Consider the following 51780-nt stretch of genomic DNA (forward strand, 5'->3'; position numbering starts at 1 on the left):
AGGTGTCGCCGCCAGGCGCATCCGATTCCAGGCAATGCAGCAATTGCACGCCGGGGGTGGGATCGCGATAGGGATTGTCGGAATGAACGCCGAGACCGATCGGCGTATAGGCGAGATTGGTCGGATTGGCGACCGATTTCACGTCGAAGAGCGCGCCGTAATTGGTGACGCGGACGAAGCCCAAATGATTGCCGATCTCCAGCACCGTGCCGGGTGCCGTCGGGCTGTTGCGGATGAGGCCGAAACCATGAGCGTGATAAGCCTCGAGGAAGGCAAGCTCGGCCTGCGGGTCGTCCAGCATCCGGCGCCAATCGCCAACTGGCTTGGAATTGCCCAAGGAATTGTTCCAGAGCTTGATCGGGCGCTTGCGCGCGCGCCGCGCCGCGGGCGAGAGGTCGTGATCGGAGAGCCAATGGCCGGCGAAGATCGAGACATGGCCGCCGGGCATCCAGGTGATGTGGACACTTTTATCGTCCTGAAGATGCGCATCGGCGATCGCAATCTCCGCCGGAAGGTCTGTGATCTCGTAGAGGCGCTGGCCGTTGCCGGGATGGCGGCATTCGGCGCAGCGGCAATTGTCGCGCAGCCAGATCGCCGGAAAGGCGGATTCGCCGCCCTTTTCCCAGGTGACGGCGAGGATTGCGCCGGTGGATGACAGGCTGCGGATCATGAGGGCCTCGCGTTTGGGCTGGGTTGCGATGACTTGATCTTGATCATCATTGCCGCCTGCGACAAATGAGCCTAACTTGGCTTATCGTTAAGTCCGACTTAAAGATAGATCCGCCCCGCCGATGCGCCCGAACCCGCCCCCTTTTGCCTGGCTGCGCGCCTTCGAGGCGACGGCGCGACATTTGTCCATGACCCGGGCGGCGGAGGAATTGCGCATCAGCGCCTCGGCCATCAGCCAGCAGATCGCGGCCCTCGAGGCCTATTTCGGCCGTCCCCTGTTCCGCCGCGCCAACCGCCGCCTGACCTTGACCGCGAGCGGCACGCTCATTGCGCCGAAGCTCAGCGCCGGCCTCACCCTCATTCACGAGGCGATCGACGACGCCCTTCCCGCCAAACGCCGGCAGGGATTGCTGGTGCGCGTCACCACCTCGTTCGGCAGCCAATGGCTGATGCACCGGCTGGATTCCTTCCGCCGGCAGCACCCGGCCATTGCCGTGCAGGTGACAGCGACTACCGAACCGATCGAGAGCGAGAAATCCGGCGCCGAGATCGAGATCCGCTATGGCAAGGGCGCGTGGCCCAATCTGGTGGCAGCGCGGCTGGTCGACGAAGAGATCTTCCCCGTTTGCAGCCCGGCCCTGACGGCACGGCTCAAACGGCCGAAGGATCTGATACGTCACGACCTCATCGATGTGCCTGGGTATGAAGTCGGCTGGTCGGATTGGCTGGATGCGGCGGGCGTCGAATTCGACTGGATGAAACGGCGCCTCGCCGTCGATCAATCGGTGATGGCGATCCAGTTGGCCCTCGACGGCAAGGGCGTTGCCCTGGGCCGCTCGCCGCTCATTCAGCGCGAGCTCCAGGACGGGCGCCTGGTGGCACCCTTCCCCTTGAGGATCGAGACCGGCGGTGGTTATTGGATCGTTCACAGAAAGCGCCCCAGCGAAGGACGGAAGATCATGGCCTTCAAGGAATGGCTGCTGGCACAGGCCGAGGCCGCGCCGGCAGCCAAATCGCTTACCAAGGCAAAGAATAAGTCTTCACGTTCGTGAAGCACTTCATCGCCTCGATCACACCTTCCTTGTAGCCGAGACCGGAATCCTTGATACCGCCAAAGGGGGACATCTCGATGCGGTAGCCCGGCACTTCGCGGATATTGACCGTGCCGACCTCAAGCTCCTTCACGAAGCGCGTGACATAGTCGAGGCGGTTGGTGCACACCCCGGAAGAGAGACCATAGGCGGTCGAATTCGAAACGCGGATCGCCTCGTCGATATCCTTGACGCGGATGACCGGCGAAACCGGGCCGAAGGTCTCGATACGAACGAGATCGCAATCGAAGGGAACGTGATCGACCACGGTCGGCGAGTAGAGCGCGCCTTTCCGGATATTGCCGTAGAGCAGTTTGGCGCCATGTGCCACCGCATCATTGACCTTGTCCTCGCAATACTTGGCCGAGGCTTCGTCGATGACCGTTCCCATATCGGTTTCGGGATCCATCGGGTCGCCGTATTTGATCTTCTTCGTCTTTTCGAGGAGCAATTCGACGAAGCGGTCGGCCACCTTCTCGACCACGATCATGCGCTTCACTGCCGTGCAGCGCTGACCGGAATTCTTGTAGGAACCGGCGACCGCGAGAGTCGCCGCCTCTTCAAGATCGGCATCTTCCATGACGATCAGCGGGTCGTTGCCGCCGAGTTCGAGCACGGCGCGACGATAGCCCATATGGGCCGAGATATACTTGCCGACCGAGACGCCGCCGGTGAAGGTGATGAGATCGATATTGGGGTCAGTCAGGAGCGCATCCGCGATCTCGCGCGGGTCGCCCGTCACAACCTGGAACATTTCCTTCGGCAAACCGGCTTCATAGAGCACGTCGGCGAGGATGAGAGCCGTGAGCGGCGTCTTTTCCGAAGGCTTCAACACCATGCGGTTATTGGTGGCAATCGAGGGCGCCACCTTGTGCGCCACCTGATTGAGCGGATGGTTGAACGGGGTGATCGCCGAGATGGCATTCAAGAGCGGATCGCGCTGGGTGTAGATGCGGCGCTTCTTGCCATGGGGCGTGATATCGCAGGAGAAGATCTCGCCATCATCCTTGAGGACGATGCTGGAGGCGAGATGGAACACGTCATAGGCGCGGCCCACTTCGTAGGTCGAATCCTTCAAGCACAGGCCGGATTCCGCGGTGATGAGTTCCGCGATTTCCTGGCGGCGGCTGACCAGAATGTCCGCCGTCTTGCGCAAGATCTGGCTGCGCTCGGCACGGCTCAGACTGGCCTTGTAGTTCTTGGCTGTCTTGAAGGCGCTGGCGATATCGTCCAGGCTCGCTTTCGGACAGGTGCCGATCACTTCGTTGGTATAGGGATTGAAAACCTCGAAATGCCGGTCGCCGGCAGTCGAGCTGTTCACAATCCGCATCTTCTCTTTGCGCGAAATACCCATGGCGCGTTTCCTCGATTGATTTTCTTAAATGGCTTTCTTTTGCGGCTGCGCCGCGGGGATGGCGTAATTGCAGGCAAGATCGAAGGCGCTGAAATTGCGCAGGCGATAGCCCGCCGGCAGTGCCTTCAATTGCCGGTTCACGATCACCGGCACCTGCTGCTCGGTGAGGCCACCATGGGAACGCAGCGGCACGGTGAGGCCCGAGAGATCGTGCTTCGATTCCGAGGTGCCGATGGCGAAGTTTTTCGCCGAGACGGCGATGACGTCGCCAAGGCGATCTTCCGGCAATTCGAAGCGGCGGCAGCCTTCCTGGCGGTCGACCACCAATTCCATGCCCGGGAGCTTGGCCATGCGCGCGATCAGCTCGGCATGGTTCACGTCATCGGGCAGATAAATGGTGGCGAAGGAACCGAGCGCACCGTGATGCACGACATAGGGGTCGGTGATGGGGAGGATGACGCGGGCCTTGCCCACGCCGATCCACTGGTCGAGCAGATCCTGGAGATAGAGCACCTGCGGCTTGCCGTCGGCGCCGTGTTTGTCGTTCATGCCGTGATCGGCGGTGAAGACGATGGTGCAGCCCATGGCTTCAAGCTCGCCGAGATAACCATCCATCATCCGGTAGAAATCATTGGCGACCGGGGTGCCCGGCGCATGCTTGTGCTGGATGTAATCGGTGGTCGAGAGATACATGATGTCCGGGCGTTCGGCCTGCATGAGCTTCACGCCGGCGGCGAAGACGAATTCCGAGAGATCGGCGCTGTAGACCGAGGGCAGTGGCAGGCCGACAAAGGCAAGCGCGTTGTCGATGCCATGTTCGGCCCTGGTGGTCTCGTTGGCTTTCTCGGCGGAAAAGCAGATGCCGGTCATCCCCTTGCCGAGCAGTTTCCGGAGCTTGTCCTTGGCGGTCACCACGGCGACCTTGGCGCCTTCCTTGGCGAAGGCGGCGAGAATGGTTTCGGCGCGCAGGAATTTTGGATCGTTCATCATCACCTCCTGCCCGCTTTCGCGGTCATAGAGGTAATTGCCGCAGATGCCGTGCACCGAGGGCGGCGCGCCGGTGACGATGGAAAGGTTGTTCGGGTTGGTGAAGCTCGGCACCACGCAATCGCCGATGAGATTGGCACCCTGGGCGATGGCGCTCTTCAGCCAGGGCATCACCCCGGCCTGCACCGCCTGCTTGAGGTAATCCGGTTCGCAGCCATCGACGCAGACGACGACGATGGGCTCCTGCGGGGCGGCATAGGTTTTGCCGTTGACGGAAACCGATTTCATCTTGCTCTCCTTATTCGGCAGCTTTGCGCCCAGTTATTATTCCGCGGCTTTGCGCGCTGGCGCACCGCTTGCCACATTCATTTCCTTCATCACCGCGGCGACCGCCGCGAGGAAGGCCTTCATTTCGGTTTCGCCGAGACGGCCGATGCAGCCGATGCGGAAGGAATCCGCCACCGTGAGCTTGCCGGGATAGATCACGAAATTCCGCTCGCGCAGCTTGTCGTAGAAGACCTGGAACTGGAAATTGGGGTCCACCGGCATGTGGAAAGTGACGATAATCGGCGCCTGGAGATGATCCGGCAGCAGGGTCTGGAAGCCGAAGCCGCGCATGCCGTCGACCAGGATCTTGCAATTGCTGCGATAGCGCCCACCGCGGCCGGCAACGCCACCCTCGGCCTCATGCTCGTTCAGGGCCTGGTCGAAGGCGACGATGCAATGGATCGGCGGGGTGAAACGGTATTGCTTTGTCTTCTCGATCACCTGCCACTGGTCGTGGAGGTCGAGCACCAAAGCATGGGCATTGCCCTGGGTCTTTTGCAGGGCGTCGATGCGGCACAGCACGAAGCCGAGACCGGGGACGCCTTCGATGCATTTGTTCGAGGAGGCGGCGATTGCATCGCAGGGAATCTTGCGGCTGTCGAGTTCAATGGCGCCGAAGGCCGACATGGCATCGATCAACAGGCGCTTGCCGGCGGCGGCCACGACCTCGGCCACCTCGGCGATCGGGTTGAGGACGCCGGAGGTCGTCTCGCAATGGACCACGGCGACATGGGTGATGGCCGGATCGCGGGCGAGCGCGATCTTGACCAGGGCCGGATCGACCGGCATGTCCTCGGCCCATTCCAACGTCGCACAGGCGCGCTTGGCGACGCCGCAGATCTTTTCCATCCGCTTGCCGTAGGCGCCGTTGATGAGGATGAGAAGCTTGTCCTTCGGTCCGATGAAGGTGCCGATCATGGCCTCAACCGCGAAGGTGCCGCTGCCCTGCATGGGAACCGTGGTGAAGACGCCCTCGCCGCCGATCAGGCCGACCAGACGCTGGCGCATGCGATCGTTGATGGCGATGAAGCCGGCATCGCGCGAACCCCAATCATGGAGCATCGCCTGCTTCACCGTCATGGAGGTGGTGAGCGGGCCGGGGGTGAGCAGCCAGGGATCCTGAGTCCCTCGAATGTCAGCCATGACGAAAATCCTTTGCGGCAGAAAGTCTTAGGGTTGGCCAAGCGTGAGCCTAACCCGATTTTGATTGCAGGATGATGCCAGCACCGCGTAGCATAAGTCCAATCGCTATATACGATGCGAAATATAGATGACCTCGATAAGTCACTCCTCCCTCCGGGCCTTTCACGCGGTCGCCACGGAAGGCAGCTTTACCAAGGCTGCCCGCGCCCTCAACGTCACCCAGCCCACCCTTTCGGGCCAGGTGAAGGCGTTGGAGGAGCAATTCGGCGTGCGCCTGTTCGACCGGCGGAAGCGCAAGATCGAGCTCACCGATATCGGCCGCAATCTCCTCGACATCACTTGGCGCATGTTCGGCCTGGAGGCGGAGGCGGAACAGGTACTGACCGCCGCCAAGGGATTGAAGCGCGGACATCTGCGGATCGGGGCCGACGCGCCCTACCATTCGATCCCGTTCCTGGCGGTCTTCAACCGTCGCTATCCCAATGTCCGCCTTTCGATGTCGATCGGCAATTCCATGGGCCTCAAGGCCGATCTCATGGACCAGCGCTTCGACGTGGTGATCGCCGCGGATATCGGCGGCGATCCCAGGCTCTATGCCTTTCCGTTCCAGGAAGACCACCTCATTGCCTTCGTCGACCGGGCGCATCCCTGGGCCAGGAAAAGGAAGATCAAGCTGGAGGATCTGGCGGGACACCGCCTCGTGCTGCGCGAACCGGCCTCGACCACGCGGCGCGCCTTTGACAACGCCACCACCAAGGAAGGCATCAAGGTGGGCGAAATCCTGGAGATCGGCAGCCGCGAGGCGATCCGCGAGGCGGTCGCGGCGGGGCTCGGCATCGGCATCGTCGCCCGATCGGAATTCGGCGACGACCTCCGGCTGAAGGGCCTGGAATTCGAAGGGCCGCGCATCAAATCGACCGAATTCGTCGCCTGCCTGATGGACCGGCGCGCCAATCCGCTGGTGAAGGCTTTCCTCGACATCGCCAAGGAAACACCGGGAGAGCGCAATGTGGTCAGCTAGGCTCGGCCGCGCGCTGCTCGCGGCGGTGATACTGGCCGGCGCCGGCCCTGCCCTTGCCCAGGAATCCGCGCGCTGGGAGCGCGGCGAGGAAGGCGCCGTAACCTTTGCCGACCTCGCCATCGAACGTTACAGCCGCTTCACAATCTTCTGCCGCGTGACAGCGACCGGTTCCGTCGCCGGCCTGGCTTTGACCTCACCCTATTTCCAGACCCAGGTCATCAACGAGGAGGGCTATAGCCTGACCTTGGTGATCGACGGTGCCCGCGACAGCGTGCATATGGTGGCGCGCGACATCGAATTGTGGTTCGAGGCGAAGGATCTCAACCAGCAGAACCAGCTCCGGCGCCTGTTCGACGGCCTCGTCAACGCGCAACGGATCGATCTGGCCATCTCGACGCTGGGTTGGCGCGACAGCCGCAGGATCGAGAACAGCGCGGAACTCGCCGGCCTCATGGACAAGTGCCTGTAGCCGCAGCCATGCGCGCCGATCCCACCCCCTCCCACATCGCCATAGATTGACGCCCGAGGGGTGCGCCCCATAGGCTGCGGCGCCTCATCGGGAGTAAACACATCATGAAATTCCTGCGCGCCAATGCGCCGCGCCTGCCCATCGACCAGATCGCCGCTTTCGCCGCCGAGCAATACGGCCTCGTCGGCGAGGTTACCGCCCTCTATAGCGAGCGCGACCAGAATGTCCGTTTACGGGAGAAGAGCGGCGCGGCCTGGGTGCTGAAGGTGGCGAGCGCCGAGGAAGATCCCGGCATCATCGCCTGCCAGATCGAGACCATGCAGCATATCGCCAGGGTCGATCCCGGCCTCCCCGTGCCGCGCGTGCGCCTTGCCAAGGACGGCACGGCGACCAGGCACATCACGGCACCAGACGGCACGCAGCATGTTTTCTATGTGCTTTCCTATCTCGACGGCGAGATCGCCGAACGCTCCGCCATCGACCACAAGCTCCATGCCAGGATCGGCGAGATGCTGGCGCGGCTGGGGCGTGCCATGCGCGGGCTGTTCCATCCGGCGGCGGGCCAGCGCGACTTGCTGTGGGATGTGCGCATGCTGGACCGGCTGCTGCCCCATGCCGAATTGTTCGGCGCCGGCTGGCAGCGCGACCTGGTCATCGGCATCGGCACACATTTCGTCAACGAGGTCAGGCCGAAACTGGCGCCCTTACGCGCACAGCTCATCCATGGCGACGTGCATGAGCACAATCTGATCCTGTCGCCCGATGGCGGGATCGCCGGGATCATCGATTTTGGCGACATGTTCCACGGACCGCTGGTGATCGACATCGCCGACGCCCTGGGCGATTTCCTGACCGATGCCAAGACCATCGAGGGCACGATCCGCGCCATGGTCGGGGCCTATAACAAGGTGACGCCGCTGGAGGAAGACGAAGCCGATCTGATCTTCGATCTCACGTCGGCGCGCATGATCCTCACCCCGCTCATCAATGCCTTCCGCGCCGCGCAGACGCCGGACGAGCCCAATTACATGGCGCAATATGGCGACGCACCCCTGCGCGTGCTGGAAGCCCTGCAGAAGATCGGCCGCGACAAGGTCACGAATCTCGTGCGCGAGACCTGCGGCCTGCCGCGCCGAGCCACCTCCCTGCCCTCTATCGAGAACCTCATCGCGCGCCGGAAAAAGCTGATGGGCTCGAGGCTCTATGTCTTCTACGATCCGCCTTTGCATATGGTGAAGGGCGAAGGTGTGTGGCTGACCGCCGCCGATGGGAAACGCTACCTCGATTGCTACAACAACGTGCCGCATGTGGGGCATTGCCATCCGCATGTGGTGGCGGCCCTCACCCGGCAGATCAAGACGCTCAACACCAATACCCGCTATCTCGGCGAACAGGTGCTGGAATACAGCGAGCGGCTGACGGCCACCCTGCCCGGCAAGCTCAGCGTCTGCGCCTTCGTCAATTCCGGCTCGGAGGCCAATGACATCGCCTGGCGCATGGCGACGACCTATACGCGCGCAGCCGGTGGGATCACCATGGATTTCGCCTATCACGGCATCACCGAGGCGATCGATGCCTTCTCGCCCAGCGGCAATCACGCCAACAAGGTGCCGCCGCATATGCGCACCCTGACGCCGCCCGACGGCTATCGCGGGCAATATCGTCACGGCACCAACGATATGGGGCGGCTCTATGCGGCCGATGCCGACAAGGCCATCGCCTCGCTGGCGGAAGCGGGCATGAAGCCGGCGGCCTTCATGATCGATTCCGCCCTGATGACCAATGGCGTGCTGGAACCGGTGCCGGGCTATGTCGCCGAGGTCTTCAGGAAAGTGCGCGCGGCGGGGGGCTTGTGCATCGGCGACGAGGTGCAATCAGGCTTCGGCCGCATGGGCACCCATATGTGGGGCCACCAGCATCATGAGGTGGTGCCGGACATCGTCACCATCGGCAAGCCCGCCGGGAATGGCCATCCTCTGGGTGTCGTCATCACGACGCCCGAGATCATGGAAGCTTTCTTGAAGGAATATTCCTTCTTCTCGACCTTCGGTGGCAACAACGTCTCCTGTGCTGCCGGGCTGGCGGTCCTCGACGTGATCGAGCGCGAAGGCCTCATCGAGAATTCGCGCGTGGTCGGCGATTACTTCAAGGCCGCCTTGAAGGGACTGATGGCGAAGCACGACCTCATCGGCGACGTGCGCGGCACCGGTCTCGCACTGGGCGTCGAGCTGGTCACCGACCGCAAGACCCTGGCGCCCGCAGCGACGCAGACCAAGCGCCTCACCAACCTCATGCGCGACGAAGGTGTCCTCATCGGCAGCGAAGGCATCCTCGGTAACGTGCTGAAAATCCGCCCGCCGATCGTGTTCTCGAAGGAGAACGTCGATTTCGCGGTGGCGGCGTTGGATCGGGCGTTGGGGAAGATCTAAGGTCGCCGGGACTGTTTTCCCTTGATTGTCATGGCCCGCGAAGGCGGGCCATCCACGAGTTTGTCGGCAACTGATGAAAGCAACTCGTGGATCCCCCGCCTTCGCGGGGGATGACGACGGGAGTGGTCCGCGTGGGCACCCGCTCAAGACCGCGAGTTCACCGAATATCGAGCGGCGGGAGACCTTTGATGAGGTCGTCCAATGCCTTCATCTGCGCAAGGAATCCCGGCAGCTTGTCGAGCGGCAGGGCGCAGGGGCCGTCGCATTTGGCGTTGTCGGGGTCGGGGTGGGCTTCGATGAAGAGGCCGGCGATGCCCACGGCAAGGCCGGCGCGGGCGAGTTCGGCGACTTGGGCGCGGCGGCCGCCGGAGGCGGCACCCAGGGGATCGCGCATCTGCAAAGCGTGGGTCGCATCGAAGATGACTGGGAGATTGCCGGAGACCGACTTCATGGTGCGGAAGCCGAGCATGTCGACGACGAGGTTGTCGTAGCCGAAGCAGGAGCCGCGCTCGCAGAGCAGGATCTGCTCGTTGCCGCATTCGCGGATCTTCTCGACGATGTTCTTCATCTGCGGCGGCGAGAGGAATTGCGGCTTCTTGATGTTGATGACAGCGCCGGTCTTTGCCATCGCCTCGACGAGATCGGTCTGGCGGGCAAGGAAGGCCGGGATCTGGATGATGTCGGCAACGGCGGCGACGGGTGCCGCCTGCGCGATCTCATGCACGTCGGTCAGCACCGGCACGCCGAATTTCGCTTTGATGTCGGAGAGAAGCCTCAGCCCCTCCTCCATGCCAGGTCCGCGGAAGGAATGGATCGAGGAGCGGTTGGCCTTGTCGTAGGAGGCCTTGAAGATATAGGGGATGCCGAGCTTGGCGGTGGCCTCGGTGAAGGCCTCGGCGACGCGGAAAGCCGTGTCGCGATCCTCGAGCACGTTCATGCCGCCGATCATCACCATCGGCTTGTCGTTGGCGATGTCGATCTTGCCGATTCGGATCGTGGTCATAAGGAGCGCTCCGTTAGACGAGGCGCGATTGATGGACCGCGGCCTCGATGAACGAGGTGAACAAGGGATGCGGCTCAAAGAGACGCGATTTCAGCTCCGGGTGGAACTGCACGCCGACGAACCAAGGATGATCGGGGATCTCGACGATCTCCGGCAGCACACCATCCGGCGACATGCCGGAGAATTTGAGGCCGACCTTCTCCAGCCGGTCCTTGTAATTGTGATTCACTTCGTAGCGGTGGCGGTGCCGTTCATGGATCACCGCCTTGTCCCCGTAAATGTGGGAGACGAGCGAGCCGGGCGTCAGCTGGCATTCATAGGCGCCCAATCGCATGGTGCCGCCGAGATCGCTGTCCTTGGCGCGCTTTTCCAGCACATTGCCGCGGACCCATTCGGTCATCAGGCCCACGACGGGTTCTTCCGAGGGGCCAAATTCGGTGGAGCTGGCCTTGGTGACGCCGGCCAGATGCCGCGCCGCTTCGATCACCGCCATCTGCATGCCGAAGCAGATGCCGAAATAGGGAATCTTGCGCTCGCGGGCAAAACGCGCCGCCTGAATCTTGCCTTCCGAGCCGCGCTCGCCGAAGCCGCCGGGGACCAGGATGCCGTGGACGCCCTCGAGATGCTGGACCGCGTCTTCGCGCTCAAACACTTCGCTGTCGATCCAGTCGAGATTGACCTTGGCGTGGTTGGCGATACCGCCATGGCGCAAGGCCTCGGCCAGGGATTTGTAGGCGTCGAGCAAGGAGGTGTATTTGCCGACGATGGCGATGGTGACCTCGCCTTCCGGCTGGCGGATGCGGCTCACCACCTCGTCCCACTTCCGCAGATCCGGCGCGGGTGCGGTGAGACCGAAATGGCGCAGGACTTCGTCGTCATAGCCTTCGGCGTGATAGGCACCAGGCACGGCATAGATCGTGTCGACGTCGAGGGCCTGGATCACGGCCGAGGGCGCCACGTTGCAGAATTGCGCGATCTTGCGGCGGCTATCCGCCGGCACTTCGCGGTCGCAGCGGCAGAGCAGGATGTCGGGCTGAATACCGACCGATTGCAATTCCTTGACCGAATGCTGGGTGGGCTTGGTCTTCAATTCGCCCGCCGCCGGAATCCAGGGCACCAAGGTGAGGTGCACGAACATCGCGCGCTCGCGGCCGACTTCGTTGGCGAACTGGCGGATGGCTTCGAGGAAAGGCAGGCTTTCGATGTCACCCACCGTGCCGCCGATCTCGCACAGCACGAAATCCTCGTCCTGGATGTCGGCCTTGATCCATTCCTTGATGGCGTCGGTGATGTGCGGGATGACCTGGATGGTGGCGCCGAGATAATCGCCGCGGCGTTCCTTGGCGATCACCTCGGAATAGATGCGGCCCGTGGTGACGCTGTCCGAGCGGCGGCTGGAGATGCCGGTGAAGCGCTCGTAATGGCCAAGATCGAGATCGGTCTCGGCCCCGTCATCGGTGACGTAGACCTCACCATGCTGATAGGGGCTCATCGTGCCCGGATCGACATTGATATAGGGGTCGAGCTTCCGGAGGCGGACCTTGAATCCGCGCGCCTGCAGCAATGCGCCGAGCGCTGCTGACGAAAGACCCTTGCCGAGAGAGGAGACCACGCCGCCGGTGATGAAGATAAATCGCGTCATGGGTGGTCCTTATGGAACGAGTCGGGGTAGTCCGGCAAGCGCTGTCTGGCTGCCGGTGCAAGGAACTGGAAGGACAAGATTTTATTGGCCGGAGGGAGCGACGGGTTCGGTCGGCGCAACCGGGGCAGGAGCAACCGGCGCGACCGTACCCGAGTCGCCGGCGGGAGCCGCCGGATCGGCGACCGGGGCCGCCGGGGCCGTGGTCGTCGCTGCACCGCCGCTACCGACCAGAGGCTGGCGCGCGCCGCCATGGCTGTCGGCATAGGCCAGGAACAGGCTGGTACAGAAGAAGCCGATTGCCAGCCATTTGGTGACCTTGGTCAGCAGATTGGCCTGGGCGCGGCCGGACAGGAACCCTGCCATGCCACCGGAGGCGCCACCGCCACCAAGACCGCCCATACCACCCTCGCTCTTCTGGGTGAGGATGAGACCGACCAGGAAAATTGCCACAATGACATGGATCGACAGGACGACCGTGGCCAGGTTTTCCAACATTGGGGGCGCTCGCAAGTTCTTGAAATGTCGTAATTCGGCGCGGGTTCTAGCTTTTTTCACCCGGCATTACCAGCACCAAATTGGCACGGGGCACCGGCTATTCAAGCCAGACCCCCGGTTAAGTAGCTGATTTCGCCGCCCCTTCGGCAATGGCCCAGAAATCGGCGGCCTTCAGGCTGGCTCCACCCACGAGGGCGCCATTGACCTCCGGCACCGCCATCAGTTCGGCGGCGTTCGACGGCTTCACCGAGCCGCCATAGAGAATCCGGACCGGTCCGCGCTTTGCCACCAGCTTGCGGATATGGCGATGCATGGCCGCCACATCGGCGGTGGTCGGCGTGCGGCCGGTCCCGATCGCCCAGACCGGCTCGTAGGCGACCACCAGATTGGTGGCATCGGCTTCAACAGGGATCGATTCAACGATTTGATTTTCCACAATCTTTTCCGCCTCACCCGCATCGCGCTGCGCCTCGGTTTCGCCCACGCAGACGATCGCGGTAAGCCCCGCCGCAATGGCGGCCCGGGTTTTCGCCGCTACCAGAGCACTGGTTTCAGCATGATCGGCGCGGCGCTCGGAATGGCCGAGAATCACGTAACCGCAGCCCAGATCCACCAGCATGGCGGCGGCCACATCGCCGGTATGGGCGCCGGATACGGCCATATGGCAATCCTGGCCGCCCAAGGCGATGCCGGTGCCGGAAAGCGCCACGGCGACCGCCCCCAGATAGGGAAAGGGTGGACAAAGCAGCAGATCGACCGGCGCCGAAACACCGGCGGCAAGGGCCTTCACATCGCCCGCCAAAGCGGATGCCATCGTCAGGCTGCCATTCATCTTCCAATTGCCGGCCACCAGGGGCCGGATGCCGGGGGTGCTCAAGATGTCGCTCCTTAACCTGGATTCTCGCCCGGAAGAGACCATAGCGGGGCCCAGGGCAGCAAGGGATTCCGGCCCCCTGCCCGGCCCGTTCTGCCGCCCTTGCTCCGGATAGGGGCCATCCCTATGATGCGCCGCTTAAATTTGCCGAGGCGGAAGTCCTTTTCCGCCGCAACGGGTTGGATAGAAAAGTATGCTCAGCTCCATTCGCAAACAGGCCCGCTCCTGGGTGGTCAAAGTCCTGTTTGTCGTCCTGATCGCCGCCTTCGCCGTGTGGGGTATCGGCGACGTCTTCCGCAGCCAGCAGGTTGCCGCGCCGATCATCGAGATCGGTGACAGCTATGCCTATTCGCAGGCGGATTTCGATCGCGAGCTGCGCCTGTCGCTGCAACGCCTGTCGCAGATCCAGGGCATGCAGGTGACCCCCGCCCTCTTCGCCCAGTTCGGCGGCGCCCAGCGCCTGGTCGACCAGGCCGAAAGCAAGGGATTGCTACAGGTCTATAGCAACGAGATCGGCTTCGAAATTCCGATGGCGACGGCGCTGCAATATATCGAGACCGATCCGGAATTCGCCGGGGCGACCGGCCAGTTCGACCGGCCGCGTTTCGAATACATGCTGCGGCAACTGGGCCAGAGCGAAGAGCAATACGTGGCCACCATCCGCGCGCAGATGCGTGCCAGTTATCTGCTGTCGGCCCTGACCGGCGCGGTGACGGCGCCCGACGCACTGTCGCGCAATGTCTATGCCTATAGCGAAGAACAGCGCGTCGCCGAAACCGTGCTGGTCCCCACAGCGTCAATCACCGATGTGGCAGCTCCGGACGACGCCACCCTCAAGGCCTGGCACGAAGCGCAGGCCGCCCGCTATCAAGCACCGGAATTCCGCGCCGGGCTTCTGGTTCAGATGATGCCGTCCGATTTCATTCAGGATGTCGCCGTCTCGGATGAAGAGATCGCCAACGAATATCAGGCCCGGATGGCGGAATTCTCGACTCCGGAGACCCGCGCCGTCGAGCAGGTCGTGGTGCAGGACCCAGCCATTGCCGACAAGATTGTGGCCGCGGTCAAGGCCGGGACGGCCTTTGCGCAGGCCGTGCGGGACGCTACGCAAGGCGAGCCGGTTTCGCTCGGCACCATCACCAAGGAAAAGCTGCCGACTGATATCGCCGATGCGGTCTTCGCCCTGCCCGCCGGCACCGTCTCCGATCCCCTGAAGAGCCCGTTTGGCCTTCACGTGGTCTATGTCTCGGCAGTGACGCCAGCCACCACCAAGAGCCTTGAGGAAGTTAAGGGCGAACTCAGGAACGGTCTTGCGCTGGGCCGTGCGGCCGATGCCATGGAATCCGTGCGCGTGCAGTTGGAAGACGAACTCGCTGGCGGCGTATCGCTGGCCGAGGCCGCAGAGAAGCTGGGCCTCAAACAGGAAAAGTTCGCCGCCATCGATTCCGCCGGCCAGGACCGTTCGGGGACCAATCTCGGCATCTCGCAGGATGCGGTCGGCCTTATCTTCCAGACCCAGACCGGCGAGCCCGGCTATGTCACCGCACTCAACGACGGTTCCTACGCAGTGGCACAGGTGGACGAAGTAATCGCCCCGGCGTTGAAACCGCTGGAAGAAGTGCGCGACCAGGCGATTGCCGATTGGACCGCCGATCAGCAGAGCCAGCGTGCCAAGGCCGTGGCGCAGGAGATCGCCGACAAGGTCAAGGCCGGCGCGGATCTTGCCGCCGAGGCCGCTTCGCGCAATCTGACGATGAAGACCTCGAAGCCATTCCATCGCGGCGAAGGTGATGCCGAAAACGGCGTCACGCCATCGATCGCCAATGCGCTCTTCGGCCTGAAAATCGGCGAGATGACGGTGGGCGAAGAAAGCGACGGCAGCGCGGTCGCTCGCCTCACCGTGGTCAACGCCGCCGACCCCGCCGCCGCGGCCGATGCCGTGAAGCAGCTTTCCGAAAAGGTCACCCAGACCCTGGCCAATGATTTGCGCCAGACCTTCAACACCGCCCTGAAATCCGAACTGCCGCTGAAACGCGATGACACGATCTGGCAACGCGCCATCGAAACGTCCATCCAGCAATAGATCGGGTCATCAGGAACAGGATAAGCGTCACATGAAGGTCGAGCCGGATTTCGAAAGATTTGCCACGGGACACGAAGCCGGCAAGGCGCAGCTGGTCTGGACCCGTCTGGTCGCGGATCTCGAGACCACGATCTCGGTCATGCTGAAGCTGGCCGACGGACGGGCGAATTCGATCTTGCTGGAATCGGTCGAGGGCGGTGCCGTGCGCGGGCGTTATTCGATCATCGGCCTCAAACCCGACCTCATCTGGCGCTGCCGCGGTTCGAAGGCGGAGATCAACCGCAACGCCCGGTTCGAACCGGAAAAATTCGAGCCGGAGGCCCAGCCTGCCTTGCAATCCCTGCGCGCCCTCATCAAGGAGAGCCGCATCGAGGTGCCGGCCGGTCTGCCGCCGATGGCATCCGGTCTCTTCGGCTATCTCGGCTATGACATGGTGCGCGAGGTGGAAAAGCTGCCCAGCCTGAAGCCGGACAAGCTCGGCCTTCATGACAGCATCTTCCTGCGCCCGACCCTCATCGTCATCTTCGACAATGTCGAGGATTCGCTCACCATCGTTACGCCGGTCTGGAATCAGGACGGCCAGGGCGCCCGTGCCGCCTACAACCAAGCTCTCGAACGCATCAACGACGTGGTGGCCGATCTCGACCGCGCCTTGCCGCAACAAGGCCGCGCCACGGACATTGCGAATCTGCCGGAGCCGCGCTCGAACGTGACGCGCGACGAATTCGGCACCATGATCGACAAGGCCAAGGAATACATCCTCGCCGGCGACATTTTCCAGGTGGTGCTGTCGCAGCGCTTCTCGCTGCCCTTCAAGCTGCCGCCGATGGCGCTCTATCGTTCGCTGCGGCGCCTCAACCCATCGCCTTTCCTGTTCTTCCTCGACCTCGGCGATTTCACCATCATCGGCTCGAGCCCGGAGATTCTGGTGCGCCTCCGCGACGAGCAGGTGACGATCCGCCCGATCGCCGGCACCCGCCCGCGCGGCAAGACTCCGGAAGAGGACAAAGCCCATGCCGCCGATCTGCTGGCCGACCAGAAGGAATTGTCGGAGCATCTGATGCTGCTCGATCTGGGGCGCAATGATGTGGGCCGTGTCGCCAAGATCGGCTCGGTCCGCGTGACCGAAAAATTCACGATCGAGAATTACAGCCATGTCATGCATATCGTCTCCAATGTCGAGGGGACGATCGATGCGAAATACGACGCCATGGATGCACTGATGGCGGGCTTCCCCGCCGGTACCGTCTCGGGTGCGCCCAAGGTCCGGGCGATGGAGATCATCGAGGAACTGGAACCCGAGCGACGCGGTGTCTATGGCGGCGCCATCGGCTATTTCGCCGCCGACGGCTCGATGGACACCTGCATCGCGCTCCGGACCACGGTAATCAAGGACGGCACCATGTATGTGCAGGCTGGTGCCGGGATCGTGGCTGATTCGGTGCCCGAGAGCGAATTCCAGGAATGCCAGCACAAGGCTCGCGCTCTGGTCCGCGCCGCGCAGGAGGCGATCCTCTTCGCGCAAAGCGGCGGCCGGAACCGCTGATCGCGCCGGGCGGATGGAGATTCTCCTCGACATCCCCCTCGATCAAGTTCAGTCGCCGCTGATCAAGCAGTTTCATGCTTATTGGGAATCCAAAAAGCATGGCAGGGCGATGCCGTCATGGCAGGATATCGATCCCGGTGAATTGCGTCTGCTGCTCCCCAACATGCTGGTCGTGGGCATCGAGCACGACCCGTTCCGCGTCTTTTACCGCCTGATCGGGACCCGGGTGGTTCAGTTCCGCAACGAACTGACCGGGCGCTATCTCGACGAGATCACCGAGTTCCCGGAGGCGGTGCGGCAGGACCTTGCCAAGGAATACCAGTTGGTCTGTTCGCGGCGGACGCCGACTTTCTCAAAGGATTTTCTCAGCACGAAATACGGCAATACCGTCACATTCTTTGGATCGATCTTTCCCCTTTCCAGCGACGGCGATACCGTCGATCGATGCATCGCCGTTGAGGATTACGAGGGACAAAACCCCGAAGACATCGCCCCCACCGAAACCAAGCGAGGCTATGGCCGCAAGACCCAGGGCAGCCCTTAAGGAGCGGTCGGCTCCGGCTCCGGCGGCAGGTCGAGATCGAAGCGCTGCTCGCGCATGGGGCGGCCCCAAGTCGTCGCCTCCTGCTCTTCCACGAGCTTGAAACCCGTCTGCTCGTAAAGGCGCTTGGCGGAATCGAGGCCGGCGAAGGTATATAGATAGATGTGCCGGTAATCGCGCTCGCGGCAGAAGCCTATGGCACGATCCAGCAATTGCTTGCCGAGGCCCGTACGCTGCGCCTCGGGGGCGACGATAAACCAGCGCAGATGCGCGCCGCTGCCCTTGGCATCGCTCCCGTCTATCACGATCGAGCCGAGGAACCGCTCGTCCGGGCGCTTGGCGACCAGCAGCAGATCGCGATCCTGTTTCATGTTGACGAGAAAATAAGCGAGATCGGCAGCGACCTTCGCCTCGAAGGCAAGACCGAACGACCAGGCCTGGGCGTAATAACGGGCATGAGCACCGGCGATATCGGCCAGAACCCCGGGATAATAATCGACGTCGAATCGCATCAGCCTTCCCCCTATCGGACAAAACCGCTATCCGGCAACACCGTCGCGCTTCTTGACGATGGCGGTCAAGGGGACGATGGCAAAGCCCCGCGCTTGCGCCTCGATCAGCCAGCGTTTCAGCACAGCAATGGTGGCCGGGTGCGGATGGCCGATGGCGACCGCGTAGCCGCGTTTCCGGGCGATTACCTCGGCCTCGGCCAATTGGCGGGCGATCGACGCCTCGGTCAAGGTGTCGTCGAGAAAGACATCGCGGGCGATATGCGTCACCCCCATCTCGGCGGCGAGGCGGTCGCCGACACTGCCGGCGATGGTCTTCGAATCAAGGAACAGGAGACCGCGCGATTTCGCCTCCTGAAGGACGATGCGCATGCCCGCTTCATCCTGGGTGAAGCGGCTGCCCATATGGTTGTTGAAGCCGACATAGCCCGAGAAACGCGAGAGGCCCCAATCGACGCGCTGGGTGATCTCATTGGCCGACAGACCCACGGTCAAGGCCTGCGGGCCGGGATTGATCGAGGCACTGAGCGGCTGCATCGGCATATGGACCATCACCTCATGGCCGCGCTGGCGGGCCTCGTCGGCGAAGGTTTTGGCCCTCTCGGCATAAGTCATGATGGAAAGAACGATGGGCGCCGGCAGATCGAGAGCGGCCCGGGCATGAAGCGGCGCCACACCGACATCGTCCAGCACGATCGCGATCATCGGCCGCTTGCCGGGGTCCTGATAGGAGGCCGCGTTCTTGCGCCACAGAGGTAACTCGCCTTCCAGCGGCGGCGTGAAGATGCCGGATTGCGGCAGAGCGGCCACCTGCGAGACCGGTTGCGCCACGGGCTGCGAGACGGGAGATGTCATCGGCGTCGGGGCCGGCTCATCCGCCTGGACCTGAGCTTGCGGCGCCACCAGCGCGGCATAAGTTTCAGTCGGTTCCGGCGGTGGCGCAGGCTTCTTGGCCACGGGTGCTGTGGACGTCGCCGGCGCCGTGGCGGTCTCGGTGAGCACGGGTTTCGCGGCGGGTTTCGGCGGCGGCACCTCGAGGGCAACGGGTGGCATCTGGGGTGCCGGCGGCAGCATGGTGATGCCGTATCCGATCGCGATACCCAGCACGATTCCCAGGGACAGCAGCCCCATCGGCAGCGCCTGCCGCGCACTCTGTAAAAGGCGCTGCAGAAAGCTCGGACCGCGGCGCTTGCGGCCGGCGGTCCTCTTCTTCGCGCGGGTCAATTTTTTGCGGGCCGCCATGGGTTACTCCTCGTCGACCTCATTAGCGGTGGTGGGCAGGCTGCGCAAGCTGAGTGAGGAGATGGCCAGCAGCAATATCACAGCAATCTCATAGCTGCCGAGATCGCGGCTGCTGCCCTGGATGAAGGGCCAGAAGGCGACAACCAAAGCAAACGCGAAGACAAGTGCAAGATTGATCAGCGCCAGGCGCCGATACCGCGCGGCATAGCGCAGGATGTCGACCACCAGCCGGGGATCCTGCCGCGTGATGGCAAAATCCGCCGTGGGCGATTGCGCGGCGGCGCGGCGGCCGAAAGGCAGCCCCACATCCGACGGTCCCAGATGGGCCACCAGATTGTCCACCACGGGCTCGGCCGTGACATACAGCAGCGGGCCATGCCGTCGCCGATAGGTGGTGAACGCCTCGACTGCCTCGGCACCGTGCAATTCAGGCATCGGCAGCAATTGGCCGATCTTGAGATGGCGCCCGAGCGCCTGATGGCCCGGATCGTCCTTCTCGGCGAGCCAGGCCGTCGCGAGGCCGAGACGGTCGAGGTTCTTGACGGCCATGACCGCACCAGCGACCGAAGGCGCGCCGAAAACAATGAAGCCGAGGAGTTTGGGCTCGGCACCGCTTTCACCGACCCAGCGAAGTCGCCGGCCCTGAGCGGTCGCCTCCTCGGCGGCATGATCGAGGGCGCTGCAATCGATGCCATGCTCTTCGAGAAAGGCGCGGCTTCCGAACAAGGTGGGGCGATCCGCCACCTCGGCCATCACACCCGCGCCGATTTGGGCGCGGTAATTGGCGGCGTTCTTCAAGCGCATGCGATAGCCCACGGCAAGATCGAGCAGCGCGCGGCCCCAGGGGTCGTATCCGGCCTGCGCCACCGAGGCGGTGCGGGCAATGAGTTCGCTCCCCCCCTCCCCGTCCGGCGTCTGCACAGAAATCACGCGGTGGCGATCCGGGATGAGGACGCCGCGATGACCGAAAACGACCGAGCGCAAGGGCGTCAGGCGTTCGAAGATATCGAGGTCGTGGACTTCGACACCCAGCTGGCGGATCGCGCGCAGAAGCTCCGCTGCCGGCGCCGCTTTTGCAAGACCAAGGCCAAGCGGTGCCGCCAGCATGAGCAGTCGCAGACTGGCGGCAACGGGATCGGCCATCGGCGGCCCCATGAGAATCCGCCAGGCCAGGATCAGGAGCGTGGCGGCAAGCATCGCCAAGGCTGCCCAGCCGAAGAGACCGGTAAGACCGAAGGCGCCAAGCGGGCCATCGCCGGTTCCGGGCTGCACGGCGTGATCCGGCGCCTCGGCCAGCGGCACCACCACCAAGGCGGCATCACCATTGCGGGAGCCGGCATGGACCCGGTCGCCGACGGATACGACCGTCGGGAAAATATCATCAGCGCCGTTCGGGTCCTGGATCTCGCTGCGACCGTCCTTCACGACGGCATCCACCGCGATGAGATCGCCCGCGGGGATGGTGAGCGTCGCCGGCAATGGCTTGGCTTTGGTCCGGTGGCTCGGCACCGGATCCGGCCTGGCGGCGATATCGCCCAGCCAGGCAACCGCGATCAGGCTGGCGGCAAAGGCGGCGTCGCGCCATATGAGGAGCCTCGCCGGGGAGCCGGCATCCGGCGCGAAATGCCATGCCTGCCAGAAAGCCAGGGCCATGCCCGCGCTGGCGCCAATGGCCAGCAGCATCTCGGCCCTGAACCGCCCCTGCCCCAAGCCCACAAGCGCGCGCCAATAGAGCGGCAGGCCGAAGCCCACCAGAACCAGCGCCGCAAAGGCGACGGGCACCCAGATGTGCCGGAGAATCGGCGACAGGGGCGAGGGTTGCCACCAATCGCCGCTGAGGGCCAGGATCAGCAGCGGCAACACAAGCACCACCACGCGCAGCATGTCGCGCGGTGCCGTTGCCAGCCTAAATCCCTGCCATGCCATGACGACCCCGAATCTTCCGTTTCCGCGGCGCGCCTGTTACACTCCGGCAAACCTGCGATCCGCGGACAACTAAGATGTTCATACTAATCGATAATTACGACAGCTTCACCTACAACCTGTACCATTATCTGGGCGAGTTGGGGGCGGAGATCGAAGTCCACCGCAATGACCAGATCACGGTCGACGAGGTCATGGCAAAGGCGCCGCAGGGTATCATCCTGTCGCCGGGGCCTTGCGACCCCGACCGCGCCGGTATTTGCCTGGATCTCATCAAGGCGGCTGCCGCGAAGAAGATGCCCCTGCTGGGTGTTTGTCTCGGCCATCAGGCGATCGGCCAGGCTTTCGGCGGCAAGGTCATCCGGGCGCCGAAGCCGATGCATGGTAAGCTGTCCCATGTGCATCATCGCAACAAGAGCGTGTTCCTGGACCTGCCCAACGATTTCGACGCCACGCGCTATCACTCGCTGATCGTCGAGCGCGAGACCTTTCCGAAGGATCTTGAGATTACCGCCGAGACGGAAGACGGCATCATCATGGGCCTGTGCCACAAGAGCCTGCCCATCTCCGGCGTACAGTTCCATCCGGAAAGCATCGCCTCGCAGCACGGCCACAAGCTGCTGGCGAATTTCCTGACCTCGGCCGGGCTCAACAAGATCAATACCCGCGTGCTGCAGTGACACCCACAGACCTCAAGGGTCATATCGGCCTCGTTGCGCAAGGGAAATCCCTGAGCCGTGCCGAGGCGGAGACCGCTTTCGACATCATCATGGCCGGTGAGGCGACACCGACCCAGATCGGCGGTTTCCTGATGGCGCTACGCGTGCGCGGTGAATCGGTCGACGAGATCACCGGCGCCGTTTCGGTGATGCGCGGCAAGATGACCCGCATTAGCGCGCCAAAGGGGGCCATCGACGTCTGCGGCACTGGCGGCGATGGCGCCGGCACGCTCAACATCTCGACCGCGGTTGCCTTCGTCTGTGCTGCCTGCGGTGTCACCGTCGCCAAGCATGGCAACAAGGCCGCCTCGTCGAAAAGCGGCGCCGCCGACATTCTCTCGGCACTGGGCGTCAACATCGACGCCGATATGAAGGTGCTGGAGCAGGCCCTGTTCGAGGTCGGCACCAGCTTCCTCTGGGCGCAGAAGCATCACAGCGCCATGCGCCATGTGGGTCCCAGCCGCGTCGAACTCGGCACCCGCACCATCTTCAATCTGATGGGGCCGATGTCGAATCCGGCCGGGGTGACGCGGCAATTGATCGGCGTCTTCTCGAGGCAATGGCTGAAGCCGATGGCGGATGCCTTGCGGGCGCTTGGTACCGAGCATGCATGGCTGGTTCATGGCAGTGACGGGCTCGACGAAATAACGACGACCGGGCCGACCCATGTCGTGGAACTGCGCGGCGGTCAGATTCGCGAGTTCGAGATCACGCCGGAGCAATTCGGCCTCAAGCGCGCGACGCTGGCCGAAATCAAGGGCGGCGATCCCGCCCAGAATGCCGAGGCCCTGCGCGCCCTCTTCGACGGCGCGCCCGGCCCCTATCGCGACATCGTGCTCTTGAACGCCGCGGCGGCCCTGGTGGTCGCCGATTGCGTGCCGGACATTCCCGCCGGCATCAAGTTGGCGGAAGACGCGCTCGATTTCGCCAAGGCGCGGGAAAAACTCGACGCCCTCATCCGCGTCACCAACCAGGTCGACCAGCGGGATATTCTGGAATGAGCGACGTCCTCGCCCGCATCTGCGCCGAGAAGCGCGTTCACATCGCAGCCCAGGAAGCCAAGGTAGCGCCGGCCGAGATGCGCCGCCGCGCCGAAGCCAGTCTCGCAACCGATGCACCGCGCGGTTTCGCAGCGCGGCTGGAGGCGGTCACCAAGGCCGGGCATTTCGGCCTCATCGCCGAGATCAAGAAAGCCTCGCCTTCGAAGGGCCTGATCCGCGCCGATTTCGCGCCGGCTGCGCTTGCCAGGGCCTACAAGGCAGGTGGCGCCACCTGCCTCTCGGTCCTTACCGACGCGCCCTATTTCCAAGGGCATGACGATTACCTCGGCGAAGCGCGGCGCGCAGTCGACCTGCCGGCCCTGCGCAAGGATTTCATGCTGACGCCCTACCAGATCTTTGAAGCCCGCGCGATCGGGGCGGATTGCATTCTCCTTATCATGGCTTGCCTCGAGGATGCCCAGGCGGCGGAACTTGAAGCCATCGCCTTCGAACTGAAGATGGACGTGCTGGTCGAAGTGCATGATGCGCCCGAGATGGAGCGTGCGCTGAAACTGCGTTCTCGGCTGATCGGCGTCAACAACCGCAATCTCAAAACCCTCGCCATCGACCTCGCCACCACGGAGCAATTGGCGCCGATGGTGCCGAAGGACAAGTTATTGGTGGCGGAAAGTGGGCTATATGCCACGGCAGATCTGGAGCGCATGCATCGGGTCGGCGCCTCGATCTTCCTGGTCGGCGAAAGCCTGATGCGGCAGGACGACGTCGCCGCCGCGACGCGCGGCCTCCTTGGCACGCGCTCACCGCTGGCTTCGGCGGCCTGATCTCATGTCCGATCTCACCCATTTCGACGAAGCCGGCAATGCCCGCATGGTCGATGTTTCCGACAAGGCCGAGAGCGAGCGCATCGCCATTGCCAAGGGCTCGGTCTATATGGCGCCGGAAACGCTGGCGCTCATCCGAGACCGCGGCGTGAAGAAAGGCGACGTGTTGTCGGTGGCGCAATTGGCCGGCATCATGGGCGCCAAGCGCACGCCGGATCTCATCCCGCTCTGCCACCCGCTGGCGCTCACCTCGGTGAAGGTCGAATTGGCGCTCGACGCCGCACGCAACGCGGTCGACATCCAGGCTACCTGCAAACTGAAGGGCCAGACCGGCGTCGAGATGGAGGCATTGACCGCCGTCAGCGTCGCGGCCCTCACCGTCTACGACATGGTCAAAGCCGCCGACAAATCGATGCGCATCGGCGATATCCGCCTGGTCCACAAGAGCGGCGGCAAGTCCGGCACCTTCGAGGCTATCTGATGCTGAGCGTCGCCGACGCCACGCAACAGATCCTCGCGGCGTTCGCGCCGCTGCCCGCAGAGACGGTAGGGCTTGATCGTGCCTTGGGCCGCGTCCTTGCCGAGCCGGTGATTGCGCGATTGAGCCAGCCTCCCGCCGATGCCTCGGCCATGGATGGCTATGCCGTTCGCGCCGCCGATATCGCCTCATTGCCAGCGCGTCTCAAGGTGACCGGCAGCATCGCCGCCGGTGCCGCACCCACGCAAGCGCTCAAGCCCGGCGAAGCCATGCGCATCTTCACGGGTGCGTTCCTGCCTGAAGGCGGCGACAGCGTGGTCATTCAGGAAAACTGCGACCGCGACGGAGATGTCGTCACCGTGCGCGAGGGCAGCAATACGCGCGGCCAGCATGTGCGCCAGAAGGGCAACGATTTCGGCCAAGGCGAGATCGGCATCGAACGCGGCCGACAACTCACCGCGCGCGATATTGCACTCGCCGCGGCGATGAACTGGCCATTCCTTGCCGTGACGCGCAAACCACGCATTGCCATTCTCTCGACCGGCGACGAATTGCAGCACCCTGGCGAAATCCTAGGCCCGGCGCAGATCGTGGCCTCGAACGGTTTCGGTCTTGCTGCACTGGTGACGGCCTGTGGTGGCGAACCCAATTACCTCGGCATCGCGCGCGACAATCTCCCCGACCTCGATCGCATGATCGCAGCAGCCGGCGGCGCCGATCTGCTGGTGACGACCGGGGGTGCCTCGGTGGGCGAGCATGACCTTATCCAGAAGGCCCTCGCAGCACGTGGCGCCAAGCTCGATTTCTGGAAGATCGCGATGCGGCCGGGCAAGCCCGTGATGTTCGGAGCGCTGGGCGCGATGCCGGTATTGGGCCTGCCGGGAAATCCGGTTTCGGCGCTCGTTACCGCGACCTTGTTCCTCAAGCCGGCGATCGAGAAGTTGCTGGGACGTGTTGGTGGCGCGACAGTTCCCGCCACGGCGAAACTCGGTGCGGCAATGAAAGCCAATGACCAGCGCCAGGATTACCACCGTGCCACTCTCGGCCGCGATGCCGAAGGCGCGCTGGTGGCGACTCCTTTCTCCAAGCAGGACAGCGCGATGCTCTCGCTTATCGCCAAGGCCGATGCCCTCATCGTGCGGCCCCCGCATGCGCCGGAAGCGAAGGTGGGCGATCTCACCGACATCGTGCTGCTCGCGGGTGGGAGTGAGAGCATTTGATACGCGCCGCCGTGCCGCTCAACTGGACCTGGTGCATTACCGGGCTGGTTGTGGTCTATTGCATGGTGACATGGGTGGCCTGCGGGGTTTGGGATATCGGCGGGTTGTTCCAGCCGACCATGTATTTCGAAGGCTATTTCTACACCTATCTCCTCATCATCGTGCCGTTCCTGATCGGTGGGGCCTGGCGTTCCCGTCGCTGGCCTCGATTGTTCTCGCTCATTCGCCTGCCGCAACACGATCTGCCGGAAAGCTGGCGCAGAGTTATGACGGCGCTGCCGCTGCTGATATCCATGCCGCTGTTCATGGCGGCGTTCACGGCGATGAAGAATCTGATCAGCCTGATCGTTCCCTTTACCTGGGATGCCTATCTGACCGAACTCGATGCCATGATTCATTTCGGAAAACAGCCGTGGGAGTTGCTCGGCATTCAGAATTGGTCACTGACGCGCTTCATCGATCTGCTCTACATCGCCTGGGTGTCGCTTCAGGCCCTGGTCCACACCTTCGTCGCCTTGCGCGCGCCGGAAGATCCCGTACGCAACAAGTTTTTCCTGACCTACGTTCTGGGTTTCATTCTGTTGGGCAATGTGGCGGCGGCGTCATTCATGTCGGCGGGGCCGTTCTTTCCCTGGCATGAAGGCAAACCGCACCCGGACTTCCAGCCTCTGATGACCTATTTGTGGCACGGTTCCGAGACGCCGATCCTCAAGGCCACCTATTACCAAGAATATCTGCAGCACGCGCTTCGGAGCAGGATGTCCGAATTCGGGTCCGGCATTTCCGCCTTTCCGAGCATGCACATCGCAGTCACGACACTCTATGTCCTGGTATCGTGGCAAAATCGCTTCTGGCGGTATCTGGCGCTGATCCTCCTCGCCGCCATGCTGGTCGGCTCCGTCCACCTTGGCTGGCATTACGCGCTCGACGGGTATGCGTCGATCCTGGCGACCGTCGCCCTATGGTGGTGTGCTGGTCGCCTCATCCGCAAGGCGCCCGCCCCCGCGCCGACCACCTCCATCGCAACTTGATCCCGGTCGAACCGGCGCGACGAGGCCCCCCCGGCAGCATAAGCCCTGTGGATATCCTCTTGACATTATCATGAACTAAACTAGAACATATGTGGGAGTTGATCGTTTGTTCCTGCGCCATATGTCGGTTTAGCGTCGATATGACGGGTGGGAAGGCGGTCTGGCGAACCGGGTACCGGCGTTGGGGAATGGGCATCCGGCCGCCTCTGGATTCAACTTTTGAGGGGGTGGTGCGAGTATGCTGACGAGAAAACAGCGCGAATTGCTGCAATTCATTCAAGACCGTCTCGGCGAGACCGGCGTATCGCCGTCTTTTGACGAGATGAAGGATGCGCTCGGGCTGAAATCGAAATCCGGCGTGCACCGGCTTATCACTGGCCTCGAAGAGCGCGGCTTCATCCGGCGCCTGCCGCATCGTGCGCGGGCCCTGGAAGTCATGCGTCTTGCCGAAGATCAGGTCGGCGCACGTCCCGCGCCCGCCGCAGCCCCGGCGGCACCGGTGGCCGACAATTCCAGGCGCGGCTTCACGCCCAGCGTCATCCAGGGCGATTTCACGCCGAGCATTCCGGGGGCCATGGTGGCCCAATCCGCACATACCGTGCAATTGCCGCTCTATGGCAAGATCGCCGCGGGTACGCCGATCGAGGCTCTGCGCGACCACAGCAATTCCGTCGATGTGCCGGCGGGCATGCTGGGCCGCGGCGAGCATTACGCGCTCAGCGTCGAAGGCGATTCCATGATCGATGCCGGTATTCATGACGGCGACACGGTGTTGATCGAGCGCTGCGAGAATGCCGATAACGGTACCATCGTCGTGGCGCTGGTGGACAACAACGAAGTCACCTTGAAGCGGCTGCGCCGGAAGGGCGATTCCATCGCCCTGGAGCCCGCCAACCCCAATCACAAGACGCGCATCTTCGGCCCCGACCGGGTCAAGATCCAGGGTCGTCTGATCGGTCTGATGCGCCAGTACTGATCTCCTCAGTACTGATCCCCTCAGGGACCGTTACATGAGATAGCGAGGGGCCGGCATCCGGTGACGGGGTGCCGGCCCCTTGCGTTTCGGCCGCACGCGGTTGAGCGAGGGGCGTTGCGGCATCTTCCGGAAAGCGCCGCAGGGTCCAGGGCCGGTCACCGGTATCGAAGGCGCGTTCGACCCGATAGCTGCCATCCTCGATCCAGATCGCATGGGTGCCATGGCGCCAGAGGTCGAAGAAATCGATCACCCGCTCGGCTGAGCGGCACCCCGCTTCGACCGGTTCCAGCGCGATCACCAGGCGCCCGGACCAGCAGGCCGGAGCAATGCCGGCTTCGGTGAGCGCCACCGTCACGTAACCCATGCCGGTAGCGAAGCGGCACATATCGGGACCGCATGAATCAGTCTTGCTGGCTTCGGGAGGAGTACCGCCCGTTGCGTCATCCAGCGCCAATGCCGGCGCCGGAAAGGGCAATCGTTTCGCCTGCGCGTTGCGCCGCAGCCAGGTCTCGGCTGCGATCTTGGCGGCACGGGTCGAGTTGAAACGGTACTGGTCCTCGGCATCCTTGATCGCGACCAGCTTGCCATTTCCGGAAGCGACAATGTCCGGCGCGCGATAGGTGAGCGGCGCGAGCGCGCCAAGGCAGAGAGCAGCGATGCCCAGCCAGCGCAAACGACCGATGACAAGGCAGAGCCAGACGAGGCCCGAACTCATCAGCAACAAGCCGCCGATCGGCATTGCCGGAATTAGGATCGTGGCACCTGGGAGCCGCGCGAAGAAATGCGCGATCCAGAGAATGGCGTCGCAGCCCCAGCCGAGTGCCACAAGCGGCCAGGCCTCAAGCCCGAACGGCATCGCGACCAGCACGATCACCGCCCACGGCATGATCCAGAAGCCGGTGAGCGGGACAGCCAGCATGTTGGCGGCGATGCCGTAAACCGTGAGGCGGTCGAAGTGATAGGCGGCAAAGGGCGCGGTCATCACGGTCGCCACCAGACTGGAGAGCATGAGGGCCGCCAACCAGACGAAACCGCGCTGGATGAATCCGAGGATGCGACCGACAAAATCCGGCGCGTCGTGGCCCGCCTGTCGCCAGCGCGTGAAAAAGCCGCGTGTGGCATCGAAGACGCAGATGAGGCCGAGGACGGCGGCGAAGGACATCTGGAAGCTCGCCCCCACCAGCACCTCGGGTGCCCAGAGCAGCACGACGATGGCAGCAAGGGCGATGGCGCGGAGCGAGATCGGCGAACGGTCGAGCAGGATGGCGAGAAAGAAAGTGCCGGTCATGATGAGGGCGCGCTGGGTCGGCACCGGCAGACCGGCGAGACCGGCATAAAAGACCGCGCCCAAGAGCGCGATCACCGCCGCCCATTTCTTGATGTCGTGGCGCAACGCAATGGGCGGCACGAGGGCAAGAAGCGCCCGCAGCCCGAAAAAGAAGATACCTGCCGCCAGACCGATATGGAGGCCCGAGATCGAAGTGAGATGCGCGAGGCCGGAATCCTGCAGGGCCGCCACGTCCTTGGATGCAAGCGCCCGCTGATTGCCCACGACGAGTGCCATCGCCATGCCGGCTGTGGGGCCAGCCATCTGCGCCTGCAGCTTTTCGCCGATCGTCAGGCGCAAGGCATCAAACCAGGCTAGCCCGGAATCGACCGCGTTGAAGGCAATCTCTTTCGGCGGCGCGATCTTCTGCGGCGGCTGCAATGAGAATCCGACACCGCCCAATCGCTCAAAATAGGCCTGCCGGCGAAAATCGAAAGCATCGGGGATGGAGGGCGGTGCCGGCGGCTGCAGGTCGGCCGTGAGCCGCAGCCAATCGCCGATATGAAACGGCTCCGACACCTTGGCGAGGCGGATACGCACACGTTCCGGCAGGTCCTTCACGGCAAGCGGGCCCGTCTTCTCACTGCTGATCGTCAGCGCATCCAGGGTGACGCGCTGGCTGCCCGGCAGCAACTCGATCTCCACCACGCGGCCGGTCACCTCGGCACGGTAGAGGGAGCGATAGAGCTGCGGGGCCTCGACCCAGAGGGTGCGCCAGGTGGCGGCCGTAAAACCCAGCGCCATCACCAGCAGCGCCGCCGCCCCCAGCAAGGCGAGCGGCTGACGGCGGCTGAGGAAGACCAGCGTGGCTGCGACCGCCAGCATGGCAAGGCCCCACCAGGGAGCCGGCTCCAGCGGCAAACCGAAATAGACGGCGATGCCGATCGCCAGCATGATTGCGGTCCAGCCAAGCCAATTCGGCCGCTGTTCTGCGGCGAATGCCTCGATCCGGGTAAGGGTGCTCTCCGACATCAAACCATCATCAACAATCGGTTGCAGGTCCCTGATAGCAGATCGCGAAGGTTGCGTTAAGTGGGTTGGCGCGGCGGATTGGCGCGACCTTGCCCGCTGGCGGCGGATTCGTGCTAGAAAGCCGCCAAATTCATCCCCTTCTCCGGACCTCCATCATGACCGTCGTCACCCGCTTTGCCCCCTCGCCCACCGGCTTCCTGCATATCGGCGGGGCGCGCACCGCCCTCTTCAACTGGCTCTTCGCCAAGCATCACAAGGGCATCTTCCATCTGCGGATCGAAGATACCGACCGGGTGCGCTCGACCGAGGCGGCGATCGAGGCGATCATCGACGGGCTGAAATGGCTGGGCCTCGATTGGGATGGCGAGATCGTCTATCAATTCGCCCGCGCCCCGCGTCATGCCGAGGTGGTCCGCGATCTGCTCGCCGCCGGCAAGGCCTATCCCTGCTATTGCTCGGTCGAGGAACTCGATGAGATGCGCAAGGCGGCGCAGGCCGCCGGCAAGCCGATGAAATATGACGGCCGCTGGCGCGATCGCGACCCCAAGGATGCGCCCGAAGGCGTCAAGCCCGTGATCCGCCTCAAAGCGCCGCAGAGCGGCGAGACGGTGGTGGTCGACGGCGTGCAGGGCGAGGTGCGGGTCGCCAATGAACAGCTCGACGACATGGTGCTGCTGCGCTCGGACGGCAATCCCACTTATATGCTCTCGGTCGTGGTCGACGATCACGACATGGGCATCACCCATGTCATCCGCGGCGACGATCACCTGACCAATACGTTCCGCCAGCGGCAGATTTATGATTCGATGGGCTGGGACGCACCGCATTTCAGCCATATCCCGCTCATTCACGGGCCGGACGGCGCCAAGCTCTCGAAGCGCCACGGCGCGCTCGGCGTCGACGCCTATCGCGACATGGGCTATCTGCCGGAAGCCCTGCGCAATTACCTGATGCGCCTCGGCTGGGCCCATGGCGATGACGAGATCATCTCGACAAAGCAGGCGATCGAATGGTTCGACCTGGGCGGCGTGGGCCGCTCGCCCTCGCGCTTCGATTTCGCCAAGCTCGACAACCTCAATGGCCATTACCTGCGCCAGGCCGATGACGGCGACCTCGCCGCCTCCGTGGCCGAACGGCTCGGCAAGACCGGCGATACCGCGGCCTTGGCCCTCCTCACCCGCGCCATGCCGGGCCTGAAGACCCGTGCCAAAAACCTGAAGGAGCTGGCGGAGAACGCGGCCTTCTATGTCCAGCCCCGCCCGCTCGTCCTCACCGACAAGGCCAAAGCCCTGATCGAGACGCCGGAAGCCAAGGCCCTGCTGCCCAAGCTCGTCGCCGCCTATGGCGCCGAGATCGATTGGATCGCGGCCAAGCTGGAAGAGCGCGCCCGGACTTTTGCCGAGGCCGAACAAGTGAAGCTGGGGGCCGTCGCCCAGCCTTTGCGTGCTGCCCTGACCGGTTCGACCCAATCGCCCCCCATTTTTGAGGTCCTGGAGATCCTGGGACGCGCGGAATCCCTTGCCCGGCTCAGTGACACGATCGTGTGAGTTTGTAAAATAGTGTGAGCCATATAAGAAACTTATAAGTATTTGAAAGATAACGATTTTTCTGGACACAGCGTATAAGGACGCCTATAAAGGGGTTGTTGATTTATGAGCGCATTGCTTCACGCGATGCGTTGCAACCCACAACTTCCGGGGCGTTTCGGCCGAATTCATTCGATCCCGAGACGCCCCGTTTCCTTTTTCAGCCCAGATAGTTAGACCGTCGTCCCCGCCAATCTTCAGAGCGGGAGGCAGGCTCGCCCGCGTCATGCTATGAAAGCGGGTAATGATCGAGATTCTCCGACATATCACCGGCAATGTCCGGCGCCCGATTCTGGATTACGCCGTCGCCATCCTGATGGTTGGCCTTGCCGGATTTCTGTCCTGGGGACTGGAGCGGGCCCTGGGGACGGAAAGCCTTCCCATGGTGCTGCTGACCTCGGTGCTGCTCTCGGCAGTGCTGTTCGGGCGCAATGCCGCCCTGATCGCGGCCTTCCTCGCCATCTTCACCTATAATTTCCTGCTAGTTCAGCCGCGCTTCACCATGGCACCGGCCGACAATCTGGTGACTCTGGGCGTCTTCCTGGCCGTGGCGGTCGTGACCGGGGGCCTTGCCGGCCGGGTGCGCGACCAGGCCCGCGCCGCCGCCTGGCGCGCCCGCATCACCACCAACCTCTTTGAAGCCAGCCGTGAATTGTCGCGCTCCTCCGATCAGGAGATCGTCGCGGAATCGCTCGCCACACTGACGGCACAGGCGGCGAACGGCCCGGTCTTTGTGTTCCTGCGTGGCGAAGCCGGCCTCAGCCTCCATTCTTCGGCGCGCGCGGATGCGACACAAACGGAAGCGGCAACGCAACTCGCCGAGGCGCATTGGCAGCGGCTGCTCGCCAGCCCGCCGCCCAAGGATGAGCCGCCGGCCTCGGAGAGCTTTTTCATCTTCGTGCTGCATGCGGTGCGCGGACCTTTGGGCCTGCTCATCTGCCGCAAGCGCTCCCGCTTCGATCCGCGCTCCGGCGCCGATCAGCAGACCCTTTCCGTCCTCGCCGATCTCGGCTCGATCGCCCTGGAACGCGCGCATCTGATGCAGGAGATGACGGCGGCCAAGGTCGTCGCCGAGACAGAGCGGCTGCGCACGGCCCTGCTCTCCTCCATCTCGCATGATTTCCGCACGCCTCTGGCCACCATCCTGGCCTCCTCGACCAGCCTCCTGCGCCATGGCGCACAATTCGACGAGGCGACCTCGCAACGCCTCATCCTCGGCATCAAGGACCAAGCCGACCGGCTCAACCGCTATGTGCGCAATCTGCTCGACATCATCCGCATCGAAAGCGGCGGGCTTGCCGTCAAATTGGAACCGACCGATCCGGCGGATGTCGCCAATGCTGCGATCGAGCGCGTGCGGCCGCAGCTCGGCGGGCGAGTCCTCGACAGCGATTTCGCGCCCGAAGTAACGCTGATTCAGGCCGATCCGCTACTGCTGGAACAGGTCTTCGTCAATATCCTGGAGAATGCCATCCATTACAGTCCGGAAGGCAGCCATATTCTGCTTGGCATCGGCGGCGATGCCGACACGGTCGAGATCACCGTCACGGATTCCGGCAAGGGCATCCCGCCCGCCCAGCTCGACAGCGTGTTCGAGAAGTTCTATCGCGGCAGCAATGATGGTCAGCATCCGCGCGGCACGGGCCTCGGCCTCTCGATCTGCCGTGGCCTCACCGAAGCGATGCAGGGGCGTATCTGGGCCGAAAGCCCCGCCTCAAACGGTATCGGCACGCGGATTCACATCGCCTTTCCCAGCATCAGTTCGACATCATGACAGCCACGGCCTTCCGCGTCCTCGTCATCGACGACGAAATCGACATTACCGGCGCCCTGCAGCCATCGCTGGAAGCCGAAGGTTACACCGTCGTTTCGGCACCCGATGCCATGCGTGGCATGGAGCTGCTGCAAACAAGTTCGCCCGACGCCATGATCCTGGATCTGGGCCTACCGGATTTCGACGGCAAGGAAGTGATCCGCAGCGTGCGGGAATGGTCGGATCTGCCGATCATCGTGCTCTCGGCACGGCACATGGAGGAAGAGAAGATCGCGGCGCTTGATCTCGGCGCCAATGATTACATCAACAAACCGTTCGCGATCGGGGAGTTGCTGGCGCGGCTGCGTGTCGCCCTGCGTCTCAGACAAAGCCGAGACAAGCCGGCCGCCAATTTCGAGGGCGGCGATCTCAGGATCGATTTCCCCAGCCGCAGTGTCACCGTGCGCGGCCATGACGTGAAACTGACACCCAAGGAATACGATCTGTTGCGGGCGCTCGCGCAACATGCCGGCCAAGTGCTGACTCACAACCAGTTGCTGACTTTCGTCTGGGGCAGCGCTGACACGCGAGACAGCCAGACATTGCGGGTGATGGTGGCGCAACTGCGCCAGAAGATCGAAGCCAGCCCGCGCAACCCGAAACTGATCCTGACCGAGCCCGGTGTCGGCTATCGCCTGAAGGTCGAGGAAGAGACCTAGGCAGCGCCCTTACTTGCGCGAAAACCTGACACCGATCACGACACCATCGGCGCGGACCACTTCACAGGGGTAGTCGCTGCCGTCACTGAGACGCAGGATGAAATATTTCGGCAACGGCGTGAGGCCAGGAAAGACGAGCTTGGCCCCGGATTCCGACCAGTCACGCACCTGGCAATCATAGAGACTCTTGCCTTCATTGAAGAAGGCCTTGGCCCCTTTCAGCACCTTGCGGCGCGGATGCCGCCGCTTCTCCCGTCCGGTTTCGGCCATGAGCCCCCTATCTGACGCTTTGCCGCCAGGCCGCCGGCGGCATTCCAAAGGCTCGGGCGAAGGCCCGATTGAACGCAGCTTCGGTGCCATAACCGGATTCCGCGGCGATCGCGGAAATACCCTTTGATGTTGAGCGCAGGGCGACGCTCGCCAGGAAGAGCCGCCAGTCGCGCAGATAGCGAATGGGCGATGTGCCGAGCATGGTTTCGAAACGTTCAGCCAGCGTGCTGCGCGAAAGGCCGGCCGCGCTGGCAAGGACCTGTAACGACCAGTCACGCACAGGCTCGGCATGTATCAGGGCGATACATCGCGCGAGTGCCGGGTCGGCCAGGGCCGCAAGCCACCCCCGTTCGCCCAACTGCGCCGAGATGATGTGATGGCGCAGCACTTCGATGAAGGTGATTTCCGACAACCGCTCGAGCATGGAAAGACCGCCATGACGCGGCCGATCCACTTCGGCGGCGATCTGGGCAATGGCGGCCAGCAGCCAATCCGCATTCTCCGTCGCACGCGTCCTGACATGCAGCATGGGCGGCAGGGAATCCCGAAGTGGCTGGAAGCTAATGGCGCTGCATTCGAGGTAGCCGCAGAACAGCCGGAGATCAGACGGCTCGTTGCCGTATTTCAGGACGGGCAAATTCCGCCAGGGCCTGGGTGGCAAATCCTTGACCGGCGTGATCAGGCGGCCATCGATGCCGGCCCCCAGCTGATGTCCGGTACCGAAGGGAAAGGCAACAATATCGCCTTCATCAAGGGCGACCTCCTGGTCGTGGATTTTCAGCCAGCAGGATCCCCGCACCACGATATGAAACGGAATCGTACCGCCCGCACCCTTGGCCCCCGCACCCTTGGCCATTGCGCTGAAAGCTGGACTGGCATCCGTCTGCCACGTGCCCGCCGGCATGAAACAGAATTGCATGGCCGCGGTGAGACGTACCGCGCGCAGCACATCCGACAGAACATCTCCGGCGCTCTGGCCCGCACCGGCTGCGTTAACCATCTTCGGCGTTTCAATCAAGTGTTTCGGCAGTTGGGCCAATGACGTACCTCCCCCGCGGGATTAGAACCTCGCCCGTTTCAAGGATAAACCAAAAGTGGAGTGAGCTACTATGCATCCCGAGAATGACAAGCTGGTCGTCCTGGTCACCCGTGGTATCGATTCCGAATTATCCTCGGTGGCCTTCACCATCGCCAATGGCGGTATCACGGCGGGTCTCAAGGTATCGATGTTCCTGACCAGCGGCGCCATCGACCTGGTGCGCCGCAATGGCCAGGCCATGACCCATGTGCCGCCACTCGACCCCCTTCTGAAACTGATCCAGGATTTCATGAAGCGGGGCGGCGTGGTCTGGGCCTGCACACCCTGCGTGACCGCACGCGGCTATCAACAGGCCGACCTGCTGGATGGAGTCATCATCACCGGCGCCAGCGTCATGCATGCCGAGATCAAGCAGGGTGCGGCGACCCTCTCCTTCTAGAACGCCGCGGGTGAAGGCGGCCGTGCGATCAGGCCGCCTTTGCCGCAATCCCTTCGACCTCGATCAGCCAGTCGGGCGAAGCGAGCGACGAGACCACGATCAGCGTCGAAGCCGGCTGCGCGCCGTCCAGCATGCGGTCGCGGACCAGGCGGGAGGCCGGCACGTCGGTAGCACGGGTTAGGATCACATTCACCTTCACCAGGTCCTTGACCGACATGCCGTCGGCTTCCAGGCAGGCGATGAGATTGCCCCAGGCGCGTTCAGCCTGTGCCTCGAAGCCTGCCGCTGTCTTGTGATGCCGGTCGCAGCCGACCTGGCCGCTGACATGCAGCCATCGGAAACCCGCCGGCGCCGAGACCATTTGCGAATAGCGGCTGAAAGGCGGCGGCGCCGAAGGCGGGTTGAGAAAGTTCAGCATGGAAAGCTCCATCTTCTAAAGGCCATATCGGTTGGCAGGGCATTGCGGGGAAGAGGGCTTGCCCCGTTCCGCCATGGGCGCTATCACCCGGCCATGACCGAGCATAGCAAAACAACGCCCACCAATATTCCCCCCGTTCACGTTATCGGCGCCGGCCTGGCCGGCTCCGAGGCCGCCTGGCAACTGGCCCAGGCCGGCGTGCCGGTGATCCTCCATGAAATGCGGCCCCTGCGCGGGACGGATGCCCATCAGACGGATCGCTGCGCCGAGCTGGTCTGCTCGAATTCCTTCCGCTCCGACGATGCCGAAAACAACGCCGTGGGCCTCCTTCATGAGGAAATGCGTCGGGCCGGTTCCCTGATCCTGGCCAGCGCCGACCGGCACAAGCTGCCGGCGGGCGGGGCCCTGGCGGTGGATCGCGACGGTTTCGCGGCGGCGGTCACGGATCAGTTGAAATCCCACCCGCTCGTCACCTTCGCGCGTGGCGAGGTCGACGGCCTGCCCCCGGAAGATTGGGACAAGGTCATCATCGCGACCGGCCCCCTCACCTCGCCCGCCCTCGCCGATGCGATCCTGAAGCTCACCGGCGAAGAATCTCTAAGCTTCTTCGATGCGATTGCCCCGATCGTCCACAAGGAAAGTATCGATCTGGAGAAAGCCTGGTTCCAGTCGCGCTACGACAAGGTGGGACCGGAAGGCGACGGTGCCGACTACATCAATTGCCCGCTCGACAAGCCGCAATATCTCGCTTTCATCGAGGCGATCCTGGCCGGTGAGAAGACCGAGTTCAAGGAATGGGAAGGCACACCCTATTTCGAGGGCTGCCTGCCGATCGAGATCATGGCGGCGCGCGGCGCCAATACCCTGCGCTTCGGACCGATGAAGCCGATCGGCCTCTTTGACCCCAGGGAGCAACGCCGGCCCTATGCGGTGGTACAGCTGCGGCAGGACAATGCGCTGGGCACGCTCTACAACATGGTCGGCTTTCAGACGAAACTGAAATATGCCGAGCAGGTCCGGATCTTCCGCATGATCCCGGGGCTGGAGCAGGCAGAGTTCGCGCGTCTCGGCGGGCTGCACCGCAACACCTTCATCAACAGCCCGAAACTGCTGGACGGAATCTTGTGCCTGAAAGCGCAGCCGCGTCTGCGCTTCGCCGGTCAGGTGACGGGCGTCGAGGGTTATGTGGAAAGTGCCGCCATTGGATTGCTCGCCGGTCGCTTCGCGGCGGCCGAGCGTCTCGGCCGTACACCCGTGACGCCGCCGGGGACAACAGCGTTGGGTGCCTTGCTCGGTCACATCACCGGCATCGCCGATGCCAAGCACTTTCAGCCAATGAACGTCAATTTCGGGATCTTCCCGGAGATCGATCCGCCAGAGGGATTAAACAAAGCTCAGTTGCGCGAATGGAAATCCGGCCGCAAGCCGCGCCTCAGTGCGCGCGCCTTGGGAGATCTCGGTGGCTGGCTGACCGGCACGTAAATCTCTTCTTACGATTCAATCCGCTTTGCCGCGGTTTCCAGAACGCTCAAAGCCGCCGCCTCGCCCAGACATTGGCCGAATACCTCGTCCTTTTCCAAAGCGAGGCATTGGCGCGCATCCGCTGGATCACCGCCCAAGCGCCTTGCGAAATTATCGGCCATACACGAGCGCTCCGCTTCCGCGCCCTGTGTCTCCCGCATGCACTCAAACGCCTCTTCCATTGCCGCGACAGTCGCCTCACCCGTCAGGACCACCTCAATGTCCTTCCACGCTGCCTCGGTAACGGGCGTGTCCGATTTCTCGCGCAGCTTCATGAGCATGATGCCCTGAAGCGCGCATTTGAAAGCCTCCTCAATATCGCCGCGGCTGCAATAACGTTTCGCGGCGCCGCTGGGCTCCATAGCCAGGATCGCCTTGTCTTCCATGCAGTTCATAAGACCAGGCGAGGCAAGACCGGCCGGCATTTCCCGCACGCAGGATTGCGCGATGGTCGAAAACATCGTCGTCATGACCATTTCGATGCGCGCATCGAAAATACCCGTGGTTTCCTCACCGAGCGGCGACGGCGTCGACAAGTCGGATGCGGCCCCCGTGCCAGTGCCCGTGCCAGTGCCCGTGCCAGTGCCAGTCGTCTTGCCAGCGCCGGTCGTCGTACCGGACTGCGACTGACAAGCGGCCAGGCTCATCAGTACTACCCCGCAAAAAATCAGATAACGCAAGCGAGAGCGCATCATTGGTTACGACCCTTTTCCAATCGTTGGACAGCAATCATTCCCCCGATACTGAAATCAGCCTCATCACAATGCAATCAAAAATTCAGGGAGTCCGGGATGATCGGCCACCAATCCGACCTAATCCCAAAGACGCATCGCGGTTTCCCGCAGGAATTTCGCGGCGCCCTTATCAACCAAACATGACGCGGCGTAATTGCCGCGCGTCATGCAGTAATCGACGCCATCCTTGGCGACATCGAGTGAATTGTTGATGATACCAAACTGGCACTTTTCGATGGCAACAGGGTCGCCGGTGGTGCATTGGGCGTAGCCTTGGGCGATCAATTCGCTGATGAGATTCGTTTTGGCGAGTTCGGGGTCTCGCCACTCGGCCTCGGTTAAAGGGGTCGGACTGCCAACATTCGCCCGCATCCGATTTATGAGGGCCCCCATCACAAGGCAATGCGCCAAGTCACCAAACTCCCCTTTGTTGCGGCACACCTTTTCACCGACGGGATCACCGATCACCTGGAAGAGCTTGGCGCGACCGCAGCTTCGGATGGCGGTATCGAGCGTCGAATCCGCCGGCAGACCTTGCGGATGTAGCCGGTAAATTTCCAAATAGCAGGCGCGCGCCAGTTGCTCGCCAAAATCCGCCGCCGCACGTTCCGTTTCTAGAAAATGCTCGTCATATTGCGGCAGAGTCCAAGGGTTCGGCGCTGCCTCGGTCTTATTTTGCTGTCGGGGTGAGGTCGAGCATGCCGTCGCGCTGAGCAAAACGGCGACGGCGACAATAAGGAGTGACCGCATCTGCACTGCTACCCCAGAGATGACATGACAGTGCGCGACATATTACGTGCCTTGTCACGGAAGTCTTCCACTTTTTATGGTGACCGACCACCCCCCACCTATCTACGCTTCATCTGCCGCGGCACTCACGAAGCGATGCGATCGAGCCTCACTCTGATCGAACGCGCAAACCCCGCCCAGTAAATGCACGCACTGCGCTGTTCATCTGTGGGGCAAAAGGCAATGGCTTGCGGGCCGATTTCGAAGTAGCGCAGCATTGATTCTTCGACACATGCCTGCATCTCCGGCTTGCTTGGCGTCATGCAGGCCGCGTCTATTTTCTGGTTGAGAAGATCGTTCGCCTGCTGCCCGCGCTCGCCCCGATTGCCCCACTGAACATCCGGCGGCAAGGGCGGCGACCCGCTGTTGCCAACAACACGGCCGACAAACTGGCCCTCCAGGATACAGCTGACGAACTGCTTGAGGTCGCGGTTGCGGGTACAATATTCGGCGCCCTCCCCTACCTCGAATGCCGAGACAAGAGTCGACCGGATGCAAAACGCTTCGTTCGGCGCCAGTTTCAGGAAGTCATCCGGTTGCTGTACCGCGACCTGGCAGGCGTCAGACAAGGCTTGATAGAGCGCAAGTACGGCGTCCTGCGTACCACTCATGCGCCAAAGATCCTGGCTGGTCGGCAGAGCGGCTTTCGATTTAGATGCATCCGGTGACGACGCGCAGGCCGCTAGCGCAAATGCCAGCACAATGTTCAACGTACTGTGCCGCAAACGCCGAACCGCTTCCAGCATCACCATCATCCGAACTCCACCCGCCTCATCTTACGACCTGATCCGCCCGATCGCCGTCTTCCAGCCCGCATAGAGACGCTCGCGCTCCTCTTCCGGCATGTCCGGCTGGAACATGCGCTCCTGCAGCCAATGCGCCGCGGCTGCCTTGAGATCGGGAATGAGGCCGACACCGAGCCCGGCCGCCATGGCTGCACCCAAGGCGGTCGTCTCGACCACCACCGGCCGGCCGATCGGTACGTTCAAGAGATCGGAGAGGAACTGCATCACCCAATCGTTCTTCGCCATGCCGCCATCGACGCGCAGGCTTTGCACCTCGGTTCCGGTGTCGTTGACCATGGCACTCATCAAGTCGCGGGTCTGGTAGCAGACGGCCTCGAGTGCCGCGCGCACGATTTCGGCGATGCCGGTATCGCGGGTGAGGCCCAGGAGTGCGCCGCGCGCCATCGGGTCCCAATAGGGCGCACCCAGACCGGTAAAGGCCGGCACCAGATAGACACCGCCCGTACCGCGCACCGAGCGCGCGAGACGCTCGGTTTCGCCCGCCTGCTGGATGAGCTTCAAACCATCGCGGAGCCATTGCACGGCGGCACCGGCGATGAAGATCGAGCCTTCGACCGCATAGGCTGTCTCGCCTTTGAGTTTATAGGCCACCGTGGTGAGGAGGCGATTCTTCGACTTCACAGGGACCGCACCGGTATTCATCAACGCGAAGCAGCCGGTGCCGTAGGTGCTTTTGATCATGCCGGGCTGGAAACAGGCCTGGCCGATCACGGCGGCCTGCTGATCGCCGGCCATGCCGGCGACCGGCAGCGAGACGCCCAACACACCGGGATCGGTCAGGCCGAAGGCGGCCGCATTCTCCTTGATCTCGGGCAGCATCGAGCGCGGGATATTGAAGAGCCTAAGGAGGCCGTCATCCCAGGCGAGTTTCCCGATATCGCAGAGCATGGTGCGCGAGGCATTGGTGACATCGGTCGCATGCACCTTGCCGCCGGTAAGGCGCCAGAGGAGATAGGTGTCGATCGTGCCGAAGGCGAGGTCGCCGCGTTCGGCGGCCGCGCGGGCGCCGGCGACGTTTTCAAGAATCCAGGCAATCTTGGTGGCCGAGAAATAGCTGTCGATGAGAAGGCCGGTTTTCTGCTGGATCTCGGGCTCCAGCCCATCGGCGAGCAACTTCTTGCACAGGGGCGCGCCACGCCGGTCCTGCCAGACGATCGCGTTGTGCACGGGCTTCCCGGTCTTGCGGTCCCAGATGACGGCGGTCTCGCGCTGATTGGTGATGCCGATCGCAGCGATGCGCGCGGCGCCTACCTTCTCGATCACCGCCTTGGTCACTTCGACGGTCGCGCGCCAGATTTCTTCCGGGTCATGCTCGACCCAGCCATCGGCCGGATAGATCTGCGGCAATTCCTTCTGCGCGTTGGCCTGCGGTTCGCCATGCAGCGTGAAGACAATGGCACGGGTGCTGGTGGTGCCCTGGTCGATGGAGAGGATGAGGTCGGCGCCCGCCATGCTTCTCTCCACTTACTTCGTGCCGAACAGACGATCGCCGGCATCGCCGAGACCGGGGACGATATAGGCGTTTTCATTGAGATGGGAATCGAGGGCCGCCACAAAAATCGGCACGCTGGGATGCGCCTCCTGGACAATGCGCACGCCTTCGGGTGCCGCCACCAGGGACATCAGGCGAATATTGTCGTCGGAGATGCCGCGCTTGTTGAGCGTGTCGATCGCGGCGGAAGCGGAATGGCCGGTTGCCAACATCGGGTCCACGAGAATGAAGATGCGCCCTTCTGGCTCCGGCAGCTTCACGAAATATTCCACCGGCCGCTTGGTGTCGTGATCGCGGTAAAGGCCGATATGGCCCATGCGCGCTGCGGGTACCAATTCCATGAGTCCGTCCGCCATGCCGAGGCCGGCACGCAGGATGGGGACCACCGCGATCTTCTTGCCCTTGATCACCGGCGCCTGCATCGCGATGATCGGCGTTTCGATCTCTTGCGTGGTCATCGGCAGGTTGCGGGTGAGCTCATAACCCATCAGCAGCGCGATCTCTTTCAGCAACTGCCGAAACAGGGTCGTCGGCGTCGCCTTGTCGCGCATCATGGAGAGCTTGTGCTGGATGAGCGGGTGGTCGAGCACGTTGAGTGACGGAAATTCCTTGAAGGTGGTGACCATTGTTTCCCCTGCCCTGTAGATTCTTGGTTTTTAGATGACCTGGAAGCCGTGCTTATAGGGATCCCGGTCGTCGATGAAGATGGTGTTGTAGCCGGTGACCCGCGCCCAGCCCTCGATCGAGGGCACGATGGCCGGCTTGTCGCCAACCGTCGCCGCCGCCTCGACCCGGCCCTTGAAGAGCGAGCCGATGATGCTCTCATGGACGAAGTTCTGGCCGACCTTGAGCTTGCCTTTCCCCGCCAATTGCGCCATGCGCGCGGAGGTGCCGGTACCGCAGGGCGAGCGATCGATTGCCTTGTCGCCATAAAAAACGGCGTTGCGCGCATCGGCGCCGGCCTGCGTGGGCTTCCCGGTCCACAGGATGTGCGAGAGGCCCTTGATGGCCGGATTCTCGGGATGCACGAAGCTGTAGCGTTCGTTCATGCGGCGACGCAGTTCGCCGCTCATGGCAATGAGCTGCCCCGCGGTGAAATCGGCCATGTCGCGATAGCCTGGCTGCGGTTCGACGATGCAATAGAAATTGCCGCCATAGGCGACGTCGACCTTGATCGGGCCGATTTCCGGGCAATCGATCTCCAGTCCTTCCGAATGCAGGAAGCCGGGCACGTTGGTGAGGCGCACGGATTCCACATAATCGCCCACCTGCTCATAGGTCGCGACGACGAGACCGGCCGGCGTGTCCAGCCGCAGCTCGCCCTTCTTCTTGGGCGTCACCAACCCGTTCTCGATGGCAATGGTCACGGTGCCGATGGTGCCATGGCCGCACATGGGCAGGCAGCCGGAAGTTTCGATAAAAAGAATGGCGACGTCGCAATCCTCGCGAGTCGGGGGATAGAGGATGCTGCCCGACATCATGTCATGGCCGCGCGGCTCGAACATGAGGCCGGTGCGGACCCAGTCGAACTCGGAAAGAAAATGCTGCCGCCGCTCGATCATGTTGGCACCGCTGAGTCGCGGTCCACCGCCAGAGACGACCCGGACGGGATTGCCGCAGGTATGCGCGTCGATGCAAGAAAAGGTGAAGCGGGCCATGGAGTTAACCTTCGGGATGAGCAAGCTGACCGGCAATTGATATAGTCCGGTTCCCGCCTTGGCAATCGGCAAGCAGATCATGCAGCCCGCCCGCCACCGGGAAGACAATCAGCGATTTTGGCAGATGCGTGCCCGAGCCCGAGACTCAGGGCCGGCTCTTCAGCAGATCGCGAATTTCAGCGAGGAGCTTTTCGGACTCGCTGGGACCCGGTGGCGGTGCCGCTTCTTCGGCCTTCTTGAAGCGGTTGATCTGCTTCACCAGAATGAAGATCGCAAAGGCCACAATCAGGAAGTTGATCACGGCATTCAGGAAAAGGCCGTAATTGATCGTGACCACGCCAGCATCCTGTGCCGCCTTCAGCGTGTCATATTGAGTGGTACTCAGCGCAATAAAGAAATCGCTGAAATCGATACCGCCCATGATGAAGCCGATGGGCGGCATGAGGATGTCTTTCACCAGCGAATTGACGATGCTGGTGAAGGCGGCACCGATGATGATACCGACGGCAAGGTCGACGACGTTGCCGCGCATCGCGAAATCACGAAACTCTTTCAGCATGGTGCGCCCCCGATTCATGTTTCGTTGGGTCAGCATGGAACGTTAGGTCAGGCGAGGCAGCGCCGCAAGGCTTCAACGACCCGCGCGACATCGCCGTCCGTCATGTCGGGATAGAGGGGGATGGAGAGCTGCCGGGCATAATAGGAATCGGCACCCGGGAGCTCCGTCTTGCCATAGAGCTGGCGGTAATAAGGCTGCTGATGGACAGGCAGATAATGCACCATGGTCCCGATACCCAGCGCCTTGAGCTCGGCCATGAATTGCGCTCGCGATTTGCCGATCGCCGCGAAATCGACCAGGACAGCATAGAGGTGCAGAGCTGGATGGTCGCCCGGCTGCCCCGGCACGATCTTGATCCGAGGTGCCAGGGGCGCCAGCAGGCGGTCATAGAGAGCGGCCAGTTCCCGACGGCGCGCGATGAAACGCGGCAGCTTCTTCAACTGGCTTTCGCCCAGCGCGCAGGCAAAATCGGTGATGCGATAGTTCCAGCCCAGCGCGTGCATTTCGTAATACCAGGGATTGGCCTGGCCATCCGGCGCGAAAGCGAGATCCTTGTGCTGGAACGCCGCCGGATCGCGCGTCATGCCGTGGCTGCGGTAGAGCTGCATCTGCCGGTATTGCTTCTCGTCATTGGTGGTGGTGACACCACCTTCGCCCGTGGTCATGGTCTTCACGGGATGCAGCGAAAAACAGGCAAGATCGGAGAGCGCGCAGGCGCCGACCGATGCCACGCTGTTGTTGCCGGCGTGCTGCATACCGCCCAAGGCGTGGCAGGCGTCCTCGATGACCTTCAATCCCTTGGCCTCGGCAAGTGTCCGGATCGCCATCATGTCAGCACAATGGCCGTTGAGATGGACCGGAAGCACTGCCTTCAGACGCGCGCTTCCCGCCCGCTTCAACGCCGCGTCGAAATGTTCGGCGGTCAGCCGGCCGGAATCCGCATCGACATCGGCGAAGACCACATCCGCGCCGCAAAAGCGGGCGGCATTGGCGGTGGCCAGAAAAGTGAGGCTGGGGACGATGACGGCGTCGCCGGGCTCCAACCCCAAGGCGATACAGGCAAGATGCAAGGCCGCCGTGCCGCTGTTGCTGGCCACCGCGTAGCGGGCACCGACAAATTCGGCGAAAGCCTGCTCAAAGCGCCCTACCGCCGGGCCGGTCGTCAGGTAATCCGCCTGCAATGCCGTCGAAACGCTGGCGAGATCGTCGGCATCAATGCTCTGGCGGCCGTAGGGGAGGAATTTTTGATTGTTGTCCATGGACTTCTGCCGGAATTCGAGACCGGCAAGCTATAGCCGCAGCCAGGGTCTTGCGCAATTCCGGGCGCCATATCAGCGACACAATTAACCAATATTACCTTTGGGCAAGCTGGGCTTGGCCTTGGTATAGTTTCGTATGAGCTGGCTGAGTCGCGCCGACCCGGAACACGGTCCCCGCGGCTGCAGGCCTCAGGACGTTAGGAGTGCCCCATCGATATGGCGGAGCTGGACGAGAACGACGCCCCGGATCGTGACATTCAGGACGGCGAATCCCAATCCAGGGTCTTCGTCTATCGCATTCAGCAGCGGAAGGGATTGCCGCCGCTCCGTGGCGAGATTCATGCCACCGACGAGGCCGATGCCGAGCGGCAATTGCGCCTGCGTCTCCTGGCGCCCCAGCTGCCTTCCCATGTCGATCTCAAGGAAAAGGCCGACATCGAAGCTGCTGAACGCGCCGCCAAATCGCGCAATCTGCGTCAATTGCTGGACATCCTGCGCGCCCATCACGACTGGCTGCGAGGCCTGGGTGGCGAACGCGCCAATTTCACGGGCCGCAATCTCTCCGGCCTCAAACTACCGCGGCTCGATCTTTCCATGGCCAATCTCGCCGGATGCGATTTCTCTGGAGCAGACCTCTCGGAGAGCAAGCTGCAGGGCGCCAATCTGGCGGGGGTAAATCTGGCCGGAGCGATTTTGAAGGATGCCGATCTTTCCGGCGCCGACCTTTCCGACGCCAATCTCAAGGGTGCCAATCTGGCCGGCGCCAATCTGGAGGGGGCCGATCTGTGGCGCGCGAACCTGATGGGGGTGGAAGTGGCCCCCGATGTGCTGCACCGCGCCCTCTCCTGCCGCCACCCTGGCAGCAATCAGCCGCCGGACCAGTAATTACGTAATTAAATCAATACACTAAACCCGCGCCAGCAATGCCTTGCAGCAGACGGGGCGAGGTGGCTATCACTGCTGCCCAAGGCGCCCGCCCCGCTATGGCGAGTCGGGCAAAGACGGCATTTAGAGCGACCCGGAGTACCATGAGCGATCTTTTCGAGAATTCAGGCAAACGCGGCGGCGATTATTCGGCCAAGGACATCGAGGTCCTGGAGGGGCTGGAGCCCGTCCGGCGCCGTCCCGGCATGTATATCGGCGGCACCGACGAGCGTGCCCTGCATCACCTGGTCGCCGAAGTACTCGACAATTCAATGGACGAGGCCGTAGCCGGTCATGCGAGCCGCATCGAAGTGGAACTCGACAAGGACGGCTATGTCACCGTGCGCGACAACGGCCGTGGCATTCCGATCGACCCGCATCCCAAGTTCAAGGACAAGTCAGCCCTCGAAGTCATTCTCACCACACTCCATTCCGGCGGCAAGTTCAGCGGCAAGGTCTATCAGACCTCCGGCGGCCTCCATGGCGTCGGCAGTTCGGTGGTGAACGCGCTTTCCGACGATCTGGTCGTGGAAGTGGCGAAAGAGAAGCAGCTCTGGGTGCAGACCTACAAGCGCGGCAAGCCGGTGACCAAGCTGGAGAACAAGGGCAACGTCAACCGGCGCGGCACGTCGGTCCGTTTCCATCCGGACCCGGAGATCTTCGGCAAGCTCGCGCATTTCAAGCCGAGCCGGCTCTATCGCATGTGCCGCTCGAAGGCCTATCTCTATCGCGGTGTCGAGATCCGCTGGTCCTGCGATCCCGCACTGGTGACCGATGGTGACGAGACGCCGGCGCAGGCGGTCCTGCACTTCCCAGGCGGCCTGATGGATTACCTCGGCATGGCCTTGGGCAGCCGCAAGACCATCACCGCGGCTCCCTTTGCCGGACAGGCCGAGTTTCCCGACGAGCAAGGCCGACTGGAATGGGCGATCGCCTGGCCGGTCGATGATGAGGGGTTCATGAACTCCTATTGCAACACCGTGCCGACACCCGAAGGCGGCACCCATGAAAGCGGCGTGCGTACGGGCCTTACGCGCTCGCTGAAGGCCTATGGCGATCTCATCGGTAACAGGAAGATCAGCCTCGTCACTTCGGACGACATCTGCGGTGGTGCCGCGATGCTGCTCTCGGTCTTTATCCGCGATCCGCAATTCCAGGGTCAGACCAAGGAGAAACTCGCCTCGCCTGAAGCGACGCGCCTGGTCGACAACATGATCAAGGATCACTTCGACCATTGGCTCTCGAACGATCCCAACCGCGCGAAGGATCTGCTCGAGCGCGTGATCGAGAAGGCCGAGGAGCGCCAGCGCAAGAAGCAGGACAAGGAATTGTCGCGCAAGACTGCGACGCGCCGCCTTCGCCTGCCCGGGAAGCTCGCCGATTGCACCAAGGACGCGATGGCGGGCACCGAGATTTTCCTGGTCGAAGGCGACAGCGCCGGCGGCTCGGCCAAGCAGGCGCGCAACCGCGAGACCCAGGCCGTGCTGCCCTTGCGTGGCAAGATCCTCAATGTGGCGGCCGCGACGGCCGACAAGCTTGCCGCCAATCAGGAACTCATCGACCTCATCCAGGCTTTGGGCTGCGGCACGCGCGACAAATTCAGTGAAGAGCGCCTGCGTTACGACAAGGTCATCATCATGACCGACGCCGATGTCGACGGCGCCCATATCGCCTCGCTGCTGATGACCTTCTTCTATCGCGAGATGCCGCAGCTCATCGAGAACGGCCATCTCTATCTGGCGCAACCGCCGCTCTATCGTCTGAGCCAGGGCGGCAAGATCGCCTATGCCCAAGACGACGCGCACAAGGAAGCGCTGATGGCGGGCGATTTTTCGGGGCGCGGCAAGGTCGAGATCAGCCGGTTCAAGGGTCTTGGCGAAATGCCGGCGGCGCAGCTCAAGGAAACCACCATGGATCCCAAGCGCCGCACCCTCCTCAAAGTGCGCATCCCGCACAAATACAACGAGGAGGAGCGCGAAGAAGCGCGGGAGACCTCGGATCTGGTTGAGCGATTGATGGGGCGGAAACCCGAGTTGCGTTTCCAATACATTCAAGAAAACGCCCAGTTCGCCCAGAATCTCGACATTTAAAACACCGGCATAATGCGCCCCATCGCACATCTTTGTGTGCGATGGGGTTCGAACATTACCGCATCTCCGCCCGACGAACTATTCGACCGCGTTCTTTCCGGCTGTTCAATCTTTGGTAGCCATCTGGACGCGCGAGATTGTGTGTTTTAGGGTAGTAATTCGTAAAGGCAGATGCGCCATGCTCTCTTTTAGCAAACTCACAGCAAGCCTGATTGCGCTCGCGGCGATGGCGAGTGCCGCAGTCGCTGCGCCGGTTGCGCAGGTCGTCAGGCTTGCCGGCAATGTCGAGGTGATCCGCGGCAATGCCACCGGCCCATTGATCCTCGGGGCAACACTCGAGCCGGGTGACAAGCTCAGGACCGACAGCAATGGGCGCGTTCGCCTGCAATTGATCGACGGCTCGACCATCAATCTGGGATCGCAATCGGAACTCGTCCTCGACGACGTTGTCTCGCAAGGCCCAGGCACCGAACGTCAGATCGAACTGGAACTCGCCAGCGGCGCCGTGCGCGCCCAGGCGGCACCGGCAACACCGAAATCGCGTTTCGAGATTCGAACCCCGCTCGCGATCACGGCGGTACGCGGCACCGAGTGGGGTATTTTGTCGGATGCTCAAAGGAGCGATGTCATCATCCTTTCGGGGCGCGTCGGTGTCCGCCGCAATATCATCTCGGGCGAGAGCGCCATTTCGCTGACCCGCTCGCTCGGCACCCGCGTCACGGCTGAAGGATTGGGGCCGGTTGGCCGTTGGTCACCAGAACAACTGGCCGCCTTCGATGCCGCCACCGCAGTGCCGGGTGCGGAGATTCCGTTCGATCTCGGCGCGGCGCCGACGCTCAATCTGACGCCGATCGCGACACCGCCGTCGGATCCGGCACCCAAGCAGCAAGGGCGCAAAAAGAAATGCCTGGACGTGGATACCGTCAATTGCCGGTCGCCGGGCGGTGACAACTTGCGCCACCGCGATGCCGATTCTGACGGGAATGAAGGTGGCGGTGGGAATGAAGGTGGTGGTGGTGGCGGCGGCAATGGCGGCAACGCCAATGGCGGCGGATCGTTCTGACCGCGTCGCCACCGATCAACTTAGCTATCTAGCAGGACCGGCGAATACTCAAATGTCGAAGGCGACGATCGACAGATCAAGCTCTCGCGGCGCGTAGAGCGTGGTGCCGTTCTGGAAGGCGAAATAAGCGTGGCCGGACACGTCTTCGCCAGTGGCCGTTACGAGCTGTTCGACGACCCCAGCATCAACGACCTGTTCGTCGGTCACGATGCGAACGCAAAGATCTTCCCCCTCGCCCTCGATCACGATCGCGCCGGAACTGTCCGGCAGGAGATCGGCAAGGGAAAGGCTTATGGCGTCGCCGTTACGGGCTTCGCCATCAATGGAAGTGTCAATTGGTTGCAAGAGCTCAGGAGCGTCAATCATGTCATTCTCGCTTGCAGCGAAGGCCAATCAACCCAGCCCCTAAAAGGCCGCATTCGCCTCAACTGTCATGTTCACTCCTTTTATCGCATGCCCTGCCCCGGAAATGAACCGCTGGAACCCTGTCAAAGATACAAAATAGTATAAGGAATAGCTTTTTCATCGTTATTCAATCAAATTTGCTGAAATTCCTATTGATTCGGTAAAAGGCCCGCCGGCTGGTATGCCGGCGGGCCGGTTCGCCACGTCTTTGAAAATCCCGCGCTCGATCAGTACCCGCCTTCCTTGTTTCGGTCCTGGTCGCCGCCGTATTTGCTCTTGCCATAGGCCGGGGTCTTGGTCGCAAAGGGCGGCAGGGTGGACGGATCGATGACGCCCTGATCGATCGCGACCGGAAGGCCCAGGGCGCGCGGGGTAGCTGCAATGCCCTGCCCCTCCTTGGGCGCCGCGTCCAACAGCGTCCGGTCCATGGCGCGGATGGCGGCGGTGGGGTCGGCACCGCGCGGCAGGTTGCTGAGATCCGCGCCACCCAGCGGATTGAACAGCGCACCATCGACTTCGCCCTGGGTGTTGAGAAACATCGAGGCGCCGGCTGGAACGGTGAATTTGGTGCCGCGGCGGCTGCGGATCACAACCGTTCCTTCCTCGACGGCGATATAGGTCTCGCCCTTGTCGGTCACATAGAGGCTGAAGATCGTGCCGCGCACAGCGGCCACCGCTGAGGGCGTCCGGATCGTGTAGGCGGATTTCGACATGTTGCCGGTGGCAAAGCGCATGGCGCCGGCGGCGACATCCAATGTGAACTTGCCGATGCTGGCGCCGGTTTGGCTGATGAAATCCTCCAGCGTGAACTCGGCCTCCTCGCCCACCGCCAGTTCCGTCCCGTCCGCCATGGCCAGCAAGGCGGCGCTGTCCGCACCGGTCCGGATCGTGTCCGCTGCGCCGATGCTGGTACCGGCAGCAAGAGCCTGGCCACTTGATCCGGCTGCAGCCTGGTTCACCACCAGTGTGACAGCGCCGGCATTGTCCTGCGCCCAGGCCGGGACCGAGGTTAAGCTCAGGGTGATGGCCAGCAGCCCCGATATCGAGATACTGCGACGGCCAATATTCGGGTGTGTGTGTTCCATGAAGCGGGATATGGATGTGCCCAATCCGGCAACAAGGAGATGATCCGGAGATCATACATAGTTGTGATCACGGTCACTGAACCGAAGCGTCGTGAAATGGTGCACACGAAAATGTACGCGATCGGTCCGAATAGGCGGACGATTGTGGACGCAATTCAAGACAAGGAAACGTGAGAAATGGTCGGAGCGACAGGATTTGAACCTGCGACCCCTAGACCCCCAGTCACGATCTTTGGTGTTACGCCAGCTAACAGGACGTAACGCGCACCGATCGGATACCCCTTATTTTTCTTGCGTTCTGCCCTTTCTGGCGCAACCCTGAGTAACACGAGATAACGCTGCAATACGCGCTACCCTGTTACCCAGCGGCGACCCCAGAAGGCGGTTCAACCCCGAGATGTCCAAGGAAAAGTTCACCGCGGTTAAGATCAAGTCACTGGTGAATGACCCACCGGCGACCGGCCGCGCCGAGTATTTCGAGATCGGCTTCCCTGCCTTCGGGATCCGCGTATCCGCCTCTGGCGTGGCATCGTGGTTCGTCTTTTACCGGATCGATGGCAAGCAGGTCCGCGACGCCATCGGCCGCTACCCCGTCCTTAGCCTCGCAGATGCCCGGGAGGAAGCCGCTCGGCGCCTGCGTCTTGTCGACAAGGGAATTGACCCCCGCCAGGAAAAGGCCCGCCAGAAGGCGCAGGAAGCCAAGCGCCGCGCCGAAACGTTCGGCGAGGTCGCCAAGTCCTACAAGGCCGGCCACCTGGACAAGATCAAGTCGGGCGGCATCCTTTGGGAGAGGGTCGAGATTGACCTGCTGCCGGCATGGCGCGACCTCCCCATCCGGGATCTGACCCGCGGCGCCGTCGCCACGCTGCTGGACAAGGTCGAGGTGACGCGCGGCATCTATGCCCGCAACCGACGCCTCGCCCTGATCCGCCACATGCTCAACTTCGCCCTGGACCGGGAGCTCGTCGACGCCAACGTCGCAGCCCGGCTCAAGATGCTTCCCGAGCCCGATCGGCAACGGATCCTGACCGACGGCGAACTCGTCGAGGTTTGGCGCGCCGCTGATCAATTGGCGGACGCCTTCGGCCGCTTCACGAAATTGCTGATCCTGACCGGCCAGCGCCGGCGGGAGGTATCCGACATGCCGAGGGCGGAAGTCGACCTTGATGCTGATCTATGGATCATCGCGGCCGATCGCATGAAAGCCGGCGTGGCGCATGCGGTCCCCCTCGCCCCTCAGGTCAAGGCATTGATCGAGGATGCACCCGTGATCGAGGG

Annotated in this window: 48 protein-coding genes; 23 read left to right on the forward strand and 25 right to left on the reverse strand. The window is 62.8% G+C overall.

Annotated features, from left to right (window positions below; genetic code table 11):
• On the reverse strand, positions 1–670 hold a 670-nt coding region (locus tag ACE3PR_RS21255), incomplete at its 3' end, for a gamma-butyrobetaine hydroxylase-like domain-containing protein (RefSeq protein ID WP_374376310.1).
• A 121-nt stretch (positions 671–791) separates the two neighbouring features.
• Between ACE3PR_RS21255 and ACE3PR_RS21260 the strand changes: the two genes are divergently transcribed.
• Positions 792–1721, forward strand: coding sequence for a LysR substrate-binding domain-containing protein (locus tag ACE3PR_RS21260; RefSeq protein ID WP_374376312.1), 930 nt, complete (start codon positions 792–794; stop codon positions 1719–1721).
• On the opposite strand, the gene phnY is transcribed toward ACE3PR_RS21260, so the two are convergent.
• The 3 genes from phnY to ACE3PR_RS21275 are packed head-to-tail and all read right to left on the reverse strand — an operon-like array spanning position 1687 to position 5571.
• Positions 1687–3114 carry a phosphonoacetaldehyde dehydrogenase gene (phnY, locus tag ACE3PR_RS21265; protein ID WP_374376314.1) on the reverse strand — a complete coding sequence of 476 codons (1428 nt, stop codon included), beginning with the start codon at positions 3112–3114 and terminating at the stop codon, positions 1687–1689. The two genes, ACE3PR_RS21260 and phnY, sit on opposite strands and share 35 nt — an antisense overlap.
• Positions 3115–3138: 24 nt before the next feature.
• Positions 3139–4389, reverse strand: a complete 1251-nt coding sequence (phnA, locus tag ACE3PR_RS21270; RefSeq protein WP_374376316.1) for a phosphonoacetate hydrolase — start codon at positions 4387–4389, stop codon at positions 3139–3141.
• A gap of 36 nt (positions 4390–4425) precedes the next feature.
• Positions 4426–5571 carry a 2-aminoethylphosphonate--pyruvate transaminase gene (locus tag ACE3PR_RS21275; protein ID WP_374376318.1) on the reverse strand — a complete coding sequence of 382 codons (1146 nt, stop codon included), beginning with the start codon at positions 5569–5571 and terminating at the stop codon, positions 4426–4428.
• 127 nt (positions 5572–5698) lie between these two features.
• Between ACE3PR_RS21275 and ACE3PR_RS21280 the strand changes: the two genes are divergently transcribed.
• From ACE3PR_RS21280 to ACE3PR_RS21290, 3 genes are all read left to right on the forward strand, one after another.
• Positions 5699–6592: a LysR substrate-binding domain-containing protein gene (locus ACE3PR_RS21280; protein WP_374376320.1), complete on the forward strand. Its 894-nt coding sequence runs from the start codon at positions 5699–5701 to the stop codon at positions 6590–6592.
• Positions 6579–7061: a hypothetical protein gene (locus tag ACE3PR_RS21285; protein ID WP_374376322.1), complete on the forward strand. Its 483-nt coding sequence runs from the start codon at positions 6579–6581 to the stop codon at positions 7059–7061. Before ACE3PR_RS21280 ends, ACE3PR_RS21285 begins: the two co-directional genes overlap by 14 nt.
• Before the next feature lie 104 nt (positions 7062–7165).
• Entirely contained in the window at positions 7166–9490 is a 2325-nt protein-coding gene (locus ACE3PR_RS21290) for an aminotransferase class III-fold pyridoxal phosphate-dependent enzyme (protein WP_374376324.1), read from the forward strand.
• A gap of 157 nt (positions 9491–9647) precedes the next feature.
• Here ACE3PR_RS21290 and kdsA read toward each other — a convergent pair whose 3' ends face one another.
• The 4 genes from kdsA to tpiA all read right to left on the reverse strand — a co-directional run bounded on the left by kdsA (position 9648) and on the right by tpiA (position 13507).
• Positions 9648–10493 (reverse strand): 3-deoxy-8-phosphooctulonate synthase, encoded by an 846-nt coding sequence (kdsA, locus tag ACE3PR_RS21295; protein WP_374376326.1) that lies wholly within the window; start codon positions 10491–10493, stop codon positions 9648–9650.
• A gap of 13 nt (positions 10494–10506) precedes the next feature.
• Positions 10507–12135, reverse strand: coding sequence for a CTP synthase (locus ACE3PR_RS21300; RefSeq protein ID WP_374376328.1), 1629 nt, complete (start codon positions 12133–12135; stop codon positions 10507–10509).
• Between the two features lie 81 nt (positions 12136–12216).
• Positions 12217–12630, reverse strand: a complete 414-nt coding sequence (gene secG / locus ACE3PR_RS21305; protein ID WP_374376330.1) for a preprotein translocase subunit SecG — start codon at positions 12628–12630, stop codon at positions 12217–12219.
• Positions 12631–12748: 118 nt separating this feature from the next.
• Entirely contained in the window at positions 12749–13507 is a 759-nt protein-coding gene (gene tpiA / locus ACE3PR_RS21310) for a triose-phosphate isomerase (RefSeq protein WP_374376333.1), read from the reverse strand.
• 190 nt (positions 13508–13697) lie between these two features.
• Here tpiA and ACE3PR_RS21315 point away from each other — a divergent pair, with 190 nt between their 5' ends.
• From ACE3PR_RS21315 to ACE3PR_RS21325, 3 genes are read left to right on the forward strand one after another with little or no spacing between them, the layout of a single operon-like run.
• Positions 13698–15587 carry a peptidyl-prolyl cis-trans isomerase gene (locus ACE3PR_RS21315; RefSeq protein WP_374376335.1) on the forward strand — a complete coding sequence of 630 codons (1890 nt, stop codon included), beginning with the start codon at positions 13698–13700 and terminating at the stop codon, positions 15585–15587.
• Between the two features lie 31 nt (positions 15588–15618).
• Positions 15619–17133 carry an anthranilate synthase component I gene (gene trpE / locus ACE3PR_RS21320; RefSeq protein ID WP_374376337.1) on the forward strand — a complete coding sequence of 505 codons (1515 nt, stop codon included), beginning with the start codon at positions 15619–15621 and terminating at the stop codon, positions 17131–17133.
• Between the two features lie 13 nt (positions 17134–17146).
• Positions 17147–17677, forward strand: coding sequence for a PAS domain-containing protein (locus ACE3PR_RS21325; protein WP_374376340.1), 531 nt, complete (start codon positions 17147–17149; stop codon positions 17675–17677).
• Here the strand turns inward: ACE3PR_RS21325 and ACE3PR_RS21330 are convergent.
• The 3 genes from ACE3PR_RS21330 to ACE3PR_RS21340 are packed head-to-tail and all read right to left on the reverse strand — an operon-like array spanning position 17674 to position 21351.
• Positions 17674–18186, reverse strand: coding sequence for a GNAT family N-acetyltransferase (locus tag ACE3PR_RS21330; RefSeq protein WP_374376342.1), 513 nt, complete (start codon positions 18184–18186; stop codon positions 17674–17676). The genes ACE3PR_RS21325 and ACE3PR_RS21330 overlap by 4 nt on opposite strands.
• Before the next feature lie 27 nt (positions 18187–18213).
• Positions 18214–19425, reverse strand: a complete 1212-nt coding sequence (locus ACE3PR_RS21335) for a divergent polysaccharide deacetylase family protein (RefSeq protein ID WP_374376344.1) — start codon at positions 19423–19425, stop codon at positions 18214–18216.
• Positions 19426–19428: 3 nt separating this feature from the next.
• Positions 19429–21351: a hypothetical protein gene (locus ACE3PR_RS21340; protein ID WP_374376346.1), complete on the reverse strand. Its 1923-nt coding sequence runs from the start codon at positions 21349–21351 to the stop codon at positions 19429–19431.
• A gap of 74 nt (positions 21352–21425) precedes the next feature.
• Between ACE3PR_RS21340 and ACE3PR_RS21345 the strand changes: the two genes are divergently transcribed.
• The 7 genes from ACE3PR_RS21345 to lexA all read left to right on the forward strand — a co-directional run bounded on the left by ACE3PR_RS21345 (position 21426) and on the right by lexA (position 27594).
• A complete protein-coding gene (locus ACE3PR_RS21345; RefSeq protein WP_374376348.1) occupies positions 21426–22028 on the forward strand; it encodes an aminodeoxychorismate/anthranilate synthase component II in 603 nt (200 codons plus the stop codon).
• The gene (gene trpD, locus ACE3PR_RS21350; protein WP_374376351.1) at positions 22025–23068 is read left to right on the forward strand and encodes an anthranilate phosphoribosyltransferase; all 1044 of its coding nucleotides are present in this window, start codon (positions 22025–22027) and stop codon (positions 23066–23068) included. The genes ACE3PR_RS21345 and trpD overlap by 4 nt, the downstream gene beginning before the upstream one ends.
• Entirely contained in the window at positions 23065–23889 is an 825-nt protein-coding gene (gene trpC, locus ACE3PR_RS21355) for an indole-3-glycerol phosphate synthase TrpC (RefSeq protein ID WP_374376354.1), read from the forward strand. The genes trpD and trpC overlap by 4 nt, the downstream gene beginning before the upstream one ends.
• 4 nt (positions 23890–23893) lie before the next feature.
• On the forward strand, positions 23894–24370 hold the full coding sequence (gene moaC, locus ACE3PR_RS21360; protein WP_374376357.1) for a cyclic pyranopterin monophosphate synthase MoaC: 477 nt from the start codon (positions 23894–23896) through the stop codon (positions 24368–24370).
• A complete protein-coding gene (gene glp, locus ACE3PR_RS21365; RefSeq protein ID WP_374376359.1) occupies positions 24370–25587 on the forward strand; it encodes a gephyrin-like molybdotransferase Glp in 1218 nt (405 codons plus the stop codon). The genes moaC and glp overlap by 1 nt, the downstream gene beginning before the upstream one ends.
• The gene (locus tag ACE3PR_RS21370; RefSeq protein ID WP_374376362.1) at positions 25584–26618 is read left to right on the forward strand and encodes a phosphatase PAP2 family protein; all 1035 of its coding nucleotides are present in this window, start codon (positions 25584–25586) and stop codon (positions 26616–26618) included. The genes glp and ACE3PR_RS21370 overlap by 4 nt, the downstream gene beginning before the upstream one ends.
• Before the next feature lie 238 nt (positions 26619–26856).
• Positions 26857–27594, forward strand: coding sequence for a transcriptional repressor LexA (lexA, locus tag ACE3PR_RS21375; RefSeq protein ID WP_374376364.1), 738 nt, complete (start codon positions 26857–26859; stop codon positions 27592–27594).
• Here lexA and ACE3PR_RS21380 read toward each other — a convergent pair.
• Positions 27551–29893 (reverse strand): ComEC/Rec2 family competence protein, encoded by a 2343-nt coding sequence (locus tag ACE3PR_RS21380; protein ID WP_374376367.1) that lies wholly within the window; start codon positions 29891–29893, stop codon positions 27551–27553. The two genes, lexA and ACE3PR_RS21380, sit on opposite strands and share 44 nt — an antisense overlap.
• 155 nt (positions 29894–30048) lie before the next feature.
• Here ACE3PR_RS21380 and gltX point away from each other — a divergent pair, with 155 nt between their 5' ends.
• The 3 genes from gltX to ACE3PR_RS21395 all read left to right on the forward strand — a co-directional run bounded on the left by gltX (position 30049) and on the right by ACE3PR_RS21395 (position 33951).
• Positions 30049–31440, forward strand: coding sequence for a glutamate--tRNA ligase (gene gltX / locus ACE3PR_RS21385; RefSeq protein ID WP_374376369.1), 1392 nt, complete (start codon positions 30049–30051; stop codon positions 31438–31440).
• A 283-nt stretch (positions 31441–31723) separates the two neighbouring features.
• A complete protein-coding gene (locus ACE3PR_RS21390; RefSeq protein ID WP_374376372.1) occupies positions 31724–33253 on the forward strand; it encodes an ATP-binding protein in 1530 nt (509 codons plus the stop codon).
• Entirely contained in the window at positions 33250–33951 is a 702-nt protein-coding gene (locus tag ACE3PR_RS21395; RefSeq protein ID WP_374376374.1) for a response regulator, read from the forward strand. Before ACE3PR_RS21390 ends, ACE3PR_RS21395 begins: the two co-directional genes overlap by 4 nt.
• 9 nt (positions 33952–33960) lie before the next feature.
• Here ACE3PR_RS21395 and ACE3PR_RS21400 read toward each other — a convergent pair whose 3' ends face one another.
• Together ACE3PR_RS21400 and ACE3PR_RS21405 are read right to left on the reverse strand one after the other, a co-directional pair.
• Positions 33961–34221 (reverse strand): PilZ domain-containing protein, encoded by a 261-nt coding sequence (locus ACE3PR_RS21400; protein ID WP_374376377.1) that lies wholly within the window; start codon positions 34219–34221, stop codon positions 33961–33963.
• 7 nt (positions 34222–34228) lie between these two features.
• The gene (locus ACE3PR_RS21405) at positions 34229–35221 is read right to left on the reverse strand and encodes an AraC family transcriptional regulator (protein WP_374376379.1); all 993 of its coding nucleotides are present in this window, start codon (positions 35219–35221) and stop codon (positions 34229–34231) included.
• A 109-nt stretch (positions 35222–35330) separates the two neighbouring features.
• Between ACE3PR_RS21405 and ACE3PR_RS21410 the strand changes: the two genes are divergently transcribed.
• Complete coding sequence (locus ACE3PR_RS21410) at positions 35331–35699, forward strand: DsrE family protein (RefSeq protein WP_374376381.1); 369 nt, start codon at positions 35331–35333, stop codon at positions 35697–35699.
• A 28-nt stretch (positions 35700–35727) separates the two neighbouring features.
• Here ACE3PR_RS21410 and ACE3PR_RS21415 read toward each other — a convergent pair whose 3' ends face one another.
• Positions 35728–36117, reverse strand: coding sequence for a RidA family protein (locus ACE3PR_RS21415; RefSeq protein WP_374376384.1), 390 nt, complete (start codon positions 36115–36117; stop codon positions 35728–35730).
• A gap of 93 nt (positions 36118–36210) precedes the next feature.
• On the opposite strand from ACE3PR_RS21415, the gene trmFO reads away from it, so the two are divergent.
• Complete coding sequence (trmFO, locus tag ACE3PR_RS21420) at positions 36211–37599, forward strand: methylenetetrahydrofolate--tRNA-(uracil(54)-C(5))-methyltransferase (FADH(2)-oxidizing) TrmFO (RefSeq protein WP_374376386.1); 1389 nt, start codon at positions 36211–36213, stop codon at positions 37597–37599.
• A gap of 8 nt (positions 37600–37607) precedes the next feature.
• Here trmFO and ACE3PR_RS21425 read toward each other — a convergent pair whose 3' ends face one another.
• The 8 genes from ACE3PR_RS21425 to pseC form a co-directional block, all read right to left on the reverse strand.
• Positions 37608–38318 (reverse strand): hypothetical protein, encoded by a 711-nt coding sequence (locus tag ACE3PR_RS21425; protein ID WP_374376388.1) that lies wholly within the window; start codon positions 38316–38318, stop codon positions 37608–37610.
• A 132-nt stretch (positions 38319–38450) separates the two neighbouring features.
• A complete protein-coding gene (locus ACE3PR_RS21430) occupies positions 38451–39122 on the reverse strand; it encodes a hypothetical protein (RefSeq protein WP_374376390.1) in 672 nt (223 codons plus the stop codon).
• A gap of 125 nt (positions 39123–39247) precedes the next feature.
• On the reverse strand, positions 39248–39916 hold the full coding sequence (locus ACE3PR_RS21435) for a hypothetical protein (RefSeq protein WP_374376392.1): 669 nt from the start codon (positions 39914–39916) through the stop codon (positions 39248–39250).
• Positions 39917–39937: 21 nt separating this feature from the next.
• The gene (gene glpK / locus ACE3PR_RS21440; protein ID WP_374376395.1) at positions 39938–41419 is read right to left on the reverse strand and encodes a glycerol kinase GlpK; all 1482 of its coding nucleotides are present in this window, start codon (positions 41417–41419) and stop codon (positions 39938–39940) included.
• A 12-nt stretch (positions 41420–41431) separates the two neighbouring features.
• Entirely contained in the window at positions 41432–42085 is a 654-nt protein-coding gene (upp, locus tag ACE3PR_RS21445) for a uracil phosphoribosyltransferase (RefSeq protein ID WP_374376397.1), read from the reverse strand.
• Positions 42086–42115: 30 nt separating this feature from the next.
• A complete protein-coding gene (locus ACE3PR_RS21450; protein ID WP_374376418.1) occupies positions 42116–43117 on the reverse strand; it encodes a 4-hydroxyproline epimerase in 1002 nt (333 codons plus the stop codon).
• A 145-nt stretch (positions 43118–43262) separates the two neighbouring features.
• The gene (gene mscL / locus ACE3PR_RS21455) at positions 43263–43676 is read right to left on the reverse strand and encodes a large conductance mechanosensitive channel protein MscL (RefSeq protein ID WP_374376399.1); all 414 of its coding nucleotides are present in this window, start codon (positions 43674–43676) and stop codon (positions 43263–43265) included.
• Between the two features lie 47 nt (positions 43677–43723).
• Positions 43724–44935, reverse strand: a complete 1212-nt coding sequence (gene pseC / locus ACE3PR_RS21460; RefSeq protein ID WP_374376401.1) for a UDP-4-amino-4,6-dideoxy-N-acetyl-beta-L-altrosamine transaminase — start codon at positions 44933–44935, stop codon at positions 43724–43726.
• Positions 44936–45151: 216 nt separating this feature from the next.
• Here pseC and ACE3PR_RS21465 point away from each other — a divergent pair, with 216 nt between their 5' ends.
• The 3 genes from ACE3PR_RS21465 (at position 45152) to ACE3PR_RS21475 (ending at position 49012) form a co-directional block, all read left to right on the forward strand.
• Positions 45152–45820 (forward strand): pentapeptide repeat-containing protein, encoded by a 669-nt coding sequence (locus tag ACE3PR_RS21465; protein WP_374376404.1) that lies wholly within the window; start codon positions 45152–45154, stop codon positions 45818–45820.
• Between the two features lie 143 nt (positions 45821–45963).
• A complete protein-coding gene (parE, locus tag ACE3PR_RS21470) occupies positions 45964–47949 on the forward strand; it encodes a DNA topoisomerase IV subunit B (RefSeq protein ID WP_374376407.1) in 1986 nt (661 codons plus the stop codon).
• 178 nt (positions 47950–48127) lie between these two features.
• Entirely contained in the window at positions 48128–49012 is an 885-nt protein-coding gene (locus tag ACE3PR_RS21475; protein WP_374376409.1) for a FecR domain-containing protein, read from the forward strand.
• Between the two features lie 48 nt (positions 49013–49060).
• Here the strand turns inward: ACE3PR_RS21475 and ACE3PR_RS21480 are convergent, their stop codons facing one another.
• Positions 49061–49378, reverse strand: coding sequence for a hypothetical protein (locus ACE3PR_RS21480; RefSeq protein ID WP_374376412.1), 318 nt, complete (start codon positions 49376–49378; stop codon positions 49061–49063).
• A 266-nt stretch (positions 49379–49644) separates the two neighbouring features.
• A complete protein-coding gene (locus ACE3PR_RS21485) occupies positions 49645–50502 on the reverse strand; it encodes a FecR domain-containing protein (RefSeq protein WP_374376414.1) in 858 nt (285 codons plus the stop codon).
• A gap of 397 nt (positions 50503–50899) precedes the next feature.
• Between ACE3PR_RS21485 and ACE3PR_RS21490 the strand changes: the two genes are divergently transcribed.
• A partial coding sequence (locus tag ACE3PR_RS21490) for a tyrosine-type recombinase/integrase (RefSeq protein WP_374376416.1) occupies positions 50900–51780 on the forward strand: 881 nt, incomplete at its 3' end.

It is taken from the genome of Dongia sp. (assembly GCF_041909655.1).
Lineage (GTDB): Bacteria > Pseudomonadota > Alphaproteobacteria > Dongiales > Dongiaceae > Dongia.

What these genes read in the sequence shown, in the direction of transcription:
- mscL (WP_374376399.1), bottom strand. Translation starts at nt 43,676, where the DNA reads ATGCTGAAAGAGTTTCGTGATTTCGCGATGCGCGGCAACGTCGTCGAC.
- upp (WP_374376397.1), bottom strand. Translation starts at nt 42,085, where the DNA reads ATGGTCACCACCTTCAAGGAATTTCCGTCACTCAACGTGCTCGACCAC.
- gltX (WP_374376369.1), top strand. Translation starts at nt 30,049, where the DNA reads ATGACCGTCGTCACCCGCTTTGCCCCCTCGCCCACCGGCTTCCTGCAT.
- ACE3PR_RS21475 (WP_374376409.1), top strand. Translation starts at nt 48,128, where the DNA reads ATGCTCTCTTTTAGCAAACTCACAGCAAGCCTGATTGCGCTCGCGGCG.
- ACE3PR_RS21335 (WP_374376344.1), bottom strand. Translation starts at nt 19,425, where the DNA reads ATGGCGGCCCGCAAAAAATTGACCCGCGCGAAGAAGAGGACCGCCGGC.
- ACE3PR_RS21405 (WP_374376379.1), bottom strand. Translation starts at nt 35,221, where the DNA reads ATGGTTAACGCAGCCGGTGCGGGCCAGAGCGCCGGAGATGTTCTGTCG.
- ACE3PR_RS21390 (WP_374376372.1), top strand. Translation starts at nt 31,724, where the DNA reads ATGATCGAGATTCTCCGACATATCACCGGCAATGTCCGGCGCCCGATT.
- ACE3PR_RS21400 (WP_374376377.1), bottom strand. Translation starts at nt 34,221, where the DNA reads ATGGCCGAAACCGGACGGGAGAAGCGGCGGCATCCGCGCCGCAAGGTG.
- ACE3PR_RS21325 (WP_374376340.1), top strand. Translation starts at nt 17,147, where the DNA reads ATGGAGATTCTCCTCGACATCCCCCTCGATCAAGTTCAGTCGCCGCTG.
- ACE3PR_RS21290 (WP_374376324.1), top strand. Translation starts at nt 7,166, where the DNA reads ATGAAATTCCTGCGCGCCAATGCGCCGCGCCTGCCCATCGACCAGATC.
- ACE3PR_RS21450 (WP_374376418.1), bottom strand. Translation starts at nt 43,117, where the DNA reads ATGGCCCGCTTCACCTTTTCTTGCATCGACGCGCATACCTGCGGCAAT.
- ACE3PR_RS21395 (WP_374376374.1), top strand. Translation starts at nt 33,250, where the DNA reads ATGACAGCCACGGCCTTCCGCGTCCTCGTCATCGACGACGAAATCGAC.
- ACE3PR_RS21280 (WP_374376320.1), top strand. Translation starts at nt 5,699, where the DNA reads ATGACCTCGATAAGTCACTCCTCCCTCCGGGCCTTTCACGCGGTCGCC.
- trpE (WP_374376337.1), top strand. Translation starts at nt 15,619, where the DNA reads ATGAAGGTCGAGCCGGATTTCGAAAGATTTGCCACGGGACACGAAGCC.
- ACE3PR_RS21430 (WP_374376390.1), bottom strand. Translation starts at nt 39,122, where the DNA reads ATGCGGTCACTCCTTATTGTCGCCGTCGCCGTTTTGCTCAGCGCGACG.
- ACE3PR_RS21340 (WP_374376346.1), bottom strand. Translation starts at nt 21,351, where the DNA reads ATGGCATGGCAGGGATTTAGGCTGGCAACGGCACCGCGCGACATGCTG.
- parE (WP_374376407.1), top strand. Translation starts at nt 45,964, where the DNA reads ATGAGCGATCTTTTCGAGAATTCAGGCAAACGCGGCGGCGATTATTCG.
- phnA (WP_374376316.1), bottom strand. Translation starts at nt 4,389, where the DNA reads ATGAAATCGGTTTCCGTCAACGGCAAAACCTATGCCGCCCCGCAGGAG.
- trpC (WP_374376354.1), top strand. Translation starts at nt 23,065, where the DNA reads ATGAGCGACGTCCTCGCCCGCATCTGCGCCGAGAAGCGCGTTCACATC.
- glpK (WP_374376395.1), bottom strand. Translation starts at nt 41,419, where the DNA reads ATGGCGGGCGCCGACCTCATCCTCTCCATCGACCAGGGCACCACCAGC.
- ACE3PR_RS21285 (WP_374376322.1), top strand. Translation starts at nt 6,579, where the DNA reads ATGTGGTCAGCTAGGCTCGGCCGCGCGCTGCTCGCGGCGGTGATACTG.
- phnY (WP_374376314.1), bottom strand. Translation starts at nt 3,114, where the DNA reads ATGGGTATTTCGCGCAAAGAGAAGATGCGGATTGTGAACAGCTCGACT.
- ACE3PR_RS21330 (WP_374376342.1), bottom strand. Translation starts at nt 18,186, where the DNA reads ATGCGATTCGACGTCGATTATTATCCCGGGGTTCTGGCCGATATCGCC.
- trmFO (WP_374376386.1), top strand. Translation starts at nt 36,211, where the DNA reads ATGACCGAGCATAGCAAAACAACGCCCACCAATATTCCCCCCGTTCAC.
- ACE3PR_RS21315 (WP_374376335.1), top strand. Translation starts at nt 13,698, where the DNA reads ATGCTCAGCTCCATTCGCAAACAGGCCCGCTCCTGGGTGGTCAAAGTC.
- ACE3PR_RS21260 (WP_374376312.1), top strand. Translation starts at nt 792, where the DNA reads ATGCGCCCGAACCCGCCCCCTTTTGCCTGGCTGCGCGCCTTCGAGGCG.
- ACE3PR_RS21465 (WP_374376404.1), top strand. Translation starts at nt 45,152, where the DNA reads ATGGCGGAGCTGGACGAGAACGACGCCCCGGATCGTGACATTCAGGAC.
- ACE3PR_RS21485 (WP_374376414.1), bottom strand. Translation starts at nt 50,502, where the DNA reads ATGGAACACACACACCCGAATATTGGCCGTCGCAGTATCTCGATATCG.
- ACE3PR_RS21415 (WP_374376384.1), bottom strand. Translation starts at nt 36,117, where the DNA reads ATGCTGAACTTTCTCAACCCGCCTTCGGCGCCGCCGCCTTTCAGCCGC.
- ACE3PR_RS21435 (WP_374376392.1), bottom strand. Translation starts at nt 39,916, where the DNA reads ATGATGGTGATGCTGGAAGCGGTTCGGCGTTTGCGGCACAGTACGTTG.
- pseC (WP_374376401.1), bottom strand. Translation starts at nt 44,935, where the DNA reads ATGGACAACAATCAAAAATTCCTCCCCTACGGCCGCCAGAGCATTGAT.
- moaC (WP_374376357.1), top strand. Translation starts at nt 23,894, where the DNA reads ATGTCCGATCTCACCCATTTCGACGAAGCCGGCAATGCCCGCATGGTC.
- glp (WP_374376359.1), top strand. Translation starts at nt 24,370, where the DNA reads ATGCTGAGCGTCGCCGACGCCACGCAACAGATCCTCGCGGCGTTCGCG.
- ACE3PR_RS21275 (WP_374376318.1), bottom strand. Translation starts at nt 5,571, where the DNA reads ATGGCTGACATTCGAGGGACTCAGGATCCCTGGCTGCTCACCCCCGGC.
- ACE3PR_RS21480 (WP_374376412.1), bottom strand. Translation starts at nt 49,378, where the DNA reads ATGATTGACGCTCCTGAGCTCTTGCAACCAATTGACACTTCCATTGAT.
- secG (WP_374376330.1), bottom strand. Translation starts at nt 12,630, where the DNA reads ATGTTGGAAAACCTGGCCACGGTCGTCCTGTCGATCCATGTCATTGTG.
- ACE3PR_RS21410 (WP_374376381.1), top strand. Translation starts at nt 35,331, where the DNA reads ATGCATCCCGAGAATGACAAGCTGGTCGTCCTGGTCACCCGTGGTATC.
- ACE3PR_RS21345 (WP_374376348.1), top strand. Translation starts at nt 21,426, where the DNA reads ATGTTCATACTAATCGATAATTACGACAGCTTCACCTACAACCTGTAC.
- lexA (WP_374376364.1), top strand. Translation starts at nt 26,857, where the DNA reads ATGCTGACGAGAAAACAGCGCGAATTGCTGCAATTCATTCAAGACCGT.
- ACE3PR_RS21380 (WP_374376367.1), bottom strand. Translation starts at nt 29,893, where the DNA reads ATGTCGGAGAGCACCCTTACCCGGATCGAGGCATTCGCCGCAGAACAG.
- kdsA (WP_374376326.1), bottom strand. Translation starts at nt 10,493, where the DNA reads ATGACCACGATCCGAATCGGCAAGATCGACATCGCCAACGACAAGCCG.
- ACE3PR_RS21300 (WP_374376328.1), bottom strand. Translation starts at nt 12,135, where the DNA reads ATGACGCGATTTATCTTCATCACCGGCGGCGTGGTCTCCTCTCTCGGC.